The sequence below is a fragment of the Pseudomonas sp. GW823-FHT06E10 genome, from assembly GCF_058794995.1.
The window spans coordinates 170,756-215,978 of the sequence record NZ_JBXAHJ010000011.1 but is presented as its reverse complement, the minus strand read 5'-3'; the positions used below and the strand labels follow the sequence as shown (position 1 = coordinate 215,978).

The 45,223-nt window shown below is 60.8% G+C and carries 45 protein-coding genes, 1 tRNA gene and 1 riboswitch (1 of these 47 only partly in view); of the genes, 16 read left to right on the top strand and 30 right to left on the bottom strand.

The window, feature by feature from the left end; all coding sequences use genetic code 11:
• Positions 1 to 2: 2 nt before the first annotated feature.
• Positions 3 to 75, bottom strand: a tRNA-Val gene (locus tag AC1Q6Y_RS19235).
• Positions 76 to 234: 159 nt separating this feature from the next.
• Between AC1Q6Y_RS19235 and rdgC the strand changes: the two genes are divergently transcribed.
• From rdgC to sugE, 3 genes are all read left to right on the top strand, one after another.
• On the top strand, positions 235 to 1,155 hold the full coding sequence (gene rdgC / locus AC1Q6Y_RS19230; protein ID WP_007969735.1) for a recombination-associated protein RdgC: 921 nt from the start codon (positions 235 to 237) through the stop codon (positions 1,153 to 1,155).
• A gap of 138 nt (positions 1,156 to 1,293) precedes the next feature.
• Positions 1,294 to 2,259, top strand: coding sequence for a bile acid:sodium symporter family protein (locus AC1Q6Y_RS19225; protein WP_150814129.1), 966 nt, complete (start codon positions 1,294 to 1,296; stop codon positions 2,257 to 2,259).
• Positions 2,260 to 2,377: 118 nt separating this feature from the next.
• Positions 2,378 to 2,692 carry a quaternary ammonium compound efflux SMR transporter SugE gene (gene sugE / locus AC1Q6Y_RS19220; RefSeq protein WP_007977599.1) on the top strand — a complete coding sequence of 105 codons (315 nt, stop codon included), beginning with the start codon at positions 2,378 to 2,380 and terminating at the stop codon, positions 2,690 to 2,692.
• Positions 2,693 to 2,814: 122 nt separating this feature from the next.
• Here sugE and AC1Q6Y_RS19215 read toward each other — a convergent pair whose 3' ends face one another.
• From AC1Q6Y_RS19215 to AC1Q6Y_RS19205, 3 genes are all read right to left on the bottom strand, one after another.
• Positions 2,815 to 4,689: an MFS transporter gene (locus AC1Q6Y_RS19215; RefSeq protein ID WP_492624975.1), complete on the bottom strand. Its 1,875-nt coding sequence runs from the start codon at positions 4,687 to 4,689 to the stop codon at positions 2,815 to 2,817.
• A 96-nt stretch (positions 4,690 to 4,785) separates the two neighbouring features.
• Positions 4,786 to 5,937 (bottom strand): TDT family transporter, encoded by a 1,152-nt coding sequence (locus tag AC1Q6Y_RS19210; RefSeq protein WP_492624974.1) that lies wholly within the window; start codon positions 5,935 to 5,937, stop codon positions 4,786 to 4,788.
• A 149-nt stretch (positions 5,938 to 6,086) separates the two neighbouring features.
• Positions 6,087 to 7,277 (bottom strand): MFS transporter, encoded by a 1,191-nt coding sequence (locus AC1Q6Y_RS19205; protein WP_492624973.1) that lies wholly within the window; start codon positions 7,275 to 7,277, stop codon positions 6,087 to 6,089.
• A 148-nt stretch (positions 7,278 to 7,425) separates the two neighbouring features.
• Between AC1Q6Y_RS19205 and AC1Q6Y_RS19200 the strand changes: the two genes are divergently transcribed.
• The gene (locus tag AC1Q6Y_RS19200; RefSeq protein ID WP_492624972.1) at positions 7,426 to 7,962 is read left to right on the top strand and encodes a TetR/AcrR family transcriptional regulator; all 537 of its coding nucleotides are present in this window, start codon (positions 7,426 to 7,428) and stop codon (positions 7,960 to 7,962) included.
• Between the two features lie 229 nt (positions 7,963 to 8,191).
• The gene (locus AC1Q6Y_RS19195) at positions 8,192 to 11,662 is read left to right on the top strand and encodes a hybrid sensor histidine kinase/response regulator (RefSeq protein ID WP_090453934.1); all 3,471 of its coding nucleotides are present in this window, start codon (positions 8,192 to 8,194) and stop codon (positions 11,660 to 11,662) included.
• A gap of 171 nt (positions 11,663 to 11,833) precedes the next feature.
• Here AC1Q6Y_RS19195 and AC1Q6Y_RS19190 read toward each other — a convergent pair whose 3' ends face one another.
• Together AC1Q6Y_RS19190 and AC1Q6Y_RS19185 are read right to left on the bottom strand one after the other, a co-directional pair.
• The gene (locus tag AC1Q6Y_RS19190; RefSeq protein WP_162252406.1) at positions 11,834 to 13,198 is read right to left on the bottom strand and encodes a DNA recombination protein RmuC; all 1,365 of its coding nucleotides are present in this window, start codon (positions 13,196 to 13,198) and stop codon (positions 11,834 to 11,836) included.
• Positions 13,199 to 13,373: 175 nt separating this feature from the next.
• On the bottom strand, positions 13,374 to 13,697 hold the full coding sequence (locus AC1Q6Y_RS19185) for an SEL1-like repeat protein (RefSeq protein ID WP_079246787.1): 324 nt from the start codon (positions 13,695 to 13,697) through the stop codon (positions 13,374 to 13,376).
• 1,007 nt (positions 13,698 to 14,704) lie between these two features.
• On the opposite strand from AC1Q6Y_RS19185, the gene AC1Q6Y_RS19180 reads away from it, so the two are divergent.
• From AC1Q6Y_RS19180 to AC1Q6Y_RS19170, 3 genes are all read left to right on the top strand, one after another.
• The gene (locus AC1Q6Y_RS19180) at positions 14,705 to 14,929 is read left to right on the top strand and encodes a hypothetical protein (protein ID WP_008051046.1); all 225 of its coding nucleotides are present in this window, start codon (positions 14,705 to 14,707) and stop codon (positions 14,927 to 14,929) included.
• A 276-nt stretch (positions 14,930 to 15,205) separates the two neighbouring features.
• Positions 15,206 to 15,688, top strand: a complete 483-nt coding sequence (locus AC1Q6Y_RS19175) for a hypothetical protein (protein WP_057715794.1) — start codon at positions 15,206 to 15,208, stop codon at positions 15,686 to 15,688.
• Between the two features lie 146 nt (positions 15,689 to 15,834).
• Positions 15,835 to 17,115, top strand: coding sequence for an OmpP1/FadL family transporter (locus AC1Q6Y_RS19170; protein ID WP_057715795.1), 1,281 nt, complete (start codon positions 15,835 to 15,837; stop codon positions 17,113 to 17,115).
• A gap of 180 nt (positions 17,116 to 17,295) precedes the next feature.
• Here the strand turns inward: AC1Q6Y_RS19170 and AC1Q6Y_RS19165 are convergent, their stop codons facing one another.
• The 14 genes from AC1Q6Y_RS19165 to cobO form a co-directional block, all read right to left on the bottom strand.
• Complete coding sequence (locus AC1Q6Y_RS19165; protein WP_492624971.1) at positions 17,296 to 17,862, bottom strand: glutathione peroxidase; 567 nt, start codon at positions 17,860 to 17,862, stop codon at positions 17,296 to 17,298.
• Positions 17,863 to 17,917: 55 nt separating this feature from the next.
• Positions 17,918 to 18,040, bottom strand: coding sequence for a hypothetical protein (locus AC1Q6Y_RS19160; RefSeq protein ID WP_008051054.1), 123 nt, complete (start codon positions 18,038 to 18,040; stop codon positions 17,918 to 17,920).
• Positions 18,037 to 19,245, bottom strand: coding sequence for an MFS transporter (locus AC1Q6Y_RS19155; protein ID WP_057715797.1), 1,209 nt, complete (start codon positions 19,243 to 19,245; stop codon positions 18,037 to 18,039). Before AC1Q6Y_RS19155 ends, AC1Q6Y_RS19160 begins: the two co-directional genes overlap by 4 nt.
• Positions 19,246 to 19,297: 52 nt before the next feature.
• Positions 19,298 to 19,702, bottom strand: a complete 405-nt coding sequence (locus AC1Q6Y_RS19150) for a MarR family winged helix-turn-helix transcriptional regulator (RefSeq protein WP_347911297.1) — start codon at positions 19,700 to 19,702, stop codon at positions 19,298 to 19,300.
• A 173-nt stretch (positions 19,703 to 19,875) separates the two neighbouring features.
• Positions 19,876 to 20,607 (bottom strand): adenosylcobinamide-GDP ribazoletransferase, encoded by a 732-nt coding sequence (locus tag AC1Q6Y_RS19145; RefSeq protein WP_492624970.1) that lies wholly within the window; start codon positions 20,605 to 20,607, stop codon positions 19,876 to 19,878.
• Positions 20,608 to 20,609: 2 nt separating this feature from the next.
• Positions 20,610 to 21,185 (bottom strand): alpha-ribazole phosphatase family protein, encoded by a 576-nt coding sequence (gene cobC, locus AC1Q6Y_RS19140; protein WP_492624969.1) that lies wholly within the window; start codon positions 21,183 to 21,185, stop codon positions 20,610 to 20,612.
• Positions 21,182 to 22,237, bottom strand: coding sequence for a nicotinate-nucleotide--dimethylbenzimidazole phosphoribosyltransferase (gene cobT / locus AC1Q6Y_RS19135; RefSeq protein ID WP_492624968.1), 1,056 nt, complete (start codon positions 22,235 to 22,237; stop codon positions 21,182 to 21,184). The genes cobC and cobT overlap by 4 nt, the downstream gene beginning before the upstream one ends.
• Complete coding sequence (cobU, locus tag AC1Q6Y_RS19130) at positions 22,234 to 22,755, bottom strand: bifunctional adenosylcobinamide kinase/adenosylcobinamide-phosphate guanylyltransferase (protein WP_090453922.1); 522 nt, start codon at positions 22,753 to 22,755, stop codon at positions 22,234 to 22,236. The genes cobT and cobU overlap by 4 nt, the downstream gene beginning before the upstream one ends.
• A 148-nt stretch (positions 22,756 to 22,903) precedes the next feature.
• The gene (locus AC1Q6Y_RS19125) at positions 22,904 to 24,355 is read right to left on the bottom strand and encodes a cobyric acid synthase (protein ID WP_492624967.1); all 1,452 of its coding nucleotides are present in this window, start codon (positions 24,353 to 24,355) and stop codon (positions 22,904 to 22,906) included.
• Complete coding sequence (cobD, locus tag AC1Q6Y_RS19120; protein ID WP_218542808.1) at positions 24,352 to 25,344, bottom strand: threonine-phosphate decarboxylase CobD; 993 nt, start codon at positions 25,342 to 25,344, stop codon at positions 24,352 to 24,354. The genes AC1Q6Y_RS19125 and cobD overlap by 4 nt, the downstream gene beginning before the upstream one ends.
• Positions 25,337 to 26,245, bottom strand: coding sequence for an adenosylcobinamide-phosphate synthase CbiB (gene cbiB / locus AC1Q6Y_RS19115; protein ID WP_090453916.1), 909 nt, complete (start codon positions 26,243 to 26,245; stop codon positions 25,337 to 25,339). Before cbiB ends, cobD begins: the two co-directional genes overlap by 8 nt.
• Positions 26,242 to 26,892, bottom strand: coding sequence for a 5,6-dimethylbenzimidazole synthase (bluB, locus tag AC1Q6Y_RS19110; protein ID WP_046037627.1), 651 nt, complete (start codon positions 26,890 to 26,892; stop codon positions 26,242 to 26,244). Before bluB ends, cbiB begins: the two co-directional genes overlap by 4 nt.
• Positions 26,889 to 28,226, bottom strand: coding sequence for a cobyrinic acid a,c-diamide synthase CobB (locus tag AC1Q6Y_RS19105; RefSeq protein ID WP_492624966.1), 1,338 nt, complete (start codon positions 28,224 to 28,226; stop codon positions 26,889 to 26,891). The genes bluB and AC1Q6Y_RS19105 overlap by 4 nt, the downstream gene beginning before the upstream one ends.
• Positions 28,223 to 28,834 carry a cob(I)yrinic acid a,c-diamide adenosyltransferase gene (gene cobO, locus AC1Q6Y_RS19100; RefSeq protein ID WP_057715808.1) on the bottom strand — a complete coding sequence of 204 codons (612 nt, stop codon included), beginning with the start codon at positions 28,832 to 28,834 and terminating at the stop codon, positions 28,223 to 28,225. The genes AC1Q6Y_RS19105 and cobO overlap by 4 nt, the downstream gene beginning before the upstream one ends.
• A gap of 82 nt (positions 28,835 to 28,916) precedes the next feature.
• Positions 28,917 to 29,150: riboswitch (cobalamin riboswitch) on the bottom strand.
• Between the two features lie 153 nt (positions 29,151 to 29,303).
• Here cobO and AC1Q6Y_RS19095 point away from each other — a divergent pair.
• Positions 29,304 to 29,888 carry a hypothetical protein gene (locus AC1Q6Y_RS19095; protein ID WP_492624965.1) on the top strand — a complete coding sequence of 195 codons (585 nt, stop codon included), beginning with the start codon at positions 29,304 to 29,306 and terminating at the stop codon, positions 29,886 to 29,888.
• A 66-nt stretch (positions 29,889 to 29,954) separates the two neighbouring features.
• Positions 29,955 to 31,268, top strand: a complete 1,314-nt coding sequence (locus AC1Q6Y_RS19090) for a PQQ-dependent sugar dehydrogenase (RefSeq protein WP_492624964.1) — start codon at positions 29,955 to 29,957, stop codon at positions 31,266 to 31,268.
• A 141-nt stretch (positions 31,269 to 31,409) separates the two neighbouring features.
• Here AC1Q6Y_RS19090 and AC1Q6Y_RS19085 read toward each other — a convergent pair whose 3' ends face one another.
• The 6 genes from AC1Q6Y_RS19085 to AC1Q6Y_RS19060 all read right to left on the bottom strand — a co-directional run bounded on the left by AC1Q6Y_RS19085 (position 31,410) and on the right by AC1Q6Y_RS19060 (position 36,742).
• Positions 31,410 to 32,063, bottom strand: coding sequence for an O-methyltransferase (locus AC1Q6Y_RS19085; protein ID WP_492624963.1), 654 nt, complete (start codon positions 32,061 to 32,063; stop codon positions 31,410 to 31,412).
• An 18-nt stretch (positions 32,064 to 32,081) separates the two neighbouring features.
• Positions 32,082 to 32,618 (bottom strand): C40 family peptidase, encoded by a 537-nt coding sequence (locus tag AC1Q6Y_RS19080; protein ID WP_057715812.1) that lies wholly within the window; start codon positions 32,616 to 32,618, stop codon positions 32,082 to 32,084.
• A 165-nt stretch (positions 32,619 to 32,783) separates the two neighbouring features.
• Positions 32,784 to 33,416 (bottom strand): C40 family peptidase, encoded by a 633-nt coding sequence (locus tag AC1Q6Y_RS19075; RefSeq protein ID WP_008017885.1) that lies wholly within the window; start codon positions 33,414 to 33,416, stop codon positions 32,784 to 32,786.
• 222 nt (positions 33,417 to 33,638) lie between these two features.
• A complete protein-coding gene (gene hda / locus AC1Q6Y_RS19070; RefSeq protein ID WP_007984552.1) occupies positions 33,639 to 34,343 on the bottom strand; it encodes a DnaA regulatory inactivator Hda in 705 nt (234 codons plus the stop codon).
• A 230-nt stretch (positions 34,344 to 34,573) separates the two neighbouring features.
• Complete coding sequence (locus AC1Q6Y_RS19065) at positions 34,574 to 35,647, bottom strand: AI-2E family transporter (RefSeq protein ID WP_492624962.1); 1,074 nt, start codon at positions 35,645 to 35,647, stop codon at positions 34,574 to 34,576.
• Between the two features lie 36 nt (positions 35,648 to 35,683).
• Complete coding sequence (locus tag AC1Q6Y_RS19060; protein WP_057715815.1) at positions 35,684 to 36,742, bottom strand: DUF2066 domain-containing protein; 1,059 nt, start codon at positions 36,740 to 36,742, stop codon at positions 35,684 to 35,686.
• A 384-nt stretch (positions 36,743 to 37,126) separates the two neighbouring features.
• On the opposite strand from AC1Q6Y_RS19060, the gene purM reads away from it, so the two are divergent.
• From purM to AC1Q6Y_RS19035, 5 genes are all read left to right on the top strand, one after another.
• A complete protein-coding gene (gene purM / locus AC1Q6Y_RS19055; protein ID WP_057716649.1) occupies positions 37,127 to 38,185 on the top strand; it encodes a phosphoribosylformylglycinamidine cyclo-ligase in 1,059 nt (352 codons plus the stop codon).
• Entirely contained in the window at positions 38,185 to 38,835 is a 651-nt protein-coding gene (purN, locus tag AC1Q6Y_RS19050; protein WP_407515228.1) for a phosphoribosylglycinamide formyltransferase, read from the top strand. Before purM ends, purN begins: the two co-directional genes overlap by 1 nt.
• A gap of 8 nt (positions 38,836 to 38,843) precedes the next feature.
• A complete protein-coding gene (locus AC1Q6Y_RS19045; RefSeq protein WP_057715817.1) occupies positions 38,844 to 39,557 on the top strand; it encodes a DUF3108 domain-containing protein in 714 nt (237 codons plus the stop codon).
• A 202-nt stretch (positions 39,558 to 39,759) separates the two neighbouring features.
• Positions 39,760 to 40,176 (top strand): OsmC family protein, encoded by a 417-nt coding sequence (locus AC1Q6Y_RS19040; RefSeq protein WP_057715818.1) that lies wholly within the window; start codon positions 39,760 to 39,762, stop codon positions 40,174 to 40,176.
• Positions 40,177 to 40,238: 62 nt separating this feature from the next.
• Positions 40,239 to 41,099: a pirin family protein gene (locus tag AC1Q6Y_RS19035; protein WP_057715819.1), complete on the top strand. Its 861-nt coding sequence runs from the start codon at positions 40,239 to 40,241 to the stop codon at positions 41,097 to 41,099.
• Between the two features lie 132 nt (positions 41,100 to 41,231).
• Here AC1Q6Y_RS19035 and AC1Q6Y_RS19030 read toward each other — a convergent pair whose 3' ends face one another.
• From AC1Q6Y_RS19030 to AC1Q6Y_RS19015, 4 genes are all read right to left on the bottom strand, one after another.
• Positions 41,232 to 41,960, bottom strand: coding sequence for a dienelactone hydrolase family protein (locus tag AC1Q6Y_RS19030; protein ID WP_349735944.1), 729 nt, complete (start codon positions 41,958 to 41,960; stop codon positions 41,232 to 41,234).
• Between the two features lie 67 nt (positions 41,961 to 42,027).
• Complete coding sequence (htpG, locus tag AC1Q6Y_RS19025; RefSeq protein WP_492624961.1) at positions 42,028 to 43,932, bottom strand: molecular chaperone HtpG; 1,905 nt, start codon at positions 43,930 to 43,932, stop codon at positions 42,028 to 42,030.
• Between the two features lie 81 nt (positions 43,933 to 44,013).
• Positions 44,014 to 44,466 (bottom strand): PaaI family thioesterase, encoded by a 453-nt coding sequence (locus AC1Q6Y_RS19020; protein ID WP_090453899.1) that lies wholly within the window; start codon positions 44,464 to 44,466, stop codon positions 44,014 to 44,016.
• Positions 44,463 to 44,939, bottom strand: a complete 477-nt coding sequence (locus AC1Q6Y_RS19015) for a PaaI family thioesterase (RefSeq protein ID WP_492624960.1) — start codon at positions 44,937 to 44,939, stop codon at positions 44,463 to 44,465. Before AC1Q6Y_RS19015 ends, AC1Q6Y_RS19020 begins: the two co-directional genes overlap by 4 nt.
• Positions 44,940 to 45,097: 158 nt before the next feature.
• On the opposite strand from AC1Q6Y_RS19015, the gene AC1Q6Y_RS19010 reads away from it, so the two are divergent.
• Positions 45,098 to 45,223, top strand: the 5' portion of a protein-coding gene (locus AC1Q6Y_RS19010; protein ID WP_090457778.1) for a hypothetical protein. It continues 138 nt past the right edge of the window; 126 of the gene's 264 nt are visible here — the first part of the coding sequence; the start codon lies at positions 45,098 to 45,100; its stop codon lies off the right edge, out of view.

Genomic DNA, 45,223 nt, shown 5'->3' with positions numbered 1-45,223 from the left:
GGTGGGTGATGACGGGATCGAACCGCCGACATTCTGCTTGTAAGGCAGACGCTCTCCCAGCTGAGCTAATCACCCTTCGCTTCGGTGTGGCGCGCATTCTACGGAGCGACCCAACCTCTGGCAAGCACTTTTTAAAATAATTTTCTCAGCCCTTCCAAAGGCTTAGAGAAAGGTTGGCCTATGGCACGGCGAAGACAATAATGCCCCCCTTTGTATAAAGGAGAGACTCACCCCATGTGGTTCAAAAACCTGCTTATCTATCGCCTGACCCAAGATCTGCCTGTTGATGCCGAGGCGTTGGAAACTGCACTGGCCACCAAACTGGCGCGCCCATGTGCAAGCCAGGAGTTGACCACCTACGGTTTCGTCGCGCCATTCGGCAAAGGCGAAGATGCGCCACTGGTACACGTCAGCGGTGACTTCCTGCTGGTGTCCGCGCGCAAGGAAGAACGTATTTTGCCAGGCAGCGTCGTGCGTGACGCCGTCAAGGAAAAGGTCGAAGAGATCGAAGCCGAGCAAATGCGCAAGGTATATAAGAAGGAGCGCGATCAGATCAAGGATGAAATCATCCAGGCCTTCCTGCCCCGCGCCTTTATCCGCCGCTCGTCGACCTTCGCCGCCATCGCGCCGAAACAGGGCCTGATCCTGGTCAACTCGGCCAGCCCGAAACGCGCCGAAGACTTGCTGTCGACCCTGCGTGAAGTGATCGGCACCCTGCCGGTGCGCCCGCTGACCGTGAAGATGTCCCCGACCGCGACCATGACCGAGTGGGTCACCACCCAGAAAGCCGCGGACGACTTCTTTGTGCTGGACGAGTGCGAACTGCGCGACACTCACGAAGACGGCGGCATCGTGCGCTGCAAGCGCCAGGACCTGACCAGCGAAGAAATCCAGCTGCACCTGAGCACCGGCAAAGTGGTCACTCAACTGTCCCTGGCCTGGCAGGACAAACTGTCCTTCGTCCTCGACGACAAAATGGTGGTCAAGCGCCTGAAGTTCGAAGACCTGCTGCAAGACCAGGCGGAACAGGACGGCGGCGACGAAGCCCTGGGCCAACTGGACGCCAGCTTCACCCTGATGATGCTGACCTTCGGCGATTTCCTGCCGGCGCTGGTTGAAGCGCTGGGTGGCGAAGAGACTCCGCAGGGGATCTAACGCCTTTTGATCTCTAATGTAGGAGCGAGCTTGCTCGCGATGGAGTGTCAGTAGCCCCTCTTTGTCTGACACACCATCGCGAGCGAGCTCGCTCCTACAGGGGGGGGTTGTAGAGTCACTTAAAATAAGGATCAGGCCATGCGCGCACTGGCTGCATTAAGTCGTTTTGTCGGCAACACCTTCGCTTACTGGGTACTGATTTTCGCTGTCGTGGCGTTTCTGCAGCCGGCATGGTTCATCGGCCTCAAAGGCGCCATCGTGCCCTTGCTGGGGCTGGTGATGTTCGGCATGGGCCTGACCCTCAAACTCGAAGACTTCGCCGAAGTCGCTCGCCATCCTTGGCGCGTGGCCCTGGGCGTGGTTGCCCATTTCGTGATCATGCCGGGCGTGGCGTGGTTGCTCTGCCAGGTGTTCCACTTGCCGCCGGAAATCGCCGTCGGCGTGATTCTGGTCGGCTGCTGCCCAAGCGGCACCTCGTCGAACGTGATGACCTGGCTGGCCCGTGGCGACCTGGCGCTGTCGGTGGCCATCGCCGCCGTCACCACCCTCCTCGCCCCGCTGCTGACCCCAGCCCTGATCTGGCTGCTGGCCTCGGCCTGGTTGCCGGTGTCGTTCATGGAGTTGTTCTGGTCGATCCTGCAAGTGGTGCTGTTGCCGATCGTGCTGGGCGTGGTTGCTCAACGGGTGCTCGGCGACAAGGTTCGCCATGCCGTGGACGTGTTGCCGCTGGTGTCGGTGGTCAGCATCGTGATCATCGTCACCGCAGTCGTCGCCGCCAGCCAGGCGAAGATCGCAGAGTCCGGTCTGTTGATCATGGCCGTGGTCATGCTGCACAACAGCTTCGGCTACCTGCTGGGCTATTTCACCGGGCGCCTGTTCAAGCTGCCTCTGGCCCAGCGCAAGTCCCTGGCCCTGGAAGTCGGCATGCAGAACTCCGGATTGGGTGCCGCGTTGGCGAGTGCACACTTCTCGCCACTGGCGGCGGTGCCGAGCGCCTTGTTCAGCGTGTGGCACAACATTTCCGGGGCATTGCTTTCGACGTATTTCCGCCGCATGAGCGAGAAACAGGATCGGGAAATGGCGGCGCAACAGGCCAGTAACTGAGTTGAAAACTTGATCCCCGGGTTAATGCTGGGCACTATATTGCGCAACGCGAGGACGACCTCGCGGCTCGATCGAGTCATTAATCAGGGGACGACCCCGTCAGACGATGGAGGTCTTCATGTCCTGGATCATTCTGTTTTTCGCCGGCCTGTTCGAAGTGGGCTGGGCCGTCGGCCTCAAGTACACCGACGGCTTCACCCGCCCGCTCCCCACTGTGTTGACCGTTGCGGCCATGGCTATCAGCCTTGGTTTGCTCGGCCTTGCGATGAAGGAATTGCCGCTGGGTACGGCCTATGCGATCTGGACCGGTGTCGGCGCCGTAGGCACGGTGATCGCCGGGATCATTCTGTTTGGCGAGTCCATGGCGCTGGTGCGGTTGGCGAGTGTGGCGTTGATCATTTCCGGGTTGGTTGGCCTGAAGGTCAGCGCTTAACTTTCAGACCGCCATCGCGAGCAAGCTCGCTCCCACAGGAATCGAAGGTGTTGCGACAATCTGCGACACACTGTGGATCCCTTGTGGGAGCGCTCGCGAAGCGGCCCGCGCGCATACAACCGCTATCTGACGGCCCCACGCAAATCCCCCACCAACGCCTGCAACTTGACCGGCTCCGCCACCTCAACCGCCACCGCCGGCCCTGCCACCAACGTCACCCGCGACCACAACCGGCGAAACAGCCCTTTACCGGGATCGCGGCTGAAGAAACTCCCCCACAACCCCTGCAAAGCCAACGGAATCACCGGCACCGGGGTCTCTTCGAGAATCCGCGTCAAGCCGCCCTTGAACTCGTTGATCTCGCCATCGGCGGTCAATTTACCCTCGGGAAAAATGCACACCAGCTCACCGTCCTTCAGATATCGGGCAATGCGCGTGAAGGCTTGTTCATATATCTGGATGTCTTCCTGGCGCCCGGCAATCGGAATCGTCCCCGCGGTACGGAAGATGAAGTTCAGCACCGGCAGGTTGTAGATCTTGTAGTACATGACAAAGCGAATCGGCCGACGTACCGCGCCGCCAATCAGCAAGGCGTCGACGAATGACACGTGATTGCACACCAGCAACGCCGCGCCTTCATCGGGAATCAAATCCAGATTGCGATGTTCGACGCGGTACATGGAATGGCTGAGCAGCCAGATCATGAAACGCATGGTGAACTCGGGGACGATCTTGAAGATGTAGGCGTTGACGCCGATGTTCAGCAACGACACCACCAGGAACAGTTGCGGGATCGACAGTTCGGCCACACTCAGCAAGACGATCGAGACAATCGCCGACACCACCATGAACAACGCGTTGAGGATGTTGTTGGCGGCAATCACCCGCGCCCGTTCGTTCTCCGCGGTACGTGACTGGATCAGCGCGTACAGCGGCACGATGTAGAAACCGCCGAAGACACCCAGGCCGAGGATGTCGAGCAACACCAGCCAGGCGTGACCAAAACCGAGGATCTCGATCCAGCCATGGCCGGCGGCGCTTTCCGGTATTGAGCCCGAATGCCACCACAGCAGCAGGCCGAAAACGGTCAGGCCGAACGATCCGAACGGCACCAGACCAATCTCGACTTTGCGCCCGGAGAGTTTCTCGCACAGCATCGAACCCAATGCGATGCCGACCGAGAACACCGTCAGAATCAGCGTCACAACGGTTTCGTCACCGTGCATCCATTCCTTGGCATAGGCCGGGATCTGCGTCAGGTATATCGCCCCGACAAACCAGAACCACGAGTTGCCGACAATCGAGCGTGACACCGCCGGCGTTTGCCCCAAGCCCAGCTTCAACGTGGCCCAGGACTGGCTGAAAATGTTCCAGTTCAGGCGCATTTGCGGCGTGGCCGCCGCCGCCCGGGGAATGCTGCGGCTGGCCAGGTAGCCGAGCACGGCAATGCCGATGATCGCCGTGGACACCACCGGCGCGTAATGCGCCGAAGACATCATGACCCCGGCGCCAATGGTACCGGCCAGGATCGCCAGGAAGGTGCCCATTTCCACCAGGCCGTTGCCGCCTACCAGTTCATCTTCCCGCAGGGCCTGCGGCAGGATCGAGTACTTCACCGGCCCGAACAGCGCCGAATGGGTGCCCATGGCGAACAGCGCCAGCAGCATCAACGACAGGTGATCGAACATGAAGCCGACGGCGCCGACCGCCATGATGGCGATTTCCCCAAGCTTGATCAGGCGGATCAACGCGTCCTTGGCGAACTTTTCCCCGAATTGCCCGGCCAGGGCCGAGAACAGGAAAAACGGCAGGATAAACAGCAGCGCACACAGATTGACCCAGACAGAGCGGTCACCTTCGATGGTCAGCTTGTACAGAATGGCCAGGATCAACGACTGCTTGAACACGTTGTCGTTGAACGCCCCGAGGGACTGGGTGATGAAGAACGGCAGGAAGCGCCGGGTGCGCAGCAAGGTGAACTGTGAGGGGTGACTCATCTTCCATGTGTCCCTGATGTTAGGTAGCGAGTGGCCTGGATTCTTATTGGATTATCAAAAGTCGATCCAGGCCACACCTTACCTAATCTTTGCCGGTTATTTCTTCAATCCGGCAATGCACGGCGAGACAAACAGCTCGCCACGCCAGGCGCCCAGCACCGTGCGCTTGCCGACGATCAGCCACATCACCGCCAGCAACGCCACCAGCACGCAGCCAAACACACTGAAGAACATCAAGTTCAAGGTACTGGCCAGTTTCAACGTCGCCAGAGAATAGACGCCCAGCGGGAAAGTGAAGCCCCACCAGCCAAGATTGAAGGGAATGCCGGCACGCAGGTAGCGCACAGTGATCAGCAACGCCATCAGCATCCACCACAGGCCGAAGCCCCACAAGGTGATGCCGGCCACCAGACCCAATCCTGCGGCAATCTCACCGATTCCCGGCATACCGTTGGCCGCGAAAATCAGCGGTGCATCGCCGCCCAGTACCAGCATGCCCAGCGCACCGGTGCCGATCGGGCCAAGGGCCAGCCAGCTCGAGGCGGCCATGTTTTCGTGGGGCAGTTTATGCAGGGCCATGCGCAGCAACAGAATGGTCAGGATGCTGAAGGCCACCGGCAGGGAAAACGCCCAGAGCACATAGCTGGTCACCAGCATCACCAGTTGCGAATGAGCGTCTGCCAAATGCGGCGCCAACAGGCCCCCGCTGGCGGCCGCCACTTCTGCCGCGACCACCGGCAACAGCCAGACCGCTGTCATCTGGTCGATGCTGTGCTCCTGACGGGTGAACATCATGTAGGGAATCAGCACGCCGCAGGCCAGCGACATGACCACATCCAACCACCACAGCACCTCGGCGAGGTGAATCACACCGTCGCCCCAGCGCGGCAGGCCAAACACCAGGAAGCCATTGATGATGGTCGCCAGCCCCATGGGGATGGTGCCGAAAAACATCGAAACCGTGGAGTGACCGAAAATCCGCCGCGCTTCGTCGAAAAACAGCACCCAGCGCGCCGTGTATAGCGCCGTAAACAGCAGAAACAGAGCGATATTGAACAGCCAGAGGGCTTCGGCAAAGGCGTGCAAGGCAGGTGTGGCAACCGGCAACTGCGCCAGTGCCAACGCCAACACGCCGGTGCCCATGGTGGCCGCGAACCAGTTGGGGGTGAACTGGCGGATCACCTCGCGGGGATGCTGCAAATGACTGAAAGGTTTGATTCCGGGCTTGATGCTATTGGCGCATGTCATGGCGAACTCCTGTCCTCTCGTGAGGTAGAGCCCATGTTAGATCCGAATAGAATATCTATATAACGGGTAATATCTCTATATCTTATCGATATAACTTATATAGCGTCAGACACTCCCTTCCGATTCGATCACCAATATCCGAGTCGTTCCTACCGGTTGGCCTCGCAGACCTTGGCCGAACGTGATCGCAGTAGACTCGCCATTGCGCTGAGAGCCAGCACAATCAGCATCGCACCATAACCATCGGTCGTTGCCACCAGACCAAACGTCCGCTCCAGGTTCCCGGCCAGTAGCGCCGGGAGGCAGAACGCCAGATAACTCAGCGCATAATATGCCGACATCAACCCGGCGCGCTCATGGGGCAAGGCCTGCGGCACCAGACTACGCACCGCCCCGAGGAAACCGGCGCCGAAACCGCAACCGGCGACCAGCGTGCCGAGGAAAAACAGCGGCAAACTGGCGCTGTGCACGCCCAGTAGAATCAGGGCGACTCCCGCCGGCAGCGAACAGGCGCCCAGTTGCAGCGCCTTGGTCACAGCCTGATTGCGCAGGGTGTAAATCATCAGGGCGCCGGTCACCGTCAATGCGGCGACGGTCGCCCCGCCAATCAGATTCGAGGTCGAGCCAGTCGCCGTGCGCACCAGCGAAGGTGCCAGCGACGCGTAAAAACCGCCGAGTGCCCAGACCGCCGTATTGAGCGGCAACACCCGCCACAAAGTGGAACGTGCCTGAGCCGGCACATGCAGGGTCGGTCGCAATGAGGCCCACACACCAGGCTGGCGCGAGACGCTTTCCCGCAATCGCCAGACATACACGGCCTGCATCGCGAACAGGGCCAGCAGCAGCCAGAAGGTCAAATGCAGCGGCGCGGGGGCAAACTCGGCCAACACACCACAACCCAGCGCCCCCAGAGCCATCCCGAGTAAAGGCGCGACGCTGTTGACCAGCGGCCCCTGCTCGCGGTCGGTGTCGAGCAGCGTTGCACTCAGAACCGCGGTGGCCATGCCGGTGGCGAACCCCTGCAGCACCCGGGCACTGATCAGCCAGGCGACGCTGTCGGCATGGATAAACAGCAACATCGCCAGGATGTTCAGCATCACCGCCGTAAAGATCACCGGTTTGCGCCCCAGGTAATCCGACAGCGAGCCGACTGTCAGCAACGCCGCCAACAGGCTGAGGGCGTACACGCCGAAAATCAGGGTCAAGGTCGCTGCCGAAAACTGCATCTGCTCCTGATACAGGTGATACAGCGGCGTCGGCGCAGTGGAGGCCGCCAGGAAACTGAGCAAGGTAACGGCCAGAAACCACAGGCTGGCACGATTTGAATGAGAACCGGGCATCGACACACTCCGCAAAAGCTAATTTTTTGCTTTTGCGGAGTGTGCTACTGGATCCCTCTTAAAGCAAATTCTTTGTGTTAAGGTCCGATGCATGGCTTTCAGGACCGGTTGCCAGCCGTAAGATCCGGTGCAATACAGGAAACACAGGATGACAGCTCCCACATTACGCCCCGGCGGCCGCAGCGCCCGGGTGCAAGAATCGATTCATTCGGCCGTGCGTCAACTCCTTGAGGAGCAGGACCGCGCCAGCGTGACGGTGCCGCAAATTGCAGCGCGCGCGGGCGTCACGCCGTCCACCATCTATCGACGCTGGGGCGATGTGTCGGCGCTGCTGGCAGACGTCGCCCTCGCCCGCATGCAGCCCGACAACGAACCGGCCAACACCGGCAGCCTTCACGGCGACGTGCGGGCCTGGGCGGAGCAGTACCTGGACGAGATGAGCTCCGAACCCGGCCGCAACATGCTGTGCGACGTGCAGGCGGCGTTGAAGCCGAGTTATTGCGCGACCATCATTGGCGGGCAATTGCAGACGATTCTGGATCGCTATCCGGATGAGCCCAGGCCCAGTGTCGATCGGTTGATCAATCTGATCGCCGCGCCGACGGTGTTTCGCATCCTGTTTGCCGAGGCGCCATTGGAGCTTGAAGAACTGCATCGCTTGATCGAAATCGCGTTGATTCCGTAATACCGCCCTTCGCGAGCAAGCCCGCTCCCACATTCGAGCGGTTTCCTTCAGGAAAAACGCGATCAACTGTGGGAGCGGGCTTGCTCGCGAAGGGGCCAGTCCAGACACTGAGAATCAACCTGCGACACCCCGCCACGCCACGACCTTGGTCGACACTGACTAACGCTGGCGGTCGTGCGAGACTGTCTGTCCGGGCGGGAGGTCCGGATGTCTTTTGTCTGGAGTCCCCATGTCGCTGTCCACCGGGCTGATTGCCGTCGTCGCCCTGGCCTATATGGCCATCCTGTTCGCCATCGCCTTCTATGGCGACCGTCGCAGCGCGCCCTTGCCGCCGCGTGTGCGGGCGTGGGTGTATAGCCTGTCGCTGGCGGTCTACTGCACCAGCTGGACCTTTTTCGGCGCCGTGGGCCAGGCCGCCGAACAGCTCTGGTCGTTCCTGCCGATCTACCTCGGGCCGATCCTGTTGCTGGTCGGCGCGCCGTGGGTCCTGCAAAAAATGGTGATGATCAGCAAACAGGAGAACATCACCTCGATCGCCGACTTCATCGCCGCACGCTATGGCAAATCCCAGTCGCTGGCGGTGGTGGTGGCGCTGATTTGCCTGGTCGGTGTGTTGCCCTACATTGCGCTACAGCTCAAAGGCATCGTGCTCGGCGTGAACCTGCTTATCGGCGCCGGTGCCGACGCCATGGGCACCCGCGCCCAGGACACCGCTCTGATTGTGTCGCTGGTGCTGGCGCTGTTCACCATCGTCTTCGGTACCCGCAACCTCGACGCCACGGAGCACCACCGCGGCATGGTGCTGGCCATCGCCTTCGAATCATTGGTGAAGCTGTTCGCGTTTCTCGCCGTCGGCGCCTTCGTGACCTATGGCCTGTACGACGGTTTCGACGACCTGTTCGACCAGGCCATGCTTGCGCCGCGCCTTGAACAGTACTGGAAGGAAACCATCAACTGGCCGTCGATGGTAGTGCAGACCGGTGTGGCGATGATGGCGATCATTTGCCTGCCACGGCAGTTCCACGTGACCGTTGTCGAGAACATCGATCCCCAGGATCTGCGCCTGGCCAAGTGGGTATTCCCGGCCTACCTCGCCCTCGCCGCCTTGTTTGTCGTGCCGATCGCCCTGGCCGGCCAGATGATGCTGCCCAGCTCGGTGTTGCCGGACTCGTTCGTCATCAGCCTGCCCCTGGCCCAGGCGCATCCGGCATTGGCTCTGCTGGCGTTTATCGGTGGTGCATCGGCCGCCACCGGCATGGTGATCGTGGCCAGCGTGGCGCTGTCGACCATGGTGTCCAACGACATGCTGCTGCCTTGGCTGCTGCGTCGCAACAACGCCGAGCGCCCGTTCGAAGTGTTCCGCCAGTGGATGCTGTCGGTGCGACGCGTCAGCATCGTGGTCATTCTGCTGCTGGCCTATGTCAGTTATCGCCTGCTGGGCTCGACCGCCAGCCTGGCGACAATCGGCCAGATCGCCTTCGCCGCCGTGACCCAGCTGGCCCCCGCCATGCTCGGTGCCCTGTACTGGAAACAGGCCAACCGCCGCGGCGTTTTCGCTGGCCTCGCCGCAGGCACCTTCCTGTGGTTCTACACCTTGATCCTGCCGATTGCCGCCCTCAGCCTCGGCCTGTCCTTGAACACGTTCCCGGGGCTGGCCTGGTTGCACAGCAATCCACTGAACCTGCCGATCACCCCGCTGACCCAGGGCGTGGTGCTGTCGCTGGCAGGCAACTTCACATTGTTCGCCTGGGTTTCGGTGCTGTCCCGCACCCGGGTTTCCGAGCACTGGCAGGCAGGCCGCTTCATCGGCCAGGAAATCAGCGCCCGCCCCAGCGCACGCTCGATGCTGGCAGTGCAGATCAATGACCTGCTGCAACTGGCGGCGCGCTTCGTCGGCGAAGAACGCGCCCGTCAAAGCTTCATCCGTTTTGCCTATCGCCAGGGCAAGGGCTTCAACCCGAACCAGAACGCCGACAGTGAATGGATCTCCCACACCGAACGCTTGCTGGCCGGTGTGCTTGGTGCCTCTTCGACCCGCGCGGTGGTAAAAGCCGCCATTGAAGGCCGCGAGATGCAACTGGAGGACGTCGTGCGCATCGCCGACGAAGCCTCGGAGGTGCTGCAATTCAACCGCGCCTTGCTGCAAGGCGCCATCGAGAACATCACCCAGGGCATCAGCGTGGTCGACCAGTCGTTGAAACTGGTGGCCTGGAACCGTCGCTATCTTGAACTGTTCAATTACCCGGACGGCTTGATCAGTATCGGCCGCCCCATTGCCGACATCATTCGCTACAACGCCGAGCGCGGATTGTGCGGCCCCGGCGAAGCCGAAGTGCACGTTGCCCGCCGCCTGCACTGGATGCGTCAGGGCCGCGCGCATACTTCCGAGCGGATGTTCCCCAATGGTCGGGTGATCGAACTGATCGGCAACCCGATGCCCGGCGGCGGCTTCGTCATGAGTTTCACCGACATCACCGCGTTCCGCGAAGCCGAACAGGCGCTGACCGAAGCCAACGAAGGCCTGGAGCAACGGGTCACCGAACGGACCCACGAATTGTCGCAGCTCAACGTTGCCCTGACCGAAGCCAAAGGCACCGCCGAGGCGGCCAACCAGTCCAAGACCCGTTTCCTCGCGGCCGTCAGCCATGACTTGATGCAACCGTTGAATGCGGCGCGGCTGTTCTCCGCCGCCCTCTCCCATCAGGAAGATGGTTTGTCCGGCGAAGCGCAGAAACTGGTCGGACACCTGGACAGTTCGCTGCGCTCGGCCGAGGACTTGATCAGCGACTTGCTGGACATTTCCCGCCTGGAAAACGGCAAGATCAATCCGAATCGCCAGCCATTCGCCCTCAACGAACTGTTCGATACCCTCGGTACAGAGTTCAAGGTGCTGGCGCGAGAGCAAAAACTGGAGTTCCGGGTTCGCGCAAGCACGTTACGGGTCGACAGCGACATCAAATTGCTGCGACGGATTTTGCAGAACTTCCTGACCAACGCTTTCCGCTACGGCAAAGGGCCGGTACTACTGGGGGTTCGCCGGCACAAGGAGCAACTGTGCCTGGAAGTCTGGGACCGCGGGCCAGGTATTCCGGAAGATAAATTGCAGGTGATTTTCGAAGAGTTCAAGCGCCTCGACAGCCACCAGACCCGAGCCGAAAAAGGCCTCGGCCTGGGGCTGGCGATTGCCGACGGGCTATGTCGCGTGCTCGGTCATACCTTGCGCGTACGCTCCTGGCCGGGACGCGGTAGCGTGTTCAGCGTCAGTGTGCCGCTGGCCCGGGCGCAAACCGCAGCGCCGGTCAAGGTCGCCGAGTTCAATGGCAAATTGCTCAATGGCGCGCAGGTGCTGTGTATCGACAATGAAGACAGCATCCTGATCGGCATGAACAGCCTGCTCAGCCGCTGGGGTTGCCAGGTCTGGACCGCGCGCAATCGCGAGGAATGCGCCGCGTTGCTGGGCGAAGGCATGCGCCCGCAATTGGCGCTGGTGGACTACCACCTCGATCATGGCGAGACCGGAACCGATTTGATGGCCTGGTTGCGCACGCAAATGGGCGAGCCGGTCCCTGGCGTGGTGATCAGCGCCGATGGCCGGCCGGAGACGGTCGACCTGGTGCATGCCGCGGGGCTGGATTACCTGGCCAAACCGGTGAAACCGGCGGCATTGCGGGCGTTGTTGAGCCGGTACATACCATTGTAACGAGGTTCAACACAGCCTCCTGTGGCGAGGGGGCTCGCCCCCGTTGGGCTGCGCAGCGGCCCCAAACCATTCAATGAGCCTCTTCAGATAAAACGCGTTGCCGGACTGACGACTGCTGCGCAGCCGAACGGGGGCAAGCCCCCTCGCCACAAGGTCCACGCTCGCCCGGGGCTACTCCGGTAACTCGACCAACCCATCCACATCGGTCATCGCCCGCTCCAGCAAGTCCGCCGGCAGACTCTTGCTTGCCCGCGCGCCCAGCAGCTTGAGTTGTTCACTGCGACTGACCAGGTTGCCGCGACCCTCTGTCAGCTTGTTGCGTGCCGAACTGTAGGCCTTGTCCAGTTGCTGCAGGCGATTGCCGACCTCGTCCAGATCCTGGATGAACAGCACGAACTTGTCGTACAGCCACCCGGCCCGCTCGGCGATTTCCCGGGCATTCTGGCTCTGGCGCTCCTGTTTCCACAGGCTGTCGATGACCCGCAGGGTCGCCAGCAACGTAGTGGGGCTGACGATCACGATATTGCGGTCGAATGCCTCCTGAAACAGCGTCGGCTCAGCCTGCAACGCGGCAGAAAACGCCGCCTCGATCGGCACGAAGAGCAACACGAAATCCAGGCTGTGCAAGCCATCGAGGCGCTTGTAATCCTTGCCGGCCAGGCCTTTGACGTGATTGCGCAACGACAGGACGTGCTGCTTGATGGCGATCTGGCCGATGGCCTCGTCCTCAGCCGCGACGTATTGCTGATAGGCCGTCAGGCTGACCTTGGAGTCGACCACCACCTGCTTGTCGCCCGGCAGATAAATGATCACGTCCGGCTGGAAGCGCTCGCCGTCCGGCCCCTTGAGATTGACCTGAGTCTGGTACTCGCGGCCCTTCTCCAGCCCCGCATGCTCGAGCACGCGCTCAAGAATCAGCTCGCCCCAATTGCCCTGGGTCTTCTGCCCTTTCAAGGCGCGGGTCAGGTTGGTGGCTTCATCGCTCAAGCGCAAATTCAGCTGTTGCAAGCGCTCCAGCTCCTTGGCCAGGGAGAAACGCTCACGGGCCTCGTTCTGATAGCTTTCCTCGACACGTTTTTCGAAGGACTGGATGCGTTCCTTGAGTGGATCGAGCAACTGCCCCAGGCGCTGCTGGCTGGTTTCGGCAAAACGCTGCTCGCGCTCATCGAAAATTTTCCCCGCCAGCTCGGCAAACTGCGCGCGCAACTCGTCTCGCGAACCTTGCAGGTCGTTGAGGCGTTGCTGATGGCTGTCCTGTTGCTCGCGCAATTCGGCATTGAGCGACGCGGCCTGGGCATCCAGACGGCGCAATTCGGCTTCTTTGCCGGCGCGTTCGATATTCCACGCATGGGCGGCGTCCCGGGCGTCGTCGCGCTCGATCTGCAGCAGTTCGACTTCACGACGCAGCGCAGCCAGATCGGCCTGTTTGGCGGCGTTGGCCTGGGTCAGATCAGCCGCTTCATCGCGGCTGGATTCGAGTTGTGCATTCAATCCGTCCTGCGCCAGTTGCGCCATGGCCAGGCGTTCTTGCAGCAGCGCGACATCGGCTTGCGTGGTGCTGGCCCGACGCTGAAGTTGCCAGGCCAATACCAGCAACGGCAACGCAGCCGCTGCCAGCCCCAGCAATACGCTGGTCAAGTCCATTGCCATAGCCACTCCTGCCATTCGGATAAAGCCTGAAGGTTAACCAAGGCGTCCGGTCTTGGACAGCTCAGTCTTCGATCAGCCCCAGTTCCTGTTGAGCGCGGTGATCGCCTGCCCGAGCGGCCTGACGCAGCAGGTCCTGACCGATCCGGCGGTCCCGGGCATTCCCGCATTCGCGGCACATCAACTGGCCAAGGCGACTTTGCGCAGCCACCACGCCTTCACGGGCCGGTTGCTTGAGCAAACGTCCGGCGATGTGTTTGACGTTACGGTTTTCGCCCAGATGCGGGCTGTCCAACAGCCACTCCGCCACGCGCATGGAAAAGCGCTTGGTAGGGGCAACAGAGGGCGGTGTGGAGGAAGAGGAAACAGGGGCTGAGCGAAACTTCATAAAGCACTGTGGGGCAGATCAGAAGGCGCGCAACTTTACTCTCTTTTTCTTACAGGTAAAGCTGAAAATATCCCGGCACGCCCGTCCTAGAGCAAGCGCTCGGGACAATCCACAGAAGCTGTGGATAACTCAGTGGACAACCGCCCTTGAACTCGCTCAAAGCCCTGTGGAATGGGGCTCGCAGTCAAACTGACGATTTTTTCACCAGTAAAAAAAAGCGATGTTTTTCATTGACTTAAATTTTGGTTACAGGCAGCCATTACGCTTGAACGTGAGATGACAGCGGGGTGACAGACCGCGCAACTAATGTGCACAAGTGCCTTTACGATGGTTATATCCATGCACTTTTTCGGCGCATTTTTTTGTCATGCCTGGGGATAAGCCCTGGCAAACCCGGTGTCCAGACGGCTGCGCGGCTACAAACGTCGATGACCGATGGTCGGATTTTGTCCCGAAACAGGGCGCATGAATCCCAGGCCTTGCAGCTTTATGCGCGCCTCCACAAGACAAAACAGCCCGATCAGGCACCGGTCAGGAAACTTTTTTCGCTACCACACTTCCCTTGCCCAGTTCAATCCGTTAGTATCCGCGGCGTTAGTACCAAGCTGAAAGTCAATTCTGGTCGAACAAATCCCCCCGGTCAGCCTTCCCGACGGAAGCCTCCACCGAACAAGCGGGATCGACCACCTCGATGGTTTCCAGGTAAATCTTGCGCCAACACAACCTTTGAATCGAAAGCAAAGGATGTTGCTCCGCCTGCCTACTCTGCTCGAACCAACCTGCAAATTGATCAGGATCTTCACCCCGGGCCCAGAACCTTTGCCCTCGATGTGTTGCCTGCCCTCCTAAGTACCTACCTGCCAGCCCAAGCGCGCCAACTTATCAGCGCTTCAAACTGGCTGCTTTGTTCCAGTCGGGTTCTTCGTTCGATCAATGGTGATCGACGTTACTGGAACGTTTTAACGTTGCACGGTTCTTATCCGTGTCATTTGTAGGAACACCCAATAATGTCTACTCAAATCCAGACTCAGGATGCCATTCGCACCCTAACCAACGCTTTTGCACCAATGAACTGCCTGATCATGGCCGCTCGCAAAGGCTGCTTCAGCTTCACCCTGGTCAACGAACACGGCATCGCTCGTCACAGCGAACGCCTGTACCCCGATCAATACTCCAGCGCCGAGCCGCTGCAGGCCGTGATCGAGCGTACCCGTCAGGCACTGGTTGCCTGAAACGCCAGAAAGGCTGAAAAACCCAAAAGCCCTGCCCGAAAAGCGGGGCTTTTTATTGCCCGATATTTCCCTTTCCTCGAATCACGACTAAGCACGATCCGATATAACGGTTATAACTGATCGCTGGAAATATTTTAAAAACAGGCCTTTACAGCGCGAATATGACACTACACTTCAACTCAAGCGGCTTGACCCGCTTGCGGCGAGCCTGAGTCGATTCACAGCTGCCAAGCCCCCCTTCAGGTGTCGCCGTCCATTTCAGGTTTCGAGGGTTTTATGGGTATCGCTGCCAGCGAACTGTGCCGTTATGTGATTCGTCCGACATTGATCTATCTCGGACAACATAGCGCTACGGCCGAATCCCTGCTGCTGGGCATTGCCGCCAGCCAGTCCGCCCTTGGTTCCGCCCTGCATGACCGCCGTGGGCACGGCCTGTACCGCATCGCCGAGCCCCGTCACCAGGCCCTTTGGGACCATTACCTGGCCCTTGATCCGGAGCGTGCGAGCCTGGTCCGCGGCCTGGCCAGCCAGCATGCGTTCCTGAGTGGCCCGCACCTCGAGTTGACCGTCAACCTGCGTTACGCCACAGCCATCGCCTGGCTGCTGGTGGAAGAACAGAACACCCCCCTCCCCGCCCCTGATGATTTGCTGGGTATGGCCAGAATCTGGCGCCAGACATTTCAGCCCCAGGGACGTCTGCGTGATTTCACCTGCGCCTGGCAAACCTGTGTTTCACCGTTGAATCAGGTAGCCTGCTGACACCCTTGGATCCAAAGATCGCGCAACACGCCGCGATTCTGGTCGGATTGTCCTACAAAACCGCTCTAAATCAAGGCATACAGCCTATGGCGCCGGAACGAAAATGTTGGTAATTTTCGCCCCGGTGATCACCAGGAGTTCTAATAATGAAAAAAGTAATGCTCAAAACCACCATTAGTCTCGCCGTTGCCATGGCATCCACCCAGATCTTTGCAAGTGGCTTTGCCCTCAACGAACAAAGCATCAGCGGGATGGGGTCAGGTTTTGCCGGGCGATCTTCCTCTGCCGACGACGCATCCACCATTTTTGGCAACCCTGCCGGCATGTCGCGCATCAAGCGCGAACAAGTTACCGGCGGTGTTGCGATGATCGACGCACACACTGACATCAGCCACGCAAGCTCCTCCCCGAACAACCGTGGCAGCAATGACGGCGACATGGTTCCGTTCATCGCCGTGCCCATGGGTTACTACGTCAAGCCAATCGACGACCATTGGGCCTTCGGTATTGGCATATACGCCCCGTTCGGCCTGGTAACCGACTACGAAAACGGCTTTGAGGGTCGTTACTTCGGCAGCAAGAGCGAAGTCAAGATCGTCACCGTGCAACCGACTGTCAGCTACGCCTTCAACGACAAGGTTTCCATCGGTTTCGGCCCGACCATCAACCGCATCGACGGCAGCCTGGAATCGAACATAACGGCCTTGCCGACCTTAACGAACTTGCCCGATGGTCATGTCAAGATCAAGGGTGACGACACCGCCCTGGGCTACAACATCGGCGTGCTGGTCCAAGCCACCGACAGCACCCGTGTCGGCCTGACCTACCACTCGAAAGTGAAGTACAAGCTCGAGGGTGACACCAAGGTCAACTACAACCTGCTGGGCCTGGTCGGCCAGAACCCGAGCCAGAAGTACGACGCTTCGCTGGATGTGACCACGCCTGAATCGGTGGACTTTTCGGTCACTCACCAGCTCGACGACAAGTGGACTCTTTACGCAGGCAGCACCTGGACCCGCTGGAGCCGCCTGAAAGAAATCACCGTTGAAAACACAGGTGTTCCGGCGGTTCTGAACGGCCAGTTCGGCACCATCACCGAAGAACAGAACTGGCACGATACCTGGGCTCACGCCATCGGCGCGTCCTACCAGTTGAACAAGCAATGGGTACTGCGTACCGGCCTGTCCGTTGACCAGGCACCGACCAACAACGTCGACCGTTCCCCACGCATCCCGACTGGCGATCGCACGATTTTCAGCGTGGGTGCCGGCTGGAGTCCGACCGACGACCTGACCATCGACCTGGCGTACTCGTACCTGCGCGAGGAATCGGTGAAGGTCAACGGCGACGACCATGGCCAGACCTACAACGCCAAGTATGACAACTACGCGAACGGCTTCGGTCTCGGTGCGACCTACCGCTTCTGATGATTCCCGGCGAGCCTGAACCGCTCGCCATCGAAATCAAAAAAGCCCCGCTCTCCTCACGGAGGCGGGGCTTTTCATTTGTAGGAGCGAGCCTGCTCGCGATGGACGCGAACGATGACGTGTGTTTACTGGATGAACGAGGCGCCTTGAGATTTTCGCGAGCAAGCTCGCTCCTACAGGTCAGGGGGTCGAAACAAGTGGTGGCGAAGCCAGGGCCTTTTCCACCGCCGCAATGAACTCGGGATCGTCCGGCTTGGTCAGGCTGGAGAAATTGGCGATCACCTTGCCTTGGCGGTCCACCACATACTTGTAGAAATTCCACTTCGGCGCGCTGCTTTGACTGGTGAGGACCTTGAACAAGTGCGTCGCATCGTCGCCGCGAACCCTTTGCGGCTCGGTCATGGTGAAGGTCACACCATAGTTGACGTAGCAGACCTTGGCAGTCTCGGCACCATCCTTTGACTCCTGCTTGAAGTCATTGGACGGAACGCCAATTACCTCCAGCCCTTGATCCTTGAAGCGCTGGTTCAGCGCCTCAAGGCCTTTGAACTGCGGAGCAAAGCCACAGAAGCTTGCGGTATTGACCACCACCAACGGTTTACCGGCGAAGCGCTGGCACAAATCGATGGACTCCTTGGCGCGCAGCTTTTGCAGTGATCCTTGCAACAGCTCCGGGCACTCGGCCGCGTAGGCCAGCCCGGTAAACGCCACCAGCAACGCGGGGACTGCAATCCAGCGCATCAGCATGTCGGTGCATCCTTGATAATTCGTCAAAAGCGACGTTACTCGCCCTCGCCGCTCGCTAGCAAGCACCCATGCCCAACTGCATCAGCGCCAGCCCGCCCTGATGCCAGCCCCACCACGACAACGCCAGCAATAAGGCGCAGACGGCGGCTACAGCGATCCGCGGCCAAAGGTTGTTCATATCGCACTCATTTGTGATTGCAGACGCTCTACCGGCCGCTCACGCACCGGCCAGTTCAGGGCAGCGGCCAACAGGCTCAAGAGAATCGCCACTTGCCAGATCAAGTCATAACTCCCGGTTCGGTCATACACCACGCCACCCAACCAGCCGCCCAGGAACGAACCGAGTTGGTGAAACAGGAAAACAATCCCACCGAGCATGGACAGGTTTCGCACACCAAACAAGGTCGCCACCGTACCGTTGGTCAATGGCACCGTCGACAGCCACAAAAAACCCATGGCCATGCCGAAAAGATAAGCCGTGGTGGTGGTCACCGGTGCCCACAGGAACAACGCAATGACCACCGCCCGCAGCAAGTACAACCCGGTGAGCAAACGCGGCTTGGACATGCGCCCGCCGAGCCATCCAGCGGTATAGGTGCCGAAGATGTTGAACAGGCCGATCAGTGCCAGCACCGTGGTGCCGACCGTCGCCGGAAGGTGTTGATCCACCAGATAGGCCGGCAGGTGCACACCGATGAACACCACCTGGAATCCGCACACGAAAAAGCCGAACGCCAGCAACCAGAAGCCGGAATGGGAGCAGGCTTCGCGCAGCGCTTCGCCAAGGGTCTGTTCGTGGCCCAGGACGGGCAGCGGCTTGTCCTTGAGCATGCCAACCAGCGGCACGATCAACGCCACCAGCAAGCCCAGCGCCAGCAGCGCCGCAGACCAGCCAAGCCATCCGATCAAACCGAGCGTGCCGGGCAACATCGCGAACTGGCCGAACGAACCGGCCGCACTGGCGATCCCCATGCCCATGCTGCGTTTTTCCGGTGGCACCGCGCGGCCGACCACCCCCAGGATCACCGAGAACGACGTACCCGACAGTCCGATGCCGATCAGCAGGCCGGCGCTCAGGGACAGGGTCATCGCCGAGTCGGAGAGCCCCATGCAAATCAGCCCGGCCGCGTACAGGACGCCACCGATCAGCACCACTTTCGCTGCGCCGAAGCGGTCGGCCAGGGCACCGGTGAATGGCTGGGCGAGGCCCCAGATCAGGTTTTGCAGGGCGATGGCGAAGGCAAAGACTTCACGACCCCAACCAAACTCGGCGCTCATCGGCGCCAGAAACAGCCCGAAGCCATGGCGAACCCCCAGCGACAACGCAAGGATCAGCGCACTCCCCAACAGAACCCAGCCGCAAGTACGCCACATCGATGTCATTGTTATTCTCCAATAGCGGGTATATACCCGCTTAAGATCGAAAAAACCGGCATCATGCCAGTTCGTCCAGCAGCTTCAATAAGGTTTCGCGCTTCTCGGCACCCAGGCGATCGATCAAACGCTGCTGCGCGGCTTCCCAGGCCGGCAAGGCAGCCTTGAGGCGCTCTGCCCCGGCCTCGGTCAGCAGGACGATGCGGTTGCGCATGTCCTCGCCCTCGACCAGCGTCACCAGGCCATCACCCTCCAGCACACGCAAATTGCGCCCCAGGGTGCTGCGGTCCAGGCCCATGGCCTCGGCCAGGATCGAGATGCTCGGCTGATCCAGACGCTGCAGATTGCACAGCAAAGAATACTGCGCAACGTTGATCCCGAAGCCGTCGAGAGCGCCGTCGTAGTGCCTGCTGACGCCACGGGCGGCGCGACGCAGGTTGATGCATAAACATTGGGAATCGAGCATGGTGCGTGTATATACCCGCGAGTCGGTTAAATCAAGTGGCATGGGGTTTGTTCAGTGATTGGGCGGTGTCCTGTAGATCGCCATCGCGAGCAAGCTCGCTCCCACAGTTGATCGCATTCCAATGTGGGAGCGGGCTTGCCCGCGAAGAGGCCGGAACATTCAACACAACCCGATCAGGCCAACGCCAAGCCTACCAGCACTGCAACTTCCAGCAACTCCAGCATCGCGCCCGCCGTGTCCCCTGTCGTGCCACCCAGGCGCCGCAGCATCACCTGGCGCAACCAGACAAACCCCAGCACTGCCAACACCAGCGCCAGCACACCACTGACGCCGGCGATCAACACACAGGCCAGCGCGCTGACCGCCAACACCTGCTTGCCCGCCGAACGCGGAAGATGATCGGCCAATGCCTGGCCCAGGCCACCGGCACGCACATAGGGCGTAGTCAGGAACAAGCCGAGCAATGCGCTGCGACCGATCAACGGCACAATGATCAAGGCCAGCGAATGCGGCTGCTCGATCAACGCCAGCAGTGCGGTGAATTTAAGCAACAACACCAGCACCAGCGTCACCACGGCGATCGGCCCGCTGCGCGGGTCTTTCATGATGGTCAGCGTGCGCTCACGGTCGCCAAAACCGCCGAGCCAGGCATCGGCGCTGTCCGCCAGGCCATCGAGATGCAAGCCGCCGCTGAGCAGCACCCAAAGGCTCAGCAACAGCGCCGCGTGCAGCAAGGTCGGTGTACCCAGCAACAGCCAGTTGACGGCCCACAGAATCGCGCCAAAGAGCAATCCCACCAGCGGATAAAACAGCAACGACCGCCCCAGTTCCCGGGGCTCAGGCATTCCGGGCAGGCGAATCGGCAGGCTGCTGAGAAATTGCAGGGCGATCCAGAATGGCAGCATGGTCAGAGCACTTCCTTCAACACGCCCGCAGGCTCCACCGTCAGCGAAAACAGCGCGCCATGCCCGACCTCAACGTTGAGCAGTTGCTCCCGTGGCAGCCCGCGCGCCTGTGCCAGCAACAGACGCATCACACCGCCATGGCTGATCAGCAGAATACGCTCACCGGCACAGGTCGCGTGCAAACGCTCCAGCGCTGCCAGCACCCGTGCCGAAAAGTCTGCAACCGGCTCACCCTGAGGCGGCGTGAACGAATAGGGATCGGCCCAGAACAAGCCCAGGGCCTGCGCGTCGGTTTCCATCAACGCCGCCGCGCTCTGTCCTTCCCAGGCGCCGAAATGCAACTCTTGCAGGTCTTTGTCCAGTTGCACCGGAATACCCAGTTGCGCAGCGAGTTCCTCGGCAAACAGCGCACAACGCTGCAACGGCGAACTGACCAGCCGGTCCCACGGACCTTGCCCGACCACGGCGACGCGCATCTGCGCCCAGCCCGTGTCGGTCAACGCATCATCGATGCTGCCGCGCAATCCGCCGCCAAGTTCGGTTTCACCGTGACGCAACAGATCCACGCGCAAGGTCATGCCGGACGATCTGCCACGGCGGCTTCGGCAAAGGTCGCCATCTGCCCGTGCAGGTCGCAAGCCAGGCGCAGCAGCGGCACAGCCAACGCCGCACCACTGCCTTCGCCAAGCCGCAGGCCGAGATCGAGCAAGGGTTGTGCATCCAGGGTTTCCAGCACATGACGATGCCCCGGCTCGGCGCCGCGATGACCGAACAACAGCCACTGACGACACTCAGGATTCAAGCGCACCGCAACCAGTGCCGCGACGCTGCAAATGAAGCCGTCCACCAGCACCGCGACACCTTCCTGGGCACACGCAAGATAGGCACCGACCAGCGCGGCGATCTCAAAGCCGCCGAGGTTGAACAGGGTCTGCAAGGCATCGCCACGCTGCGCGCCATGCAATGCCAGGGCGCGCTCGATGACCTGGGCCTTGTGGCTGACACCTTCGGCATTGAGCCCGGTGCCAGGCCCGGTCAAATGCACCACCGGGCAATCGAGTAGCGCACACGCCAATGCACTGGCAGCGGTGGTGTTACCGATGCCCATTTCGCCACCGATAAACAACTGCGCACCGGTGGCAATTGCCCGCTGCACGCTGTCACGACCGGCCTGCAAGGCGAGTTGCCCCTGGGCCTGGGTCATGGCCGATCCCTGTACAAAATTCGCCGTTCCCGGGCCGACATTCAGATGACGCACGCCCGGCAGGTTCAGCGACGGCGTCACCGTGCCAAGATCCACCACCTCAAGGGAAGCGCCCAGTTGCCGCGCCAGCACGCTGATCGCCGCGCCACCGCTGACGAAGTTGAGCAGCATCTGCCCGGTGACTTCCTGGGGAAACGCCGACACGCCCTCGGCGACGACGCCATGGTCGCCGGCAAAAATCGCGATCCACACCTGCTCCAGACTTGGCTTGACCCGCCCCTGCAATCCCGCCAGCTGCACCGCCACCGCTTCCAGCTGACCGAGGGAGCCGGCCGGCTTGGTCAGTTGCTGTTGCCGCGCCCGGGCCTGTTCGACCACTTGGGTATCGACCGGCTTGCACGGGTTCAACCACCAGGATTGAGTCATAACGCAGTTCCTTTCAGAGTCAGAGGCAGGCCGGCGACGGTCAGGACGACACGCTGACAACGCTCAGCCAGAGCTTGATGCAGCCAACCGGCTTCATCGACATAGCGACGAGTCAATTCACCCAGCGGCACGACACCCATGCCGGTCTCGTTGCTGACAAAAATGATTTCACCCGGCAGCGACGCCAGGCAGTCCAGCAAGGCATCACGCTCGGCGTGCAAGCGCTCGGCATCGTCGAGCATCAGCAGATTGGTCAGCCACAGGGTCAGGCAATCCACCAGCAGGCAACGGTCGACACGGGCGGACTCACGCAGCACCCGGGCCAGTTCCACCGGTTCTTCGATCAAGGCCCATTCGGCAGGACGACGGGCGCGGTGATGGGCCACCCGCTCGCTCATTTCTCCGTCCAGTGGCTGGCTGGTGGCGATGTAGGTCACGGCCAGGGCGCTGTCGATGGCGAGTTTTTCAGCCAGGCGACTCTTGCCGGAACGGGCGCCGCCGAGGATCAGTTGGAGCATTGCTTATTCCTTAAAATCTTCGGGGAGGCGACGGCCCTCATCGCGAGCAAGCTCGCTCCCACAATTGATCCAGGCTGAACATACATTTTGATTACACCTCGTAACCTGTGGGAGCGAGCTTGCTCGCGATGGGGCCGCAACAGCCACCTCAGAACCCACAGAGCTGACGCAGCAGAGAAGTATCCAGATGCTTCTCCACCAGATCCGCCAGCCGCTCGATATCACGCTCGCGCAAGGCGTGGTAATCCACGGCCTGCACATCCTGCAACCCCGCCCAGCGCAGCACTGCACTGCACGCTGCCGGCGATTCGAACAGCCCGTGCAGGTAGGTGCCGAAAATCTGCCCGTCAGCACTTTGCGCACCATCACAGCGGCCGTCATCCAGATGCACGGCGGCATGTTCCAGGGCCGATCCGGTGGTCACGCCGGCATGAATTTCATAGCCCGCCACCGGCGCATCTTCCAGCGCCAGGCGACCACGCACATTGCGCAACTGCTTCTCTTGTTCGAGCTGGGTCTGGAACGCCAGCAGCCCCAAACCGGCACTGGAACCCGGCGCACCTTCGAGGCCCAGCGGGTCATGCACCTGCTCACCGAGCATCTGCAGGCCGCCACAGATCCCCAGCAGTTTCCCGCCGTAACGCAGATGCCGGGCGATGGCGGTGTCCCAGCCGTTGGCCCGCAGGTACGCGAGGTCGCTGCGCACACTTTTCGAGCCGGGAAGGATGATCAGGTCGGCGGGCGGAATCGCCTGGCCGGGGCCGATGAATTGCAGGTCCACTTGCGGATGCAGGCGCAGCGGATCGAAATCGGTGTGATTGCTGATGCGCGGCAGCACCGGCACCACCACCTTGAGCACCTGTTCGGCTTTATCGGTCTGGCGTTGATCGATGCCGTCCTCGGCCTCCAGGTGCAGATCCATCACGTACGGCAGCACGCCGATCACCGGTTTGCCGGTGCGCTCTTCAAGCCAGTCCAGACCGGGTTGCAGCAACGCGATATCGCCACGAAAACGATTGATGATGAAGCCTTTGACCCGCGCCTGCTCACTCGGCGACAACAGTTCGAGAGTGCCTACCAGATGGGCAAAAACTCCGCCGCGATTGATATCGGCGATCAGCAGCACCGGGCAATCCACCGCTTCGGCGAAGCCCATGTTGGCGATGTCCCCGGCCCGCAGATTGATTTCCGCCGGCGAGCCCGCACCCTCGACCATCACCAGCGGATACGCCGCGCTCAAGCGCTCGTGGGAGGCCAGCACCGCTTGCATGGCGATGGTTTTGTAGTCGTGATAGGCGACCGCATTCATGGTCGTGACAGCGCGGCCATGGATGATCACCTGGGCACCGGTGTCACTGTTGGGCTTGAGCAACACCGGGTTCATGTCGGTGTGCGGTTCAAGGTACGCGGCCTGGGCCTGTACCGCCTGGGCGCGGCCGATCTCGCCACCGTCGGCGGTCACCGCGCTGTTGAGGGCCATGTTCTGTGGCTTGAACGGCACCACCCTGACGCCCTGACGCGTGACCCAGCGGCACAACGCGGTTACCAGCGTGCTTTTACCGGCATCCGATGTGGTGCCCTGCACCATCAGCGTGGTCATTGGTTTTCCTTGGCGAAATCGTCGAACGCCAGCGCCAGTCGTACCCAGGCGATTTCGTCACCGGGCAAGCCGAATCGCAGGCTGCTGTTGTGCGTGAACAACCGCAGGAGAATGCCGCGCCGGGCCATGAATTCATGCAGTTCTTCGGCGCGCTCGGTGATCAGCCACTGGAACAGCGCACAACCGCCCTGGGGCTCGAAGCCGTGCTGTTCCAGCAACGACGCAAGGCGCTCGCTGGCCTCTTCGGTGCGCACCCGTTGCCGCGTTTGTCCCTCGGTATCGCGCAGACAGGCCTGACCCACTACCCGGGTTGCCCCGCTCACGGCCCACGGCCCCACTTGTTCTGCCAGCAACTTGAGCAACTTGCGCTCGGCCAGCACAAACCCCAGGCGCACACCGGCCAGGCCGAAAAATTTGCCAAAGGAACGCAAGACGATCAATCCGACTTGATGGGCAAACGGCGCCAGGCTCAGTTGCGGCGTGTTATCCATGAACGCTTCGTCCACCACCAGCCAGCCACCGCGCTGCGCCAGTCGCGTGTGCCAGTCGAGCAGCCGACTGGGAGTGAGGCTCAGACCCGTGGGGTTATTCGGATTGACCACCACCAGCACGTCGAAACTGTCGATAAAGAAGTCGACTTCCTGCTCCAGCACTTCACGCACGATGTAGCCGTTGCGACGCCACGCTTCGGCGTGCTCGGCATAACACGGCGACAGTACGCCGACCTTGCCCGCCCGACGCAATCGCGGCAGCAGTTGAATCGCCATTTGCGAGCCGGCCACCGGCAATGCCTGCAAGGTGCCGTAGTAATCACAGGCGGCCTGCTCCAGACCGTCGTCCGCCTCCGGCAAACGGGCCCAGGCCCGCAGCGGAATATCCGGCACCGGAAACGGCCAGGGCGCAAGGCCGGTGGACAGGTCCAGCCAGTCGGCTTCATCTATGCCGTATTCGAGCGCCGCCTTGCGCAGTCGCCCACCGTGCTCAAGCATAAAATTCGGCCCCCAGGCAGAGAATCAGCAGCCATAACCATACCCCGCGCTGGACCAATTGCCAGCCCCGGTCAATCGAGTCGGCATCCGCCGGCACACCTTCGCCCAACTGCGGACGCTGATGCAGTTCGCCGTGATAAATCGCCGCCCCACCCAATTCGACACCAAGGGCACCCGCCCCTGCCGCCATCACCGGGCCGGCGTTCGGGCTATCCCAGGTCGGGGCCTGGGTGCGCCAGCATTTCAATGCCAGCCGGGTTTTGCCCAGCAGCGCGTATGTCAGTGCCACCAGGCGCGCAGGAATGTAATTGAGCACATCATCGACCTTCGCCGCCGCCCAGCCGAACCGTTCGAAGCGCTCATTGCGATAACCCCACATCGCATCCAGCGTATTGCTCAGGCGGTAGAGCACCACGCCCGGCGCGCCCGCCACGGCAAACCAGAACAACGCTGCGAACACCGCATCGCTTCCGTTTTCCAGCACCGACTCGGTAGCGGCACGGGCGACTTCGGTTTCATCCAGTTCGCTGGTCTGGCGGCTGACCAGATAGCTCACCCGAGTGCGCGCCGCTTCCAGGTCATTACTGCGCAGGGCCTTGGCCACAGGCGTGACGTGCTCACCGAGGCTGCGCATGCCGAGGGCGCAATAGAGCGCGAGAATCTCGACGATCCAGCCGACATAAGGCGCCCAGGAGAATGCCGTGGCCAGTAGCGTCAGTGGCAACACGGCAATCACCCACGCGGTGACGCCATGGCTGCGCCAGCCGCGACCGCCGCCGTTGAAACGTTGCTCGATGCGCTCGGCAAAACGGCCGAACGCCACCAGCGGATGCCAGCGTTTGGGTTCACCCAGCAGCGCATCCAGCGCAACCGCGGCGACACTCAACAACGCCACACTCATTGACTCACTCCCCAATAATTTTCATACAGCAATTCATGTAGCGGACGCGCCTGCGCCCAGCCTTCGAGCACCAGCATCGGCGCCGGATAGAACTCTTTGACCGGCCCCAGGCACAGCACGGCCAACGGCTTGGCACCCGGCGGCAATCTCAACAGGTCCGCCAGTGCCTGTGGTTCGAACAGCGACACCCACCCCATGCCCAGCCCTTCGGCACGGGACGCCAGCCACAGGTTCTGGATCGCGCAGGACAACGAAGCCATGTCCATTTCCGGCAAGGTGCGGCGGCCGAAGATATGCTGCTCGCGGTCGTCCATCAGTGCGGCGACCAGCACCTCGGCACAATCGTTGATGCCTTCCACCTTGAGCTTCATGAACTCATCGCTGCGCTCGCCAAGGGCTTCGGCGGTGCGGATGCGTTCTTCTTCTACCAGGGCCTGGATTTGCCCGCGCAAGGCGCGATCGCTGATGCGGATGAAGCGCCAGGGCTGCATCAGGCCGACACTGGGGGCCTGATGCGCGGCTTCGAGCAGGCGACGGAGCAATTCGGGCTCGACGGTGCCGCCGCTGAAGTGGCGCATGTCGCGGCGCTCGGCGATGGCGCGGTACACCGCCGCGCGCTCGGTTTCGGAGAATGCGTTGTCGCTCATGGCCTCTTCGCGAGCAGGCTCGCTCCCACAGGGTTTTGGTCAGGCGCAAACAGCGCGGCAATCGCCGAGGGGTTCGACGGAAAATAAAAGTGTACGTAAGAGGCAGTCATCCGCCCCTCACGGTAGACCGCCTCCGCTCCGCGCCCGCCGTTAGGGCTCAAGCCACGGGCAATCGGCGCCAGTTCAGTGGTGGTCAGCGAATGATGATAGGTGTGCCCGCGCAGCGAGCCTTCCGGCAGTTCCACCGCTTGCAAAGCCAGCGCTGCCAGGCGCTTTTGCATGACTGCATCACCGGCCAGCAAGCCAACCAGTTCGGCGCGAGTGCCCTCGACATCGGTCAGGGAATCGAGCAAATAAAGCATGCCGCCACACTCGGCGAGCAACGGTTTGCCTGCCCGGTGGTGGGCGCGGATCGCATCGAGCATCGCGGTGTTTTGCGCCAGTGCAACGTGGTGCAGCTCCGGGTAGCCGCCCGGCAGATACAGGCTGTCCGCCTGCGGCAACGCACGGTCGCGGATCGGCGAGAAGAATGACAACTCGGCGCCCATCGCCCGCAGCAGATCCAGGCTCGCGCCGTAGGTGAACGCAAAGGCTTCATCGCGGGCGACGGCAATGCGTACACCGGCCAGCAGTGGTTCGGCCACGATGACATCAGGGGCGGCGAATTCGACTGCCGGTGGCAGCGCGACCTCGCAACTGCTGGCCAGGGCATCGGCTGCCGCGTCGAGGCGCAGGTCGAGATCGTTCAACTCACTGGCCTGCACCAGCCCCAGGTGCCGACTCGGCAGTTCGATCCCGGTTTCCCGGGACAGCGCGCCATACCAGCGCAAACCCTCAGTCAGGCTACCTTCGAGCAGTTGCGCATGGCGCAGCGTGCCGACACGATTGGCCAGCACGCCGGCAAACGGCAAGTCCGGCTGATAACGCGCCAGCCCCAGGGCCAATGCGCCAAAGGTCTGGGCCATGGCGGTGCCATCGATCACCCCCAGCACCGGCACACCGAAATGCCGCGCCAGATCGGCGCTCGACGGCGTACCGTCGAACAACCCCATGACGCCTTCGATCAGGATCAGGTCGGCTTCAGCGGCGGCTTCCCACAGCAACCGGCGACTCTCCTGCTCGCCGACCATCCACATGTCCAGCTGATACACCGGCGCACCGCTGGCGCGCTCGAGGATCATCGGATCGAGAAAGTCGGGCCCGCACTTGAACACTCGGACCTTGCGCCCCTGATTGCGATGCAATCGGGCCAGTGCCGCGGTGACGGTAGTCTTGCCCTGGCCAGAGGCCGGCGCGGCAATCAGTACCGCCGGACAGTGCCGAGGCTGACTCACAATTCGACGCCTTTCTGCGCTTTGATCCCGGCTTGAAAGGCGTGCTTGATCACGCCCATTTCGGTGACGGTGTCAGCCATCTCGATCATCTCCGGCTTGGCGGCACGACCGGTGACCACCACGTGTTGCATCGGCGGTCGGGCCTGCAAGTCGCTGAGCACCTGATCGAGATCGAGGTAGCCGTGCTTGAGGGCGATGTTCAGCTCATCGAGCACCACCAGACCGATGGACGGATCGCGCAGCAGTTGCTGTGACACCGCCCAGGCCGCTTCGGCGGCGGCGATGTCGCGCTGGCGGTCCTGGGTTTCCCAGGTAAAGCCTTCGCCCATCACATGAAAACGCACCTGCTCGGGAAAGCGTCGGAAGAACAACTCCTCCCCCGTACTGTTGCGGCCCTTGATGAACTGCACCACGCCGCATTGCATGCCGTGCCCCATGGCGCGGGCAAGCATGCCGAAGGCCGAACTGCTCTTGCCCTTGCCGTTGCCGGTCAGCACCAGTAGCAGGCCACACTCGTTCGGGGAATTGGCGATGCGCTCGTCGATCACGGCTTTTTTGCGCTGCATGCGCGCCAGGTGGCGTTCGTCACGATCGGGGGTATCAGTCATGGGGGAGCTCTCCGTTTAGGCAGGAATAACGGCGGGCAGGCACAAGAATAGAAGGCAACAAGCCTGGCATCGCCCACCGTGATGCCGCTGGATGAATCAGGCCGGTCTCCGGGCTCATGAGTGGCCGCGGGGCCAGACCGTGCGCCTTCCCGCATCAAATCGACACAGTGGCATCACACACAGTTTTCACTCATTTACCGTTGCGGGGGCAGCGCCGGAATTGCGGGCCTTCGACCAACAGAAGGACTCACTCACCGGCTTCCCTGTTTCACTCTGTCGACCCAAGCCACAGAGCACCTGAAACAAGCCGCGAAGGTTAGAGGGTTGGGGGTGGAGCGTCAATTAAAGCCGGGAGGCCATCGACCGAATAACTGCCGTCAATCAATAAACTGACGTCAATCTTGTGCCACGCTCTCAGCGGTGATATCAAAGAGCCACAACCTCACAACACAACAACAAGGGTGAGCCCATGCAAGGCATGATCATCAGCAATCCAAAGCTGGAATTCCTGCGCCCGGTGCTCGAACGCTGGTTCGAATGCATCGACCGTTATAACGCCGTCCGCGGTGATGGCGACACACCGTACTGGCACGACGAAAAGGCCAATCTCGGACTACTGTCTGCCGCCGCCTGGATGGCCGAGATGGTCACGCTGCAACAGACGCCCACCCGCAAGCAGACCGAAGAAGGCGAACGCAACAGCCGCGCCGACCTGCTCCTGGCGTCATCCGAAACCCGCGCCTACATCCAGACCAGCCAGCGCTGGCCACGGGTCAACAGCCTCAATCTGACCCAGGCCCTGATCGACATCGCCAGCGATGCCAAGCGCCTGAGCCACGCCAGCGACCTGAAACTCGGCTGCCTGTTCGTCGCCCCGCAAAAAGCCCAGCAGGGCGCCACACCGGAAGAGCTCCAGGACATGGTCGATGACCTGCAAAAAGAACACAGCTGCGCTGTCGCCTGGTATTTCCCTTATGCCTACCGCAAGTTGCGCAACGAAGCCGGCAACTATCACCCCGGCATAGCAGTGCTGTTCAAGGAGGCACGTGGCTAAGGGTTGAACCATCGGACGACAACGCGCCTCTATGATTAGAACAAGGCACTCATAGGGAAGACCCGCATGCGCTCGCCCCCGCTCGTTCTCGTTATCGCGTTCTGCGGAGGGCTCGCTGCTTGTGGCGGGACCGCCCGCCTGCAAGTCTCCGACGGCACCGGTCCTTCGCCTCAACTGCCAGAACCCGACAAAACCCTGATCCCGACCGTGAACATCGCCCCGGCCATCGGCTGGCCGCAGGGTGCGAAGCCCATCGCCGCCAATGGCACCCAAGTGGCCGCTTTTGCCGAAGACCTGGATCACCCACGCTGGCTTTATGTACTGCCCAATGGCGATGTGCTGGTCGCGGAAACCAATGCACCCCCCAAACCCGAAGACGGCAAAGGCATTCGCGGCTGGATCATGAAGAAATTCATGGGGCGTGCCGGAGCCAGGGTGCCCAGCGCCAACCGCATCACCTTGCTGCGCGACAAGGACCACGATGGGGTCGCGGAAACCCGCACGGTGTTTCTGCAAAACCTCAACTCGCCCTTCGGCATGACCCTGGTCGGCAATGACCTGTATGTGGCCGACACTGATCGCCTGCTGCGCTTTCACTATGAAAGTGGCGATACGCAGATCAAGTCACCGCCGGCAAAAGTGGTCGACCTGCCGGGCGGCCTGCTGAATCACCACTGGACCAAAAACGTCATCGCCAGCAAGGACGGCAGCAAGCTGTACGTCACCGTGGGTTCCAACAGCAACGTTGCGGAACACGGCATGGACAAGGAAGAAGGTCGCGCGGCGATCTGGGAAGTGGATCGCGCCACCGGCCAGCAGCGGATCTTCGCGTCCGGCCTGCGCAACCCCAACGGTATGGCCTGGGAACCGCACAGTGGCGCGCTGTGGACCGCGGTCAACGAACGGGATGAAATCGGCAGCGACCTGGTACCCGACTACATCACCTCGGTGAAAGACGGCGCATTCTATGGCTGGCCGTACAGTTACTTCGGCCAGCATGTCGATATTCGCGTCGAGCCGCAAAACCCGGACCTGGTGGCCAAGGCTATCGCCCCGGACTACGCCGTCGGCCCGCACACGGCATCACTGGGCCTGACCTTCGCTGAAAACAGCAAACTGCCGCCGCCCTTCACCCAAGGGGCATTCATCGGGCAGCACGGCTCCTGGAACCGCAAGCCGCACAGCGGCTACAAAGTGATTTTCGTGCCCTTCCGCGCCGGCAAGCCGGTCGGGAATCCGGTTGATGTGCTCAGCGGGTTTCTCAATGGCAAGGAAGAAGCCATGGGCCGCCCGGTGGGCGTGGTGATCGACCGACAGGGTGACCTGTTGGTGGCCGATGATGTGGGGAACAAGGTGTGGCGGGTGTCGGCTGCCAGATAACACCATCCCGGATGAACTCAGAACCCTGTGGGAGCGAGCTTGCTCGCGATGAGGCCGGCACATTCAACATCGATGCTGACTGACCTACCGCTATCGTCGGAACGCCGCCCGGAGCAAGCTCGCTCCCACAGGATTTCCAGCTCAGCGTTTGCGGCAGAGAGTCAACCCATCCCCCAACGGCAACAACGACAGATCCACCCGCGCATCGTCCTTCAACGCCCGGTTGAGCGCCTGGATCGCCCGGGTGTCCGCGCTCTCGGGACTGGTCTCGAGCACGCGCCCGCTCCATAGCGTGTTATCGAACACCGCCAGCCCGCCGACCCGCAGCAATCGCAGGGCGTGCTCCAGATAAGCCGGGTAGTTGGCCTTGTCGGCATCGATGAAAACCAGATCGAACTGGCCTGGCTGGTCCAGCTTGCCGAGGGTTTCCAGCGCAGGCGCCAGGCGCAGATCGATGCGTCCGGCCAGCCCGGCTTCCTGCCAGTAACGCAGGGCCGTGGCGTTGTAGTCACCGGGAATGTCACAGCAAATCAACGAGCCACCAGCAGGCAATGCCGCCGCCATGCACAGTGCGCTGTAACCGGTAAAGGTGCCGACTTCGAGCAAACGCCTGCCCCCCGTCAGTTTCACCAGCAAAGCAAGAAACTGCCCCTGCTCAGGCGCCACCTGCCAGCGTGCCATCGGCAGCGCCTGGGTCTCATCGCGCAAGCGCTTGAGCAGAGGCGTTTCACGCAGGGAAACATCGAGCAGGTATTGGTACAGGGCGTCGTCGAGATTGAGCGTGCGAGCAGTCATGACCACCAGCTCCGGAGGTTATGGATTGCGCGCCAAATGTTCAGGCTGCAGAACACGCTTGGCGCTCAGGTAAGCTTTTTGCCAATACGCCTTGGACAGGCTGTCGAGCTTCACGGTGCCGCCGGTGGCCGGCGCATGGACGAAACGCCCCTCTCCCACATAGATGCCAGCATGACTGACCTGGGAACCGCCATTGGTGGCAAAGAAAAGCAGGTCGCCGGTCTGCAAGCCATCCTTGCCCACATTCGCCGCTTGCATGGAGATCATCTCGCGCGTGGTACGCGGCAAGGCAATACCGGCGACATCGCGGTACACATAAGCGATCAGGCCGCTGCAATCAAATCCGGAATCCGGCGTATTGCCACCCCAGCGATAAGGCGTGCCGACCAGACCGAGCGCGCGAAACAGCACGTCTTCCGCTTCGGGCGAAAAAGCTTGCGAGGAACCAAATACGATGGGAGCGCGAACCACCGGCGCAGGAGGCGGTGTGCGGCTGGCGCAGGCACTGAGCAGCGCTGCGAAGAACATGATTGCGAGGCGGGCCGACGTCGTCATAAGCAGAACATCCTGATCTGGCTGCGGCTTTTTCTGCGGGGAGCGCAGAAAAGAAAACCGCCTGCGTGGGACGCAGGCGGTTTGCCATCATTTGTAGATCAAGATTCTAGCGGCTACACGACAAACTTCAAGTAAGACTTTAAGTTCGCCTTACAATTTGTCCGCTTATTTGCGTGCAGTGACGATTGGCGACGCGTTAGGTGCCATTGCCAGGGCGCGCTTGGCTTCGATGAAGGTCTTGCTCCAGTAGCTGTCGCCCAGGCTATCGATGCGCACACCGCCGCTGCGGCGGCTGCTGGAGTGGATGAACTGATTGTCACCCAGGTAGATCCCGGCGTGACTGACGCGACCACGACGACCGTTGGTTGCGAAGAACAGCAGGTCGCCCGGCTCAAGCTTGCTGCGCGAGACCAGCGGAGCGTCCACGTTGATCATTTCGCGGGTGGAGCGCGGCAGGTTCATGCCCGCTTCTTCGCGGAACAGGTAACCGATGAAACCACTGCAATCGAAGCCGGCTTCAGAAGTACCGCCGAAACGGTAGCGGGTACCGATCAGGGACATGCCACGTTCGAGGATGCTGTCGGCCAGGACCGGAAGCTGGTAGGACTTGCCGCCAGCGAAGTCTGCGAGTTCTTTTTCGGTAGCCAGCTCTTCCTGAAAGAGAGCGGAAGACTGGGCGGTGACCGAGTTTTGAACCTGTTGTTGCGGAGCTTGCTGGGCCACTGGAGTGTGGGCAGCGCAACCGAACAACAGGGTAACGAGTGCGAGAGGCACGAGGGGTGCGAAGCGATTTAGCATGGGCACGACCGTGGCTGAAAGTTGTAAAGAAGCCGAGACTATGCCCGCTATCAACCTCATTTGCAAATTCAATCGATCTTTTTGTGACTTATCCGTTTCTCGTTTACATCTAAGCGCTTAAGCCCATTTTAAACACGCACGCGGCCTGCAACCTTGCAGGAAAGCGGGATTTCAGGCGCCTGAAATATGCCGAAACAGCTAAAAGCCCCGGTTTCAGCGGGTTTACCAGCCGAGGGTTTCTTTCAAAAACGGGATTGTCAGCTTGCGCTGAGCCTGGAGGGAGGCCTGGTCGAGGCGCTCGAGCAACTCGAACAGCGCACTCATGCTGCGGGTACCGCGAGTCAGAATGAAATGCCCGACTTCATCGGTCAGATGCAGACCGCGACGGGATGCGCGCAATTGCAGGGCACGCAGTTTGTCCTCATCGGACAGCGGACGCATCTGGAAGATCAAGGCCAAGGTCAGGCGGGATTTGAGATCCGCCAGCTTCACCGGCAACTCCCGAGGGGATGTCGACGCGGCAATAAGCAAGCGCCGACCGCTGTCGCGCAAGCGATTGAACAGATGAAACAGCGCCTCTTCCCAATCTGCTCGTCCGGCGACCACCTGCAAATCATCCAGGCAGACCAGCTCGTACTGTTCGAGGTTGTCGAGGATTTCAATGCCACGATCGAGCAGCTCGGCCAACGGCAGATACACCGCCGGCTCGCCCAATTGCTCGAAGCGCAGGCAGGCGGCCTGCAACAGGTGCGTACGCCCTACCCCGTCCTTGCCCCAAAGGTAGATCAGGCTTTCGGTCCAGCCGGCGTCGGCTTCGCACAGCCGCTCGACATAGCCGAGTGCAGCGGCATTGGCGCCTGGGTAGTAGTTGATAAAGGTGGCGTCGTCACGCAGACGCACACCTAGGGGCAGCTGAATCGGTTTCATGCTGACTGAACAGTTCCAAAGGAACCGTTAGTGGCCTCTGTGTAAAGTTTGCGAAGTTTATACCCGTGAAGCGGACCGCACAATGCGACAGACCACAAGCAAAATCAAAGGTTTGCGTTAATGCATTGGTTTTGTGACAGATTCTTTGGCGGTGCATGTGACAGCCGGGCGACGCCAGCAGGCTGATCCGGTACGAACCCGGGCAGCCCGCCATCGGCTATCGACGGCCCTTACACCTGCGGCTCGTCGGCCCTCCCGTAGATATCAGAATCCTTATACAAATCATGCACATGGCGCACCAGCACCATGATCACCGCGGCGACCGGCAATGCCAGCAGCACACCGGTAAAGCCAAACAGCTCACCACCGGCCAGGATCGAGAAAATCACCGCCACCGGGTGCAGACCAATCCGGTCACCGACCAGCAACGGCGTCAGCACCATACCCTCCAGCGCCTGGCCGACCATGAACACCGCGACAATTCCGAGCATTGGATAAAGATCACCACCGAACTGGAACAGCCCCGCAAGCAGCGCCGCGCCAATGCCGATGATAAACCCCATGTACGGCACGATCGCCGCCAGACCGGCAATCAGGCCAATCAGCAGACCCAGTTCCAACCCGACCAGCATCAGGCCTGCTGCGTAGATCACACCCAAGGCCACCATCACCAGCAGCTGTCCGCGCACGAACGCTCCGAGCACTTCATGGCATTCACCCGCCAGCGACACCACGCGCGCTTCACGATCACGGGGCAGCAGGCTGCGGACCTTGGCCATCATCAGGTCCCAATCCCGCAACAGGTAGAAGCTCACCACCGGAATCAACACCAGGTTCGCCAGCCAGCCGATCAACGCCAGCCCCGAGGCCGTTGCATGGCTCAGCACCACACCGACAACATCAGTGGTCTGACTCATATGCTCGCTGATGGCGGCCTTGAGCTTGTCGAACTTCCAGAAACCGTCCGACAGGCCGAACTTCGATTGCGCCCAGGGCAACGCCGTGTGCTGCAGCCAGTCGAGCATTTGCGGGGCCAGCTCATACAAACGAAACAACTGCCTGGCGAGCAAGGGCACCAACACCAACAGCAGCGCGGTGAAGATCAATGTAAACAGGGTAAACACCGCCACGACACCCCAGGTTCTGGACAAGCCTGCCTTCTCCAGCCGATCCACCAGCGGGTCGAACAGGTAGGCCAACAGCAGCGCCACCAGGAACGGCGTCAGGATCGGATGCAACAACCAGACAAACACACACAGCAGGACCACCCCGCCGAGCCAGAACCAACGCCGCGTATCGGCCATGAACCACTCCATTGCTTCTATATAAAGAAAGAAAAACTACCAGCGAAAACGTAGCTGCGGGATCGGGGCCGGTGCGGCGGCTGGCACCGGGCTGCCGGTGGTTGGCTGAACGGGCGCTACCGGGGCCGGGACCGGGGCCTGACCCGCCGGCGCCTCCTGCAGCCTGGCCAGCGACAGTTGCGCACGCAACTGATCGACGCTGCCATTGACCCGATAAAGAATCCGGTCACCGTCGACACTGCGCACACGCCCGCCAAACGGTTCCAGCAATCGTCCGAGCGACGCGTAGCGCTCAAGATTCATGCCTTGCACTTCCAGCAATTGCTCGCTCGAAGCACCCGGCCTGGCGACAAACCGCGGCGCCAGGCGCTCGTTGACGGCCAGCATCACCGCATCGGCCACGGCGGCCTGATCGGCGCCCTGCACACTGCCGGCCTCTTTTTTATCCCCCAGCCACAATTGCCACTTGGCTTGCCATTGCCCGCCCTCTTCCCTGGCGTGTACCGCAAGCAGGGCGTCGGCATTGTAGCGTTCCGATGCCGCATGCAAAGGTGCGGGATCTGCGCCCTCCAGATTCGGCGCGGTTGCAACGATCTGTTCGTTCAGGTCCGCCAATGGCAAGCGCAATGGCAAGCCCCGATGCTGGGCAGCCCGACGCAGCGGCGCCGCGCTGGCCTGGCCGTCGCCCACCAGGCTCGAACCCTCGGTGGAATCATTCAACCACCAGCCGAGGATCGACGGCCGATTGGCCCCCCACATGGCCAGGCCGGCGCGGCGCAAGGCCTGCTCGGTGGTACCCGGATCAAAATCGACCTTCAGGACTTCCGGTGGGCCGGCCTCAAAGCCATATTGGCTGATGATCTGTTGCGGGTCTTTGCGAATCGCTGCCAACCCCGGACTTTGGGCGGCCTTGGGGTCGCCGGTCAGGCGCAATACCAATGTGTCCAACGCACGCTGAGTCGCCTGGTCGCGCTCCTCGGGCGACTGGCCATTCACCGGCTCGCGCACCAGGTAAAGGCCTTTGACGGTTTCGGCTTGACTGACCAGGCTGACCACTGACAAACAACTCACAAGCAAGAATTTACAGAAACGCATGGTGGATTCCTGACGACAAGAGCGGCTGGAACAGACCGCATGAAGACGATCGAGCAAGACTGTGACCGTTGCCCGACGCAAAACATTCACACGTTCCGGGTAAGTTTTCGCACTGTCATAACGATAGACGGTTAATGCGATACCTTATACAGCCATGCAGGATGCCACCGACACCGCGCATTAACGGTTTTTTTGAACGGATATGGCCCTGCTGTCGGCCTGAGGATGGCCGCTGCGGCTCAAGCCTGATAAAATCGCGCGCCTTCGCAGACCGGCAACAGCCGGGCACCCTGAAATTCGTGCATGGCCCTCGCCTTCGCCTGTTTCGGCGGTCCCGATGGACTCGGTCGTTACCCAGAAATCCCCCCCCTAAAGGCCTGGATCATGAGCAAGCAACCCTCCCTGAGCTACAAGGACGCCGGTGTAGACATCGACGCCGGTGAAGCATTGGTCGAACGCATCAAGAGCGTCGCCAAGCGCACTGCGCGCCCGGAAGTCATGGGCGGCCTGGGCGGTTTCGGCGCCCTCTGCGAAATCCCGGCCGGCTACAAGCAGCCTGTGCTGGTTTCCGGTACTGACGGCGTCGGCACCAAGCTGCGCCTGGCACTGAATCTGAACAAGCACGACAGCATCGGCATCGACCTGGTTGCCATGTGCGTCAACGACCTGGTGGTGTGCGGCGCCGAGCCGCTGTTCTTCCTCGACTACTACGCTACCGGCAAACTCAACGTCGACACCGCTGCCCAGGTTGTGACCGGCATCGGCGCAGGCTGCGAACTGTCGGGCTGCTCGCTGGTTGGCGGCGAAACCGCTGAAATGCCGGGCATGTACGAAGGTGAAGACTACGATCTGGCCGGTTTCTGTGTCGGCGTCGTGGAAAAATCCGAAATCATCGACGGTTCCAAGGTTGCTGCCGGCGATGCCCTGCTCGCCCTGCCGTCTTCCGGCCCGCACTCCAACGGCTACTCGCTGATCCGCAAGATCATCGAAGTATCCGGCGCCGACATCGAGAACATCCAGCTCGACGGCAAGCCGCTGACCGACCTGCTGATGGCCCCGACCCGTATCTACGTGAAGCCGCTGCTCAAGCTGATCAAGGAAACCGGCGCTGTCAAAGCCATGGCCCACATCACTGGCGGCGGTCTGCTGGATAACATCCCGCGCGTTCTGCCAAAAGGCGCTCAAGCCGTGGTTGACGTGGCAAGCTGGAACCGCCCGGCAGTGTTCGACTGGCTGCAAGAGAAAGGCAACGTTGACGAGAACGAAATGCACCGCGTGCTGAACTGCGGCGTGGGCATGGTCATCTGCGTGGCTCAGGAGCACGTTGAAACCGCCCTGAACGTTCTGCGCGAAGCGGGCGAGCAGCCTTGGGTCATCGGCCAGATCTCCACCGCTGCCGAAGGCGCAGCTCAGGTTGAACTGAAGAACCTCAAGGCTCACTGATGCCTAAGACCTGTGATGTCGTGGTGCTGTTGTCCGGCACCGGCAGTAACTTGCAGGCCCTGATCGACAGCACGCGGACCGGCGACAGCCCGGTCCGCATCGCTGCGGTGATTTCCAACCGCGCCGACGCCTACGGCCTGCAACGCGCCAGGGACGCGGGTATCGACACCCGTGCCCTGGATCACAAGGCTTTCGAAGGTCGCGAGGCCTTCGACGCCGCGCTGATCGAACTGATCGACGCCTTCAATCCCAAACTCGTGGTACTCGCCGGATTCATGCGCATTCTCAGCGCTGGTTTCGTACGCCACTATCAGGGTCGCCTGCTCAATATCCATCCCTCGCTGCTACCCAAACACAAAGGGTTACACACCCATGAGCGCGCGCTGGAGGCTGGCGACACCGAGCACGGCTGCTCCGTGCACTTCGTCACCGAGGAACTCGATGGCGGACCACTGGTCGTACAAGCTGTAATACCGGTAGAGTTACAGGATTCGCCGCAGAGTCTGGCGCAGCGGGTCCATGTTCAGGAACACCTGATCTACCCGATGGCCGTACGCTGGTTTGCCGAAGGTCGTCTAGCCCTCGGCGAGCAAGGTGCTTTACTGGATGGACAGTTACTCGCGGCCAGCGGCCACTTGATTCGAAACTAGGAGATTTTATGCGTCGCGCCCTGCTCTTCGCTTGCGCTCTGCTCGCCTTGCCCTTCGCCCAGGCGGCAGACCTTCAACCTTTCTCCGCCAGCTACACCGCCGACTGGAAACAGCTGCCCATGAGTGGCACTGCCGAGCGCAGCCTGACCAAGGAAGCCAACGGCGTCTGGAAGCTCAGCTTCAAGGCTTCGATGATGATCGCCAGCCTGTCCGAAGAAAGCACCCTGACCGTGGACAAGGACACCTTGCTGCCCCAGTCCTACCACTTCGAGCGTGGCGGCCTGGGCAAAGCCAAGAAAGCCGACCTGGATTTCGACTGGGCCGCGAAAAAGGTCACCGGCACCGATCGTGGTGACGCGGTCGATATTCCGCTGAACCGCGGCATGGTCGACAAATCCACCTATCAACTGGCGCTGCAACATGACGTGGCTGCCGGCAAAAAGAGCATGAGCTATCAGGTTGTCGATGATGGCGAAGTCGATACCTATGACTTCCGTGTGCTGGGCTCGGAAAAAGTCGACACCAAGGCTGGCCAGATCGATGCGATCAAGGTCGAGCGCGTACGCGATCCGACGCAAAGCAAGCGCATCACCGTGCTGTGGTTCGCCAAGGATTGGGACTACCTGCTGGTCCGCCTGCAACAGGTCGAAACCGACGGCAAGGAATACAACATCATGCTCCTGGACGGCACGGTCAACGGCAAGCCAGTCAAAGGCAGCTGATCCGGATCGAGACCAGTAGGAGCGAGCTTGCTCGCGATGGACTTTAACGATGACTCGCCCTGGCGGATACACACAGTGCCAGTGAGATCATCGCGAGCAAGCTCACTCCTACAGATTGGAACACCCGACAAACGCGATGGCTCTATACCCTCAAGGTCATTTTTTGATCGAATGAGTTTTCCTGTCGCCTGCGAGGTTTGCCATGACTGTTACCGTCAATACCGTTTCTGCCGAAGGTTTGCGCCACAGCGTCCAGATCGATGACCACGAACTCTTCGCCGACGCGCCCGCCACGGCTGGCGGAGAGGGTTCGGCGCCGGAGCCACACGATTATTTCGATGCCGCGCTGGGTGCCTGCAAAGCCCTGACCCTGAAGCTGTATGCCAGGAAGAAAGACATCCCGCTGACCGGTGTCGGCGTTGAGGTCAAGCGCGACAACAGCCTGGAACAGAAAGGCCAGTACGCGCTGCACGTCAAACTGACCCTCAAGGGCGTACTCACCGACGCCCAGCGCGATGAACTGCACCGTGTGGCCGATCGCTGCCCGATCCACAAGCTGATGACCACGTCTGAAGTCAGCATCGAAACGCATTTGTCCGAAGGCGCGTTCAGCCAATAGCGGCAAGGGCTGCCCAAGCGGGTTATGCTCGAACGCATTACCCGCTCAGCCTGGAACGCACCATGAACACTCCGCTCGTGATCCGCCCCCGCACCGAAGATGTCGAGGGCCAGCCGATTCTTCGCCCGCTGCCATCGGCCAAGTGCCGCAGCGTCGGGCCATTCGTGTTTTTCGACCACATGCTGGAAACCCGTTATCCACCGGGCAAAGGCATGAACATTCGCCAGCATCCACACATTGGCCTGTCCACCCTCACCTATTTGTTCCAGGGGCAGATCCAGCACAAGGACAGCCTTGGTTCCGATCAAGTGGTCGGGACTGGCGACGTCAGCTGGATGACGGCCGGCAGCGCCATCGCCCACGTCGAACGCACGCCCGAAGCCCTGAAGGAAAGCGGCTTCACGATGCACGGCCTGCAGATCTGGCTGGCTTCACCCAAGGATAAAGAACAAGGTCCGGGGCATTACAGCCACCATCCAGCGTCCACATTGCCAGTCAGCGAAAACCTGGGGGTGAAGATTCGCATGATTGCCGGGTCAGGCTTTTGCCTGGAATCGCCAGTGCCAGTGCTTTCTCCTACGCTGTACGCGGAACTGCACCTGCAAACGGCGACGACATTGCTGATTCCCACCGAGCATGAAGAACGCGCGCTGTATGTGTTGAGCGGCGAAGTACAACTCGATGGCGAGCCAATAGAGCCGTACTCGCTGGTGGTACTGCCTGCGGGGGAAGAGATGACACTGTTTGCCGAAAGCGACAGTCACGCCGTGTTGTTCGGCGGTGCTCCGCTGGACGGGCCACGGCGGATCAACTGGAATTTTGTCGCGAGCGATCCGGCGGCGATTGATGAAGCACGCCGGCGTTGGGCAGCCGGGGATTGGCCGACGGTGCCCGGGGAAGTTGAGAGGATCGAACTGCCCTGAGATTTTAGTTACCTGTGGAACCGCCTTCGCGAGCAAGCCCGCTCCCACATTGGAACGCGGTTAAATGTGGGAGCGGGCTTGCTCGCGAAGAGGCCGGTTCAGGCTCTGACAAAGTCGGTGTCAGCCAACAGATCAGCCCTTGAACACTTCATCCAGCAGATTGTGCATCGACGTGAACGCCCGGGCGGCCACCTTGGCGTCATACATCATCATGCCCGGCACATTGGCGTGCGGGTCGGTGAACGAGTGGAACGCACCGCCGTAGCTCAGCAACTGCCAATCCACACCCGCCGCGTTCATTTCGTCTTCGAACGCCGGCAACTGCTCCTTCGGCACCAATGGATCGGATGCGCCATGCAGCACCAGGACCTTACCCTTGATGTTTTTCGCATCAGCCGGATTCGGTGTGTCCAGCGTGCCGTGGAACGACACCGCGGCCTTCACCGGCGCGCCGGTACGGGCAAACTCCAGGGCGCAGCAACCGCCGAAGCAGAAACCGAAAGTGGCCAGTTTCGAAGTATCGACAGCCACTTCACCCTGGCTTTGCAGCTGTTCGAACGCCACCTGCATGCGCTTGCACAACAATGGGCGATCATTCTTCAACGGCATCATGGCCGCGCCGGCCTCGTCATTGTTCGTCGGTCGAACCGATTGACCGTAAAGATCTGCGATCAACACCACATAACCCTTGGCAGCCACCGACTTGGCGATCTCCTCGGCACCGGCGCTGACGCCCATCCAGTTCGGCGCCATCAACAAGCCCGGGCGCGGGCCTTTATGGTCGGCATCGAAGGCCAGACGGCTTTCGTAAGCCTGGCCGTCAATCTGATAGGCAACGGAACGTACAGTGATTTGGCTCATTTCTGACTCCTGATGTTTTAGCACCGAAATGAAAAAACCCGCCGAAGCGGGTTTTTCTACAACACCGTCAGGCCGATAGCTCGACCAACAGCTTGTTCAGACGACGCACATAGGCCGCCGGGTCTTTCAAGCTGTCGCCGGCCGCCAGGGCCGCCTGATCGAAGAGGATGTGCGACAGGTCGCCGAAGCGCTCGTCGCTCTGCTCGTTGTCGAGCTTCTCGATCAGCGGGTGAGCCGGGTTGAATTCGAAGATCGGCTTCGAATCCGGAACCTTCTGACCGCTGGCTTCCAGGATCTGGCGCATCTGCAAGCCCAGGTCCTGCTCGCCGATGGCCAGGATCGCCGGCGAATCGGTCAGGCGATGGGACACCCGCACTTCGGCAACGGATTCGCCCAGGGCGGTCTTCAGACGCTCGACCAGACCTTCTTTGGTCTTGGCGACTTCTTCCGCGGCCTTCTTGTCCTCTTCCGAGTCCAGGTTGCCCAGGTCCAGGTCACCGCGCGCCACGTCGACAAAGCTCTTGCCGTCGAAGTCGCTGAGGTAGCTCATCAGCCACTCGTCGATACGGTCAGTCAGCAGCAGCACTTCGATGCCTTTCTTGCGGAAGACTTCCAGGTGCGGGCTGTTCTTGACCTGGGCGTAGGTTTCGCCGGTCAGGTAGTAGATCTTGTCCTGACCTTCCTTGGCGCGCGCCAGGTACTCGGCCAGGCCGACAACCTGCTCGCCATCGTCGCCGTGGGTCGATGCGAAACGCAGCAGACCGGCGATTTTTTCCTTGTTGGCGAAATCTTCTGCCGGGCCTTCTTTCATGACCTGACCGAAGTTTTTCCAGAAGCCCTTGTATTGCTCAGGCTCGTTCTTCGCCAGTTTTTCCAGCATGTCCAGGACGCGCTTGGTCAGCGCCGACTTCATCGAGTCGATGATCGGGTCTTTCTGCAGGATTTCCCGCGACACGTTCAGCGACAGGTCGTTGGAGTCGACCACGCCCTTGATGAAGCGCAGGTACAGCGGCAGGAAGGACTCGGCCTGATCCATGACGAACACGCGCTGCACGTACAGCTTCAGGCCTTTCGGCGCCTCACGCTGGTACAGGTCGAACGGCGCACGGGTCGGCACGTACAGCAATGAGCTGTATTCGAGCTTGCCTTCGACCTTGTTGTGGCTCCAGCTCAGCGGATTTTCGAAATCGTGAGCGATGTGCTTGTAGAACTCCTGGTATTCCTCGTCCTTGATCTCGGTACGCGGACGGGTCCACAGGGCGCTGGCGCGGTTGACGGTTTCCCACTCAACGGCCGGCTGCTCTTCACCTTCGCCAGCGGCCACTTCTTTCGGCAGCTCGATCGGCAAAGCGATGTGGTCGGAGTACTTCTTGATGATGTTGCGCAGACGCCAGCCATCGGCGAACTCGTCTTCACCGGACTTCAGGTGCAGGACGATGCGAGTGCCGCGCTCGACCTTGTCGACGGTTGCGACTTCGAAATCGCCTTCGCCTTTGGACGACCAATGCACGCCTTCGCTGGCCGGGCTGCCGGCGCGACGGCTGAACACATCGACTTTGTCGGCGACGATGAAGGCGGAGTAGAAACCAACGCCAAACTGGCCGATCAGGTGCGAGTCTTTCTTCTGGTCGCCGGTCAGGTGCTTCATGAAATCGGCGGTGCCGGACTTGGCGATGGTACCCAGGTGGGTGATCGCGTCTTCGCGGCTCATGCCAATACCGTTGTCTTCGAGGGTGACGGTTTTAGCGTCCTTGTCGAAGCTCACGCGGATTTTCAGTTCGGCACCACCTTCCAGCAGCTCTGGCTTGGCCAGGGCTTCGAAACGTAACTTGTCGACAGCGTCAGAGGCGTTCGAGATCAATTCGCGAAGGAAAATTTCCTTGTTGGAATACAGCGAATGGATCATGAGATGCAGCAGCTGCTTCACCTCGGTCTGGAAGCCCAGGGTTTCCTTTTGAGTTTCCACACTCATGGTCATCAAACTCCAATCAGATGGCATAAGCCGCGACCTTGAGGATCGACGGCGGGTTGTCCTCAGAGTTTGGGGCTGAGTTCAGGATTTCAAGGGCTCTTCGAGTTTGAAATGTGCACGAGCCGTGGCAATGGGCTCGGCTTCGGTGCTTTGCCAGGCGGTAATCGCCACATTGGCGACCCGGCGACCCTGGCGCCAAACCTGGCATCGGGCCCAGGTATCGCGAAACTGTCCGGCTCGCAGGTAATCCAGGGAGAAGTCGATGATCTTCGGCACCCCGGGCGTTCCGGTAAACACCAACAGGTGCAGCGCCGCGGCCAATTCCATGAAACCGGCGATCACACCGCCATGAATCGCCGGCAACAAGGGGTTACCGATGTTGTCCTGGTTCGCTGGCAGCTTGAACAGCAACTCATCTCCCACCCGGGAACATTCGACGCCGATCAGCCGGGCATAGGGAATCAAATCCAGCAGCGAGGCGTAATCGCCCTGCTCATGGGCCTTTTGCAACTGCTCTTTCAGCGACTCGCTCATTGCGCACCTCCGGCAACCGCGCCACCAAAGCCCTTAGTGCCTTTGATGTTCTTTCCCATGCGCATGAAAGTGCCCATCACATGGGCAATGGGTTGCCCGGGGTCATCCTGATAGGCGAAGCCACGGGCAAAAATCACGTCGGTGGTGACCCGATAGCACTGGGCAAAGCCGTAGACATCCTTATGTGGTTCGGCGGCGTGCATGTAGTCGATGCGCAGGTCCAGGGTCGGGCAGACTTCGAATTCCGGGAGCACGCAAAGGGTCGCCATGCCACAGGCGGTGTCCATCAGCGAAGTCAGCGCTCCGCCATGAATCACGCCGGTTTCGGGATTGCCGACGATCTGCGGGCTGTACGGCAGCACAATCGTCAGCCCTTCGTTGCTGGCGCTTTGAACGCTTAGTCCAAGTACCTGGCAATGTCGCAGCGCCGACAGAAAGCGCTTTGCACGCTCAAAAACGGGGTTTTCAGTCATTTGATAAAAACTCTTGTTTATGTCTGTACAGTGCAGTGGCGGTCCGGGTAAAAGTTCCGCACTAGAACAAACTTATATATCTGAAAAAATTAAGGAACTTAACCCTGATGCGTGGGCTCTTAATGCCAGTAGATGCTTTTCATCAGGAGAAACACCCCATGCGTAAGACTTTAGCTATTGCCTTGATGTTGACCGCTTCCCTCGGTCTCGCTGCCTGCGATAAAAAATCCGAGGACAAAGCTCAAGATGCGACCAAACATGCCGAGCAAGCTCAGCAGGACATG

Bases quoted from the DNA above. Each gene is read 5' to 3' on its own strand.
- AC1Q6Y_RS19200 (WP_492624972.1), top strand. From the start codon at position 7,426: ATGACAGCTCCCACATTACGCCCCGGCGGCCGCAGCGCCCGGGTGCAA.
- AC1Q6Y_RS19160 (WP_008051054.1), bottom strand. From the start codon at position 18,040: ATGAACAACCTTTGGCCGCGGATCGCTGTAGCCGCCGTCTGCGCCTTA.
- rdgC (WP_007969735.1), top strand. From the start codon at position 235: ATGTGGTTCAAAAACCTGCTTATCTATCGCCTGACCCAAGATCTGCCT.
- cobO (WP_057715808.1), bottom strand. From the start codon at position 28,834: ATGACTGATACCCCCGATCGTGACGAACGCCACCTGGCGCGCATGCAG.
- AC1Q6Y_RS19175 (WP_057715794.1), top strand. From the start codon at position 15,206: ATGGGTATCGCTGCCAGCGAACTGTGCCGTTATGTGATTCGTCCGACA.
- bluB (WP_046037627.1), bottom strand. From the start codon at position 26,892: ATGAGCGACAACGCATTCTCCGAAACCGAGCGCGCGGCGGTGTACCGC.
- hda (WP_007984552.1), bottom strand. From the start codon at position 34,343: ATGAAACCGATTCAGCTGCCCCTAGGTGTGCGTCTGCGTGACGACGCC.
- AC1Q6Y_RS19185 (WP_079246787.1), bottom strand. From the start codon at position 13,697: ATGAAGTTTCGCTCAGCCCCTGTTTCCTCTTCCTCCACACCGCCCTCT.
- AC1Q6Y_RS19095 (WP_492624965.1), top strand. From the start codon at position 29,304: ATGCAAGGCATGATCATCAGCAATCCAAAGCTGGAATTCCTGCGCCCG.
- AC1Q6Y_RS19150 (WP_347911297.1), bottom strand. From the start codon at position 19,702: ATGCTCGATTCCCAATGTTTATGCATCAACCTGCGTCGCGCCGCCCGT.
- AC1Q6Y_RS19205 (WP_492624973.1), bottom strand. From the start codon at position 7,277: ATGCCCGGTTCTCATTCAAATCGTGCCAGCCTGTGGTTTCTGGCCGTT.
- cbiB (WP_090453916.1), bottom strand. From the start codon at position 26,245: ATGAGTGTGGCGTTGTTGAGTGTCGCCGCGGTTGCGCTGGATGCGCTG.
- AC1Q6Y_RS19155 (WP_057715797.1), bottom strand. From the start codon at position 19,245: ATGACATCGATGTGGCGTACTTGCGGCTGGGTTCTGTTGGGGAGTGCG.
- purN (WP_407515228.1), top strand. From the start codon at position 38,185: ATGCCTAAGACCTGTGATGTCGTGGTGCTGTTGTCCGGCACCGGCAGT.
- htpG (WP_492624961.1), bottom strand. From the start codon at position 43,932: ATGAGTGTGGAAACTCAAAAGGAAACCCTGGGCTTCCAGACCGAGGTG.
- AC1Q6Y_RS19125 (WP_492624967.1), bottom strand. From the start codon at position 24,355: ATGACCACGCTGATGGTGCAGGGCACCACATCGGATGCCGGTAAAAGC.
- AC1Q6Y_RS19035 (WP_057715819.1), top strand. From the start codon at position 40,239: ATGAACACTCCGCTCGTGATCCGCCCCCGCACCGAAGATGTCGAGGGC.
- AC1Q6Y_RS19060 (WP_057715815.1), bottom strand. From the start codon at position 36,742: ATGCGTTTCTGTAAATTCTTGCTTGTGAGTTGTTTGTCAGTGGTCAGC.
- AC1Q6Y_RS19045 (WP_057715817.1), top strand. From the start codon at position 38,844: ATGCGTCGCGCCCTGCTCTTCGCTTGCGCTCTGCTCGCCTTGCCCTTC.
- AC1Q6Y_RS19195 (WP_090453934.1), top strand. From the start codon at position 8,192: ATGTCGCTGTCCACCGGGCTGATTGCCGTCGTCGCCCTGGCCTATATG.
- AC1Q6Y_RS19085 (WP_492624963.1), bottom strand. From the start codon at position 32,063: ATGACTGCTCGCACGCTCAATCTCGACGACGCCCTGTACCAATACCTG.
- AC1Q6Y_RS19090 (WP_492624964.1), top strand. From the start codon at position 29,955: ATGCGCTCGCCCCCGCTCGTTCTCGTTATCGCGTTCTGCGGAGGGCTC.
- sugE (WP_007977599.1), top strand. From the start codon at position 2,378: ATGTCCTGGATCATTCTGTTTTTCGCCGGCCTGTTCGAAGTGGGCTGG.
- AC1Q6Y_RS19210 (WP_492624974.1), bottom strand. From the start codon at position 5,937: ATGACATGCGCCAATAGCATCAAGCCCGGAATCAAACCTTTCAGTCAT.
- AC1Q6Y_RS19225 (WP_150814129.1), top strand. From the start codon at position 1,294: ATGCGCGCACTGGCTGCATTAAGTCGTTTTGTCGGCAACACCTTCGCT.
- cobD (WP_218542808.1), bottom strand. From the start codon at position 25,344: ATGCTTGAGCACGGTGGGCGACTGCGCAAGGCGGCGCTCGAATACGGC.
- AC1Q6Y_RS19040 (WP_057715818.1), top strand. From the start codon at position 39,760: ATGACTGTTACCGTCAATACCGTTTCTGCCGAAGGTTTGCGCCACAGC.
- AC1Q6Y_RS19215 (WP_492624975.1), bottom strand. From the start codon at position 4,689: ATGAGTCACCCCTCACAGTTCACCTTGCTGCGCACCCGGCGCTTCCTG.
- AC1Q6Y_RS19080 (WP_057715812.1), bottom strand. From the start codon at position 32,618: ATGACGACGTCGGCCCGCCTCGCAATCATGTTCTTCGCAGCGCTGCTC.
- AC1Q6Y_RS19020 (WP_090453899.1), bottom strand. From the start codon at position 44,466: ATGAGCGAGTCGCTGAAAGAGCAGTTGCAAAAGGCCCATGAGCAGGGC.
- AC1Q6Y_RS19015 (WP_492624960.1), bottom strand. From the start codon at position 44,939: ATGACTGAAAACCCCGTTTTTGAGCGTGCAAAGCGCTTTCTGTCGGCG.
- AC1Q6Y_RS19030 (WP_349735944.1), bottom strand. From the start codon at position 41,960: ATGAGCCAAATCACTGTACGTTCCGTTGCCTATCAGATTGACGGCCAG.
- cobC (WP_492624969.1), bottom strand. From the start codon at position 21,185: ATGACCTTGCGCGTGGATCTGTTGCGTCACGGTGAAACCGAACTTGGC.
- cobU (WP_090453922.1), bottom strand. From the start codon at position 22,755: ATGCTCCAACTGATCCTCGGCGGCGCCCGTTCCGGCAAGAGTCGCCTG.
- AC1Q6Y_RS19180 (WP_008051046.1), top strand. From the start codon at position 14,705: ATGTCTACTCAAATCCAGACTCAGGATGCCATTCGCACCCTAACCAAC.
- AC1Q6Y_RS19065 (WP_492624962.1), bottom strand. From the start codon at position 35,647: ATGGCCGATACGCGGCGTTGGTTCTGGCTCGGCGGGGTGGTCCTGCTG.
- AC1Q6Y_RS19075 (WP_008017885.1), bottom strand. From the start codon at position 33,416: ATGCTAAATCGCTTCGCACCCCTCGTGCCTCTCGCACTCGTTACCCTG.
- AC1Q6Y_RS19170 (WP_057715795.1), top strand. From the start codon at position 15,835: ATGAAAAAAGTAATGCTCAAAACCACCATTAGTCTCGCCGTTGCCATG.
- purM (WP_057716649.1), top strand. From the start codon at position 37,127: ATGAGCAAGCAACCCTCCCTGAGCTACAAGGACGCCGGTGTAGACATC.
- AC1Q6Y_RS19165 (WP_492624971.1), bottom strand. From the start codon at position 17,862: ATGCTGATGCGCTGGATTGCAGTCCCCGCGTTGCTGGTGGCGTTTACC.
- AC1Q6Y_RS19145 (WP_492624970.1), bottom strand. From the start codon at position 20,607: ATGCTGCCATTCTGGATCGCCCTGCAATTTCTCAGCAGCCTGCCGATT.
- cobT (WP_492624968.1), bottom strand. From the start codon at position 22,237: ATGACTCAATCCTGGTGGTTGAACCCGTGCAAGCCGGTCGATACCCAA.